We start from the raw sequence: 57,671 nt of genomic DNA on the forward strand, positions 1-57,671 counted from the left end.
GCAGAGGAACTGACTACTAATCTAATAAGTCTTCCATTCGAAGAGCAGCAGATTCTTATTCCGGAAAGCGGATAAGTAGATGCTGCTTTTCTCTTTACAATAAACTTTGTCGAATTTATTGATATTTGCTATACTAATAACAAAAATTACGGAGGGGCGTAAGCATAGTGCCACAAAATATGGGCCAACGTATCCAGCATCTCCGCCTAGAAAAGGGATTGTCCCTATCTGAGCTTGCGGACAGAGCGGATGTTGCTAAGTCGTATCTTAGCAATGTGGAGAGAAACATCCAATCCAATCCTTCAATCCAGTTTATCGAAAAGATCGCCGACGCGCTTCAGGTATCCATCCACGCTTTACTCTATGGAGAACCTAATGATGCTGAGGAATCACCTTTAGATTCGGAATGGTTCCGATTGGTGCAGGAAGCTATGGCCTCAGGCATAAGCAAACGCGAATTCAAGGAGTTTCTAGACTACCAGAAATGGCGCCTGGATCAGAAGGATTAACCTACATCTGACCTGATAAGATCCTCTTCTATTCATACTATCAAGCATAAACGCCTTCGCCCTCCTAACATGGACCGCGAAGGCGTTTATATTCTAGCAGAATATAATGATCATATACGGTATGAAACTTATACTCTCATATATATACCGAAAAAGAGCACAGCGAGTTATCGCTGTGCCCTTTTTCGGTATATTACGTTCTAAATGTATTACTGCACGGCTTGCACAGTCTTCTCGTGAAAGAATCGACGAATTTCATCTGCCTTTATGCCTGCCTTCTTAGCTGCTAATAATAAATGGACCCATTCTACGTCTACATCAATGACCTGCTGTTCTCTGTTGCTTCCCTGGTTGGACTTGTCCAAAAAATCTCCTCCTAAGATTTTACGTCCCCAGGCAATCCGGCTGTCATAGTATTTCTACCTTAGACCCGCGACTTTGTGCCCCTGCCTTTCGGCAGGTTTACCTTTTACTGGACCCTTTACACGAAAGGATCTGGTTATAAAATATATGAAAACGCTAACTGCAATAACATTATACTATAGTAAAGTGGAAAAGTGTGTCGATTTCTGAGTAGTTTCTCTGTTAAAAGCAAAAAATAAAAGATTTTTTTTAGGATTTCCTGTCCTATTATCACGATACCCGTCCAATTCAAAAAATTAATTAAGCCAATATAATGATGCCTTCCTCTCATTTAGTTAAAATTAAGGATAATAGAATCATTTTAGTAGGTCTTTAGAATGGGTAATAGTAAAGAACACCTCTTTTTTTAGTAGAACAAGCTAACCCATACCATTTTGCGAACGTATTGGACGAAAGAATGAATTGATTACACGTGTGGAAAGTAGCACAATAAGATGAGAAATGAAACCGCAATCATCACAGCTCCAGTAAGCGTTGACACAAAATGTCACGTATGGAGTTCATCCGTTAAGGAGGATGTATTCATGGCAGCCAAAGAGCCCTATAACGAATCCATTTGGAGTAAGTATTACGGACCCAATTTAGGCTACATTCAAGAAAGATATGAACAGTTTGTGAAAGATCCATCCACCGTAGAAAATAACTATCGCGAGCTTTTTACGAATTCGGGTCCCCCACCATTAACACCGGATAGCGAACCGGCTCCACAGCCTCGCATTTCGGGAGACACCGAATGGCTTAGAAAGGCAGTAAGAGCTTCCAAGCTAATCGCTAATATTCGTATATATGGCCATATGGCCGCTGAAATTGATCCGCTTGAGCGGGATCACAATCCTATGGCTAAATATCTCGAGCTCGAAACCTATGAGCTGACTCGTGAGGATCTGATTGCACTACCTGCCACGCTCATTTGGGAGAATGCGCCGAATGATGTGCATACTGGCTGGGATGCTGTTCAGCGTATGCGTCAGGCATATACCAAGACGATCGCCTATGAATTCGGGCATGTACATGAAGAACAGGAACTGAAATGGTTGAACAGACAGGCAGAATCCACAAGCTCACCAGCACCTTTAAATAATTCAGAACGCAAAGAGCTACTGAATCGCCTGATCCAAGTAGAGCAATTCGAAACCTTCCTCCACAAGACCTTTGTGGGCCAAAAACGTTTCAGCCTGGAAGGCAATGACGCTCTTGTTCCGATGCTTGATGAAATCGTACGTGCTGCTGCACATGACGGCGCAGAGCATATCCTAATGGGCATGGCGCATCGCGGCCGTCTCAACGTTCTTGCACATATTTTGAACAAACCTTATGATATTATATTTTCAGAGTTTCATCATTCTCCGAACAAGGAGCTTTTCCCTTCTGAGGGCTCTACAGGCATTAACTATGGCTGGACGGGTGATGTGAAATACCATCTCGGTGCAGACCGTGCTGTCCGTGAAGGAGAAACCGTACGCACAAGAATAACACTAGCGAATAACCCAAGTCACTTGGAATTCGTCAATCCTGTCGTGGAAGGCTTCACTCGTGCTGCTCAAGAAGATCGGAGCACAGCCGGATTGCCGAAGATTGATACCAGTAAAGCTATTGCAGTCCTGATGCATGGCGATGCCGCTTTTCCAGGTGAAGGGATTGTTGCAGAAACACTTAATATTGGCAAACTTCAAGGTTATCAGAATGGTGGGACGATCCATATTATTGTTAATAACCGGATCGGCTTTACGACAGAAAGTGAAGACTCCCGTTCAACGCATTATGCGAGTGACATCGCCAAAGGATATGAAATCCCGATTGTCCATGTCAATGCCGATGATCCCGAGGCCTGTATATCAGCCGTTCGCTTAGCTAGCGCATATCGCCACCAATTTAAAAAGGATTTCGTGATTGATCTCATCGGCTACCGCCGTCATGGTCATAACGAGATGGATGATCCTGACACTACACAGCCAATTGTCTACAGTAAGGTGCGCAAACACCCAACCGTCTACAAGGTCTATGCGGAGCGACTACAGCGTGAAAAGATTCTTACAGCCGATGATGTTAAAGCGATGAACGCTGCAGCAGAAAGCGTATTGCAACGTGCTTACGATAGCATGAAGGAAGGCAATCACAAGAAAAAAGAACCAAAAGCCTTCATTCCTCTTCAAACGGAGCGCTCAGCGGCAGGCACTACAACCGTACCGATCACCACTTTGCAAGAGATCAATCGTGAGCTGCTGACCGTTCCTGATGGATTCCAAGTCTATCCGAAGCTAGAGCGAATTCTGCAGCGTCGCAAGGATGCGCTGAATGATGGTGAGAAGGTCGACTGGGCACTCGCTGAGTCTCTCGCCTTCGCAACCATTCTGAAGGATGGAACGCCTATTCGACTTAGCGGTCAGGATGCACAGCGCGGCACCTTCGCACACCGCCATCTGGTGCTGCACGACAGCAAGACAGGAGAATTATTCTCTCCGCTTCATCAGCTAAGTGATTCCCGCGCTTCCTTTGGCGTATACAACAGTCCGCTATCAGAAGCATCAGTACTAGGCTTTGAGTATGGTTATAACGTGTTCGCACCAGAAACCTTCGTGATCTGGGAAGCACAATATGGCGATTTCGCCAATGCAGGTCAAGTTATTTTTGACCAATTCATTGCCGCTGGACGCGCCAAATGGACGCAGCGCAGCAATCTTGTCATCATGCTGCCTCATGGCTATGAAGGACAGGGACCTGAGCATTCCAGTGGTAGATTGGAACGCTTCCTGCAATTATCTGCAGAAGAGAACTGGACCGTTGCCAACTTGACCAGCGCCTCTCAGTATTTCCATCTCTTGCGGCGCCAAGCGGCGTTATGCGGACAGGAAGATGCTAGACCGCTAGTCATTATGACGCCAAAGAGTCTCATTCGTAATGCGCGCAGCACTTCTGCCGGAACCGAGCTCGCCTCCGGACAATTCCAGCCTGTATTATCAGAGCCTCTACTAGGCCAAAAACCAGGTGAGGTTAAGCGTCTCGTAGTCTGCAGCGGTAAAGTAGCCATCGATATACAAACCGAACTGGAAGCTGCTTCAGACAAAGATTGGTCTTGGTTGCATGTGCTTCGCCTAGAGCAACTCTATCCGTTCCCAGAACTTGAATTGAGTGCTCACCTAAGCTCCTTCCCATCCCTTCAGGAAATCGTCTGGGTGCAAGAAGAGCCGAAGAATATGGGCGGATGGAGTTACACCGAACCTCGGTTACGCGCCATCGCACCGCAAAACACTAGCGTGAGATATATCGGACGTCCGGAACGTTCCAGTCCCGCGAGTGGTTATGCAGATGTTCATAGCTTTGAACAGCGCAGAATTGTTTCAGAGGCCCTAAAAGCAAATTCACAAGTACAAACAGCTGTACCGTCTTCTTAAGAGGACGGTATCACAATAGCGTAAACCATTATGTTTGGGGAGGTAACGGCCTGTGTCAGAAATCTTAGTACCCGATCTGGGAGAATCTATATCCGAAGGAACCATCTACAAATGGCTGGTTAAAGAAGGCGACACGGTAGGTCAAGGTGATGTGCTTGCTGAGTTAGAGACGGATAAAGTCAATCTGGAAATTAGTGCGGAGGTGGAGGGTGTCATCTCCTCCATCCTACGTCAAGCGGGCGAGAATGTAGCCGTTGGCGAAGCCATCGGTATCATTGGAGCCGCTAGCGGTAGTAAACCGCAGGCCGCTGAGAGCAAAGCGCCTGAAGCGGCACCGGCAAGCGGCAGCGCAGCAGCCGCACCTGTAGCTGTAGCTGTAGCTGCGCCCGAAGTCGCTGTAGCGGGTGGCGAAAGCCCCGCTGCACTGGCATCGCCGGGCGCACGCAAGCTGGCACGGGAGCGCGGCATCGACCTCGGCGATGTTAGCGCCCGTGATCCTATCGGCCGGATTGGTCAGGCCGATGTGTCTGGCCATGGTGCAGCAGCGCCGCAGGCCGCTGCACCGGTAGCTCCGGCGCCGCAAGGCAAGCCGGAGAAAGCGTTGCCGGCAGCGAGCAAAGCCGCGCCGGAGGACGGCAAGAACGTGGAGCGCAAGCGCATGTCGCGCAGACGGCTCACGATTGCCAGCCGCTTGGTAGAAGCGCAGCAGACCGCTGCCATGCTTACCACCTTCAACGAGGTGGACATGACCGCGATCCTCGACATCCGTAAGCGCCGCAAGGATGCTTTTAAAGAGAAGCATGAAGTTGGACTGGGCTTCATGTCCTTCTTCACCAAAGCCGTGATCGGTGCGCTGAAGACCTATCCACTGCTGAACGCTGAGATCGACGGTGAAGATCTGGTCGTTAAGAAATTCTACGACATCGGAATTGCTGTTGCAGCCAAAGAAGGTCTGGTGGTTCCGGTTGTCCGTGACGCGGATCGACTGAGCTTCCCGGAAATCGAACGCCAAATTGGCGAACTCGCTTCCAAAGCACGCGCCAACACACTCAGCCTCTCCGAGCTGCAAGGCGGAACATTTACCATAACAAACGGCGGTGTATTCGGTTCCCTGTTATCCACCCCGATTCTGAATACCCCTCAAGTAGGTATTCTAGGGATGCATAAGATTCAGCTGCGCCCAATCGCGTTGGACGAAGAAAGAACCGTTAACCGACCAATGATGTATATCGCCCTTTCCTACGATCACCGGATCGTTGACGGCTCTGAAGCGGTAAGCTTCCTCGTCAAAGTGAAGGAATTGCTGGAGGATCCAGAAGCACTGCTGCTGGAAGGCTAATGCTGGTCGACTTTTCGACTTAAGAATATAAAGAAGGTATCCCTAAAGCTTCGCATTAGGGATACCTTCTTTTATATCTGGATCAACTTGCTACCTTCCTTGCATATGATCTAACTGTATTTTATACACTTATTTATTTCTTCCACGAACACTTTGCCACCATGCATAATCGATGCTGAGATACCTATAAAAGCATTGTTCTTCGAATAAATTGCACTGATCCGGTCGCTTCGGACCGAGGAGACCCTATTTCCGAAAAATAAGCAGTTTCCGCATACGTTCGGACTCAGATGCAGCTATTCTCTCAAAATCACCCCAATTATACACATTTAGAGACTAATAAGAGCTATACAGTCCGTAACCCTAGCAAAATGAGCTAAAAATCAATAATAGCTGCAATACGGTCCGTTAGCTCCTCCAATGTTCTCCAACTGAGTAATCCATTCTGAATTCAGACCCTCTTAGTTTTTCATTTCGCCCGCTCCACCAATTCAGCGAGCTGCTGCCCACCAACAAAAAAAGACGTACAACTGTGTGAGCTTGTACGTCTCTGTTTAGATTAATTAGTTATCTTACACTCTTAGGCCGCTTAGGCCGTCCGTTCCGTAGCTTTGAGTCGAAGCGCCTTCTTCTCTTCTACCTTCTCCACCGGCGATTTCAGAGAAATCGCGATGATGCAGGCCAGCAGGCACAAGAGGCCGAAGATGACGAAGGTAGGTTTGAACCCGCCCAAGAAGACGGCGATGAACGAACCAGAAAGGGCACCGATACCGAAACCTTGGTAGACAACTCCATAGTTCTTACTGTGATTCTTCAGTCCAAAGAAGTCACTAACAATGGCCGGGAACACTGTGATATTCCCCCCGAAGCAAAACGCTATGGCTGCCACACAAGTGAAGAAAAGCCCAAAATTCAAGGTCGCATAGCTAAGGGTCAACATAGCGGCTGCCGTTACAGCAAGCGAAGCGCCTACCAGCTTCAAACGGCTCATTTTGTCAGACAAAGCACCCAGAATTAAACGTCCAGCGGTATTAAAAATCGCAATCATCGCTACCGCACTAGCTGCCGTCTGCACATCAAGCCCAGCCAGCTGTACGCCAATATCTTTTACAATACCGATCAAATACAGGCCACACATACAAGCGGTGAAGAAAATGATGAACAGGAGATAAGCTTCTTTTGTACGCAGCATTTCTTTTACCGTGTAATCTTTTTGTCCAGTTAGAGCCGAAGTCGATTTCGCACCCATTGATGCCACTTGTACCGGAGCCTCTCTTACAAGCAAGGCACCGATCACAATCATCGCCATAACGATCATGCCCCAATACATAAATGTATTAGACACACCCACGGAGTCGATCAAACCACCATTGATATATTTAAAAATCAAGCTCCCCGTTCCGTAAGCACCCACGGACACACCAGAGATTAAACCTTTATTATTCGGAAACCATTTGATTAAGTTAGATAATGAAGTGATGTAAGCAGTACCGTCTGCAAAGCCCACAATCACACCAGCCAGTACATAGAACATTAGAAGCGAATTCGCCTGAGAGCTAAGGATTAATCCAAGACCAAGCATGATCCCTGCGGCAGCAGTCAACCGACGAAGACCGAAACGATCTTGCAATTTCCCTGCGAACAAAGTCGCGAAAGCGAGTGCAAAGCTCGTGATCGAAAACGTAATAGAAACAGAGTTGAGCTCCCATCCGAATTTTGTTACCAGATGTGCATTGAACAAGCTCCATGTATAAATGGTACCTAGACCCATCTGCATAATTACTGTTCCTAATACGATAAGCCACCGTTTGGCGTTTTTATTGTCCATCGTCGAAGTCATGGTCTATTCCTTCTTTCTCTCTTGTTGTCTGCTACATGAGCTTCTATTGCCTCTTTATTGTAGCTAAACCAACGGATGTTGAGAGAAATCTGGCATGAGATGACGAAAATGAAGAATGAACTGCATTTATATGCGCATGATCTGCCTGAATTCTTTTACCTTGCTACGACTTACCGGCACTTCAAAATCCAAATCATGCAGGCGCAGCAAGTACGTATTGTTGAACCACGGGATGATTTCCTTGATCTTGGACAGGTTAACGATATAGGAACGATGGCAGCGAAAAAAACGATCCTCAGGCAGTCGATTATAAAAATCGCTGATGCTGAGCGCCATACTATATTCCTCACCCTTAGTCATGACGCTCGTGCTTTTCTCCTGCGCGGAGGCGTAATAAATATCGTCGGCATTCACCACGATAATCTTTTCATTTTTCCACAGGTTCACCTTGTTACTGACCGGATTACGTTCCTCATCCCCTTGACCCCCTCGGGCGGCGAATGCTCCTTCCAGCTTGTGCAGCATAGCTTTAATGCGAACCTCACTGTACGGTTTAAGAATATAATCAAACGCTTCTATCTCAAAAGCCTCAGCAGCATGCTCCTTATAAGCAGTAATAAACACTATGTATGGTTTCACCGAGAATCTGCTAATATTCTGTGCCAACAGCACTCCATCGATGGAAGGAATATTAATATCCAGAAAAATCACATCTACCGTATCACTCTGCAAATATTTTAGCGCATCCAGTCCATCTTCAAACTGTGCCGCAATCTTGATCCCACTGTGTGTTTCAATTAAATAAGCCAGCTCCTGCCTTGCCAGCTCTTCATCCTCTACGATGATCGCTCTCATAGCCCCTCCTTTTTGACATCAAAAAAGATATCCGTCCCTTTATCCAATCGCTGAATGGTAAGTCCCTTCCCATAAATCAGCTTTACCCGCTGGTGTACATTAAAAAGTCCGATTTTATTCTCCGGCATATCACCTGTATAGACCTTCTCTATCGTTTCCTCACTGATGCCAGCTCCGGTATCCCGAATGCCAACACGTATGGTTCCCCCTCGATCTTTTACAGAAATCGTTACCGTCCCTGTCCCTCTTACCTTAAGTATGCCATGTATAATCGCATTTTCTACAAGTGGCTGAATGATCAGACTCGGAATCCGAACCTCTACCTCATCAATATCGTAAAGCACGTTAAGACGGCTTCCGAATCGCGCTTTTTCAATCTCTACATATTGCTGAACCTGCTGCAGCTCTCGCTTGATGTCGATAAATTCATCCGTAAGCTCCAGATTGTATCTCATATAACCGGACAAATTCACAATCAGCTCACGCGCCTTATCCGGGTTAATCCGAATCGAGGACGCAATCGCGTTCAGCGCATTAAACAGAAAGTGTGGGTTAATGCTAGTCTGCAGCGCCTTCAGCTCCGCTTTGTTCGCCATTTCCTTAATGCCTTCCACTCGCGACACTTCCATTAGCGTAGAGATCATTTGCGACAGCCCTACGGCCATAGCTTGGAGAGAATAAGTAATCTTGTGGGCTCTGGTGTAATAGATTTTGAGCGCTCCCGTCACTTCACCTTTTTCCTTCAATGGAATAATAATCAGCGATTTAATCTCCGGATTCACATAATCACTATCGTCGTTACGGATCGTAATTTCACCACTGGACAACGTCACTTTCGTTTCTTCACTTATAATTTCATTGGTCGTAGTATAATCCTCTTCTCCAACACCAACGTAAGCGAGAATGAGTCTTGTATCCGAAATAGCTACAGCGTCTGCACCGATATCTTCTTTGATAATTTGGCAGATGGTGCGCAGCGACTCGGGATTAATATTGCGAAAATAAGGCAAGGTCTTATTGGCAATATCCAGTGCCAGCTTGGACTGCTTCGCCGCAATCCGTTCCTTTTCACCTTCCACACTCTGCACTAGCATGACAATCAGACCGACACTAATCTGGCTCATAATCATTGGAAAAGCAATTTTGGACACGATATCCACACCCAGCGACGACGGCTCAGCCATCACCAGAATGAGCAGCATCGTCAGTGCTTCACAGGCCATCCCGGCCAGAATACCAGCCATCCAGCGACGTTCACCAGAAGTGCGGCGGTATATTATGCCTGACACAATCCCTGCGGTGATACTCGTAATCAGACAAGGAAGAGAGGTTACCCCTCCGATATCAATCAGAAAACGGTGAACCCCTGAGATGATACCTGTTATGAGTCCTACCCACGGCCCGAACAGAATCCCGCCGGACACGATGGCGATAATTCGCACGTTCACAAGCGAGCCTTCCACATTAATCCCACTATAGGTACCAAAGATGGCGAATAAACTGAAGATCGTCGTCGCTATGGCAAGCTCCTGCGGGGCGTAGGTTCCTTTTTGAAAAATCTCTTTAAACCGCGGCAGACGAGTCAGCACAAACAGACACATCAGCAGTAGCGCAGCTCTTTCGAATAATTGCAGTAATATCGTAAACGTATATTGCACGTTCTCCGCCTCCAAAGGACTAGATGTCGATTTATTATAAAGATAGTTCATGCCTCTGTCCATTCAGCCTGTCCTTTTATACCTCTATCGAAACTCTTGTTGTATGATATTAACAGAATGGAAACACGAATAAGCGGAGGTGCGCGGATTGCAAAAAATAGAACACGAGGCAGACATCATTAAGCTGGTACAAAATGATCCCTGGATGATGGATATATTAGAAAAGGCTAGGTCGCTACAGCTGCCTGACTGGTGGGTATGCGCTGGATTTGTACGTGCAAAAGTCTGGGACACCCTACATGGCTTCGAAGAACGGACACCACTGCCAGACGTTGATGTTATTTATTATGACGACAGTAATCTTCAAGAGGAAGTGGAGAAGCAATGGGAGGCGAAACTAAGAGCTTTAAACCCTAATGTCCCATGGTCTGTTAAAAATGAAGCAAGAATGCATACAGTCAACAACCTTGCACCCTATTCATCAGCTGTAGATGCTATCTCCAAGTTTCCGGAAACCGCCACAGCGCTTGGACTATCACTAGATCCATCAGGTAAAATCATCTTAATCGCTCCACACGGAATTTCCGACGTGATTAATGTAGTATTACGACCTACCCCACATTTTACGGAAAACTCAAGCTTACTCCCTATTTACGAACAACGCGTTATTAAGAAAAAGTGGCAGGCCACTTGGAAGCAGTTGCAGATTAGCTCTACCTAAAATAACAAACAGCAAGCCCCCGTGTAGAAGGGCTTGCTGTTTGTTATTACTTATTACACCGCCAAATCAATGCCCACCACACCTACGACATCTCCCTGGCGATTCCGGATGGCTCTGGATAACGTAATACAAGAACGCTTCGTAATCGCTGATACATAAGGCTTAGAGACAAATTCACCTTCACTCATGGCCCCATTCCACCAATCGCGCCGTTTGGCATTCAGTAGGCCAGCCGCTGGCTCGGAGTAGATAAAGGTTCCATCCGTCCGATTGGACCAAATGGCCTGCACATCCGGAATTTTCTTAATATAAGAGGTCAGAACGCCTTGATGAACTTCAGTATCGGGGGAGTACAGCTCTTCCTTCACTGAAATTGTCTCCAAGAGGCTCTGCATTTCCTGGAGCCTGGCTGCATATTGGCTCATCTCGATTTCTTCTCTGCCTGCTATGCTGGTAACCGATTGCTGCAACGATTGCGACTCGGCTAACAGATTGGCGCTGACTTCGTTCAGCTGCCCGATCTGACTCCGCTGCCGTGTCACCTGCTCCAGCGTAAGATCCACATTAGCAATCGTCTCATTCACGATAGCCACTGCACCACTCAGCTCCGTCGTTACTTCTACAATCAGCTTGCCCTGCTTCGCGGCAGCATCGATGGTTTCCGTTACTGCGCTGCCTACCTCATCGACTCTCGACGCGATATCATCGAGTCGAAGCTTCACAGTGCCGACCTCGTCCACCCCACGTTCCACGGATGCTTGCTCTTTCGTAACGGATTCCAGCACCTGCTGTACTCCGTTATTAATGTCGAGCAAGATACCAGAGGAACGGTCTACCGAGCTCTTGCTTTGATCAGCCAGCTGCCGAATCCGGCTGGCCACTACCGCAAATCCGCGGCCCTGTTCCCCAGCCCGTGCCGCTTCAATAGAAGCATTCAGAGCAAGCAAAGAGGTCTCATTCACAATCGAGTTAATCAATGTGTTGATCTCCTCTACCATCGCAATATGATTGCTCAAGGTAGTGAACTTAGCTAACATGTCCTCACTCTGCGTTTGCAGATCCTTCATTACAACATCTGCGATGCTCAAGGAATCCACCATTGTCGTCATTCCTTGCCGAGCGTATTGCATATTGGAGCCTAGTCTCTCCGTTAATTCTTCGATATGGGCTGTAACAGAGGCCACACTCCCCATCGTCTGATATGCGCCTTCAATATTGGCTTTCGCCTCGTTGCTGCGAATCCTTAAATCCGTTTCATATGCGTGTGAGTAATCTGCTGTCTGCTGCAGCTCTTCTGTATGACGGCTGATTTCTTCGAGTGCACCATGCAGCCGATCCGAGGTAACTACAATCTCATTGCCAAGAAGCCCAACTTTATTCTGCGACTCCTTCAGGAGCACTTCTTTGCGATAACCGTAGCGGGACAAGTTCAGTGAGACCCAGCCTAGAGAAGCCATAAGCAGGATGATCACCAGCTTATGAATCCAGAACATGTCAATCAACAAACTGTAAACACTGACAAGGAGAAACAGGACGACTACGAAAATCTGGCTTCGACGAATCTGCATCATTATTCCCACTCCACTCGATTGATGTTATGTATTCTAACATTATATCAGCAGAGTTAATTAAAGGAAATACTTTCTATAGTATTCCTTTTCGATCGATCATCCCTCGAGCAATCCATACTCCTGCAGCACCGGCTTGCGCCAGACCGCGGGTAACGATCACAAAGAGTCAAGAGGAAATCAGAGATTATTGTCGAATATATAAGCATATTGCCACTGGAAAAGAGGAACACATTATGCATACTACATCTCAAACTCCTCGTCAGACCCATTGGAATCGTGTGCTACTCAATGCATTCTGGATCATCCTGATTGTCGATTTAAGTATTCATTTCTCTGTTTCTCAATGCTTATGGGGAGAACATCCGGAGACCCTAACCATGGGCGATATTACGCAGTCGCTGATTCCCGATTCCATCATAGTGGCTTTAATCATTACTCTGGAATGCATCTATAGATGGAAACCCCTGTGGTCCGAGTTAGCGATTACAATTGCGAGCCATTTATTAGCAGTTCTGATTATCATCAATCTCAGCGATGAACTGTATGTAATTTCATTAATTATGCTGCTACCGCTGCACATATCTATGATCTATATGAAGAATAGTTATATGATAGTCACTTCTGCTATTTGTCTACTGTACACAGTCATTTTATTCATCAGAACATCGATTTACGGGTACGTCCCGATCACTGAAACTATTTTTATTGCGCTTATTTTTGCAGGTACTGCCTTAGCAGGCTTCGCAGTCATCGGTCGTGGGCGTGATTTGTTGCAATCTCTGGAGAACTCGGTAAAGTCAGAACAGGAATTACGCATTCAGAATATCATCATGGACCGTCTATCCAAGATCGATCCTCTAACCGACCTTTATAATCATAAAACGTTTCATGAATACTTGGGATGGCTAATCGATCATCAGCAGAGTAATCCATTCCCAATGCAGCTAGCCGTTATGGACATCGACAATTTCAAAAAAGTAAATGATAGCTATGGACACTCCGTTGGAGATATCGTATTACAAAAGGTCGCAGCGATCTTACTCGAGCATATCGGTCCAGATGATTTTGCTGCCCGCTACGGTGGAGAAGAGTTTGTCGTCATTCTGACTACCAAAACCATTGATGATTCTCATGACATCATGAAGCATATTCTAAAAACCATCTCCGACACCCCTTTTGCGGAAATGGACGGTAAAAGTGTAACCGTCAGTATCGGTATGCATGATTTCACAGCTACAGATTCCAAAAACTCTACGTTTCAGAAGGCAGACGATGCCCTTTACGAAGCTAAGAACACGGGAAAGAACAAAATCATAATCACCTAAAGACGAACATAACAAATAAGCCCACGGATATTTTTCCCGGGCTTGTTTGTGCTCATCTTCAATTTTGAATCTGACAGCTAAATCCCGTAGCTCCTCTGTGGTACCAAAAGCCCTACTACGGCCTCTTTTGGTACAGGTCTGCTAATTAGGAAGCCTTGAATCTTATCACAGCCTGATTCTTTGAGAAAGTCCATCTGACTGACCTCTTCTACACCTTCCGCTACGACCTCCAGCCCCATATTATGCCCCAGCTGTATAATCGTCTCTACAAACGACTGGCTGTAATCTTTTTCCGAGAGTGAATCAATGAAGGCTTTATCCATCTTAAGCGTTGAAATTGGCAATTGCTGCAAATAACTAAGCGATGAATAACCCGTTCCGAAATCATCCAGAGCGATACGAATGCCCTTGGACTTGAGGAATTGCAGCTTACTAACTATACTCTCAAACGACTCCAAAAAAATAGATTCCGTGATTTCCAGCTCAAGACAGCTAGGCTTAAGCCCACTTTCAGCCAGACTATTCTGCACCATCTCGATAAAGTCATCTTCCAATAGCTGAATAATGGATATGTTAACCGATATTTGATAAGGAACACCTGTATAATCTTGAATGCCTTTCATAAAAATGCAAGATTCGCGAAGCACCCATTCACCAATATAGATAATGAGCCTCGAATCCTCAGCAATTTTTATAAATGAAAGTGGGGATACAAAGCCAAGAGCTGGGCTATTCCAACGAATTAAGGATTCAAAGCCAGAGATTAATCCAGACTGAATTTCCAACTGTGGCTGATAGTACAGTTCAAATTCATTCTTATTCATGGCACTTCGTAAATGCTTCTCTATAGTCATTCGTTCGTTAAATGCTCTATGCATCGATTTGTCATATACTACATAGGTTCCCTTGCCGTCCTCTTTAGCACGGTACATAGCCACATCCGCATTGCTCAAAATTTGCTCGGTCGTCTCTCCATCGTCTGGATAGAAGGAAATTCCTATGCTTATCGAGACGTACAGATTGCTCTCTCCTATTAAAAAGGACTGCCTGAACGCTCTCATTATACGCTCTGCCAGGTTCAATACATCCTCATGGTCCTCTGTATCTTTAATGAAAATAACAAATTCATCTCCACCTAGCCGAGAAAGCATATCTCCTTCCCGCATCAGCGACTGCAATCTCTCACTAGCCTTCCGAATGAGTACATCTCCGGATTTATGACCCAAGGTATCGTTGATGTATTTAAAATTATCTGTATCTAGAAATAGTAGTGCGAATTTACCATCCGGACGCTGTAGGTATTTCTCCATGGTCTCTAGCAGACATAAACGGTTGGGTAAATTACTAAGCTCATCCACATAAGCCAGTCGATGCATATGCTTCTGATTCTCTAGAAGCATATTATATTGTACTAGAAGCCCCTGTTGAGTGGTCGTAAGCTGCTCATAAGTCGCCTCTAGTTCTTGGTAACTGTTACTCAGTTTGAGCTCTGCTTGCTTCTGCTCGGTGATATCAATCAAGGAGCCTATAAATAACCGATCTTCATCCTTTGAACTAGAGATAGCCTTTCCGCTTACTTCAAACCATCTCGTTTGATTATCCTTAGTCCGCATGCGGTATACCGTCTCGTAGATAGGCGTCAATCCGTTCAGATGATCTTGTTTAGCCTTGTAGGATGACACATGGTCTTCGGGATGAACAATGCTAAATGCTCCTAGTTCGAACGAGTTGATTTCATCCCTCGTATAGCCTACTAGTTCGTACCATCGATCGGGTAGATTAAGACGGCCCGTCTTCCAATCAAGCTCCCACAGATATGCCCCTGAACCTTCTAATACAAGACGGTACCGTCGATCACTTACTTGTAGCTTATCAAATTGCTCCTGCAGCTCGACCTCTGCCGCTGACAATTCTTCGTAAGTAGCTTCCAGTTCCTTATAACTTTGCTGCAGTCTCAGCTCGTTTTGTTTACAATCTTCAATATCCACGCCTACAAGAACAAAGATATCATTGGACTTCTTATCGAGTCCTTTTAACAAAGCCGTCCGAAATGAGAAATTTCGTGGTTCAGGTGAATGGTCTGGGAGTTTAAGCTCTACGTTACTAACATTAACATGCTGTACTGCCCGTTTCAGTAGATCCCGCATGACAGCCGTGCTACCTATTAAACCAACAATATCCCCAATGTTTTTTCCCAGGACCTCTTTCGCGCTTAATCCCGTCATCCGCTCAGCGTACTTGTTAAATCGTACGATCTTGTTATCTGCCTGCACTGCCCAAACCAACATTCCACTATGTTCTACTACATCTTCATAAAATTGTTGTTCCGAATAAATGGCCCGCCGTAAACGGTTAATATACATTTTAAGCAGGACTGCACCTAATATAAGAAGACCGAATAGAAGGATTGCTCCGTAAACGATTCTCTTGTGAATCATGCCCTTATAATAATCAGAATGAACGAAGAAATAGTTCTGGTACAATTCTTCAAAAGCACCCGATTGCTGTAATTCCTCCAATCTCTCGTTCATATAAGAAACTAACTCCGGATTGGACTTATTGATTGCAAAAGCTACATCCCTGGGGTAGAGATCGCTCAGTTCCTTTATAACACTGTCCGTCTTCCCCTGAGCGACAAGCAGATAATCGACCACCTCCTGATTCTCAAATAGAAGGTCGATTTCCCCTTTTTCTAAAGCATCCAAAGCCTCAGGAATCGTTGCATATTCTACGTAATCAGTAATCCCCAGCGTCCCTTTTAGTACCGTTTCAGAATACTGCCCGTTCCCTAGCCCTATCTTATAACTTCCCAGCGTGTTTAAATCGATCTCACCCTTAAGCCCTCGCCTTGCGTAGATGGAAATATAACTTTTGAAAACAGTTTCTGAAAATAACAACTCTTGTTTTCGTCTTTCGGTTATTGCCATTAGACCCGCTGTTTCGATATCTCCCTGAACCAGCCGACTATACACATCAGCCCACTTCCCTGAGCTATAGTGGACGTCGTAATCCTGCTTCTCAAAGATCAAGCTACTCAAATCAATATCAAAACCGGTCATGTGCCCATCTTCCATATATTTATATGGTGGGTATTCCAGTTCTACTTGATATTCTATCTCCTTTCTTTCGGCGTGAATGGCAGTAGGAGGTAAGAGCATAAACAGAATGCTAATCAGAAGCAACAGTTTGCACTGCTTCATCGCCATCCCCCCCTTTTTACTGATTTTACAGTAATATCCTTAATTATATTCGACAAAATATGTCAATATCCCTGCTTTTCCTTTCTTTGTCACACAATATACGCAAATCCCAACGGTGAATCCTCCCCTTTACAAATTACATAAAATTTCGAAGTCTACATTTTTATATTGCTTTTTAGATGGAAAATGTGGATAATAACAATAATGATACAAGTTGATAATGATTATCATTATTAAAGATGTTATTAATTTCATTTTACTATATTTGAGTTAAAGGAGACTGATCGCCCATGAACGTTACCTCTACCCGAACAACACTGCAGGTTGACGATTATCTGGATCTGCTCAATCTTGCCGTTAAAGTTGGAGATTTGAAATGGCAAAAGGAAATTAAATCCAGATTGCAATACATCCTCTGTCTGCCAACAAGATAATAATTCTGAATATTCGCCGCATTCCTTTTAGGGAGTGCGGCTTTTTTTGAGCTGATATGATTCGCGATCATGTAAGATAGGGGTATCTCCGGATCACCTGATGGTTAATGATATAGTATAATTATCAGCATAATATATTGAATACAAAGTCCTTCAGATCGGAGCGTGTCAGCTTGAAAAAGTATATAGCTTTATTCTTATTGATCAGCGTGTTATGGGTACCCGGTGCATACGCCGCCGATATCCCTGCACAGCAAGGATTAGTTACCGATAACGCTGGAATGTTTAGTTCCGCAGAAACGACGTCCATTTCTGCTGCCGCCACTGGAGATCTCGTTACTATGCATGTACTCACTGTAGATTCCTTAAATGGTACTCCGGCGGATAAATACGCAGATGATACTTACGCCTCATGGGGACTGTCCACACGAGATATTCTCTTGCTGATCTCTGCTGGCGATCAGTCCATTGAACTGAATTTCAACAACCCAGGCTTTCAAGCTTCGTTAAACGCCTGGTCCCAGAGTCAGGGAGGGGCCTCCGGAAGTGCTGCCATCACAGCGTTACTCGACACTTATTTCATTCCTTATGCCAGAGAAGGAGACTTCGCCGGAGGGACTAAGGCTTTAATTAAAGCGACCCATTCCATCGGGGAAAGCACCGGAAATGCTGGAGGAGGCTCAGGAAGTGGTAGCGTAGTTGGTAGTACGGACAGCGCTACAGGCAATGGAACCTCCAGTAATCCTGGAGCTTCTGTCAGCACTGGAAACCGCTCCAGTAGCTCCATAATTACGATTGCCGCCATTCTAATCGGAATCGTACTAATACTACTTGTACTTTTTATTGTGATCACAGGTCTACGCCGACGTAAACAGCTAAGCGAACAACAGGAGCAGTTATCCAATTTGCTAGTACGAGCGAATCGAGCACTGGAGTCATTAAAGCCATTTCAAGGGATCGTTCAAGGGAAAACCGAGGTGCTGGTGGAAGGCATTTCAAAACGACTCTCTGCAAAGCTCGTTGAAATCTCTGCGCTGCAAAGTGATGGGCAAGGTGTATTGCCACTCTTCTATCGTTTGACTGCCCTTAAGGCAGCAGTGAAACAATTGCAGCAGACAGAAGCCTCCTTACGCGCAGCTCTTGAGGAGGAAGAGAAGAATATTGCTGTCATCAGTGAAGCGGATCGCAATGTTAAACAGCGAATTACTGAGCTGAAAGAGGATACGCCAGAGCTTGAAGAGCAGCTGCAAGATGCGGTTAACGAAACTGGTTATGCACTTCAAGAAATTGTAGAAGAGCTTAAGGAGCTTGCCGAGGAGACCTCAAAGGCCGATCAGTTGGAGCTTTTTGATCCTATAGCTGCACAAGAAATTACCGAGGATGCACAGGAACGACAAGAAAAGCTTGAACAAGATCTGAAGGATGTCGATCTTTATGATGATAAGCTAAACAATTTCCCTACGGTATTAGCTGCAGCCCGTGCGAAAATCACAAGCATCATCGAACAGAATTCACTTCACAACATGAAGGTAAAACCGTACGACCGTCTGGAGCAGGCCCGCGCAGAGTCGTTGACTCTTGAAGCGCCGCTACGCACAGGAGATATGGATGAGGTGCGCAGAATTGGCGCCAATCTTGATCTTCTCCTAGATGAGGCTGTTGTTATGACAGAACAGCAAGCACTTCTTCGGCAGAACAATCGCAGAGATTTGGAGACATTCCGCACCAAATGGAGTCAATTAAAGCAGCATCGAGACGGACTGCAGAGCCGGATTACAGAAGCGCGCTTACATTTCGAAGAGATACACATAGCATCTGTGGAGAGCATCCTGACAGATTGGAGCACGCGCCTACGCGAAGGCGCAAGTGAAGTGGCGCAGATTGAGACTTGGACCAGCGATGAGCGCGGCGAATATGACAAGGCGCACAAGGCGCTTGAGCAATTGCTATCCTTACAAGATGAGGCTGCAAGACAGTTCGATGACGTCTCGGAAAGTCTAAATGCACTCCATGAAAGACTAGCTAAAGTCACTCGCCTGTTCTCCGAAGGGCAAAGCCGGGTGGAAACGACTCAGCGAATGCTGCATAGCAGAGGGTTATCTTCTAGAATTCGCTTTGAGCTATCCTTACTGCCGGAATACAGTGCACTGGAACATCGTTTGGCATCCCGGCCATACAATCTTGAGGAACTGGAATCACTTGGCCGTTCTTATGATTCGCAGATCACTTCCTTTGTGAATGAAGCGAACCGACTCGTTCGTCAGAAGGAAGAGGAAGAACGGCTAGCTCAATTAGCTTTGATGAGAGAACAGCAACGTCGAGCACAGGCCCATAAACGGATGTCCTCCGGTCCCCCTTCCTCGGGTGGATTCGGTGGAGGTCATTCCTCCGGTGGTTCTTCCTGGGGTGGTGGCGGCAACGGCGGCAAATCCTCCGGCGGATCTTCTTGGGGTGGTGGCGGAGGGAAGTCCGGCGGAAATTCATCGGGCGGTTCCAAGTGGTAGTCCATCTCCAACCCAAAGACTCTTCCAGCCTACTTGGGCGGAAGAGTCTTTTTAATCATAAATTATTGCTGTTTCATTTGTTGAATGAATGTATTAAAAGCTGGAGAAATCCAACGTTCCTTACGATAAATGAGCTGAATGTAGAACTCACTATGGTTACCTATTAGAGGAATCGCCTTCAGTTCTCCTGTCTGCCTCTCCTCCTCAACCGCATAACCGGGTAAAAATGCCGCTCCCCACCGATGCTTGACCGCCTGCTTGATTGCTTCTAAATTCCCGAATTCCATATCTATATGGGTATGCACATCCGACCCCTTAAGCAGATGCAGTAAATATCTTCGATAAGTGCACGTATCTTCTGTAAGGATAAGCGGTATACCCTGCAGCTGAACAGGCTGAATTTCAGTCTCCAGGGCTAACGGATGCTCAGAATGCACAACAATATACAACTGTTCCTGTCTTAACGGAAGTGTTGCCAGTTCCTCCGACACATATGGCATATCGAAAATCAGTCCACAATCAGCAGACTTATTAGCTACTGCACTGAGAATGTCTACTTCCGAGCCCGGTTGAACTCTTAGTTGAATGCCCGGATATTCATTTCTATAACGATAGAGCCGATGCGGCAAATAATATGCTGCCAGCGTCTCTATAGCACCAATAATAAGTTCACCTTTATGCCCCCCGGAGATGACTTCCTTGGCTTCTTCATTTAATAACAGCATCTGCCGTGCATATGGCAACAAGCTGTTACCAGCGAACGTAGGGACCATTCCTCTTCCGGACCGCTCCAGCAATGTTGCTCCGTATTCTTTTTCTAACTTAGCAATTTGTGCAGTAATACTGGATTGAGCATAACCGAGCTTCTCCGCTGCTCGTGTGTAACTGCCACAGGAGACCACTTCGCAAAAGGTGCGCAAATAGATTAACTCCATTACGGCATCTCCCATCTATGTATCAAAAATTTCGATAGTTAGTATCCAATACTATAGATAACTCCAATTCTAAATACGTTATACAATAACTCGTAACCGTTCATAAGGAGGAATAATCATGAAATCACAGCCAAAATCACAAATCCTAAATCCCCCTGCCGCCACACCTGAAGCCGCAGCACACTATTTCAATGCTAAAGGAGCCTACGAGACGGATGTTGCAGATGTTGCCTATGACCTGCGCGAGGACTTAAGCGGCTTTAAGCTTATTGATGTTCGAGATAGTCGTTCTTACGAAGAGGCTCATCTTCCCGGAGCGATCTCCCTTCCTTCTGGCAGAATCCGTCCAGATGCCCTTCTCTCCCGAGAAGAAGTTCTTGTGCTATACTGCTGGGGTCCAGCCTGTAATGGCGCCAGCAAAGCAGCTGCTAAATTAGCCGCCCAAGGGTTTCGTGTAAAAGAAATGCTCGGTGGCATTGAATATTGGCGTAAAGAAGGCGGCAATTTGGAAGGCACACTCTGTGAACAAGCGCCGCTATATTGGAAGATGTAAATTGGGTTAAGCCCTTTATTTTATAGGCAGATAAATCGTAACGGCTGTACCTACTCTCTCTTCACTAACTATAGCCACGCGTCCTCTATGAGCAGACACTATTTTTTTAACAATCATGATTCCTAGTCCATTACCGTCGCCTCTGGTTGTGTGAAAAGGCTCGCCTAATCTCTCCAGCACTTCTTGGTTCATACCCTCTCCGTTGTCTGTGAAGGTAATCATCTGGAATCCGTCATCCATATCTAGATCTACTGTAATGTTCCCACCAAAGGGCAAGGCTTCCATTGAATTTCTTAGGATGTTCAGGAAGATCTGCTTGATCTGGTTACGGTCACACACGATCTTAGCATCATAATGGATTTGCGTGTTCAACGATATATTATTCATCTCCACTTGAATTGCAAAGATGCTGAGCACTTCCTGCAGAATCGTACTACATTGTTCTATCTTATAATGCGCAGCCTGCGGTTTACCTAGTATGAGGAACTCACTCACAATGAGGTTCATTCTTTCCACTTCTGACATAATGATATCATAGTGCAGCAGATGCGAATTTTTATTGGCCAGTTGAAGCATTCCTTTGACTGTAGTCAGCGGATTTCGAATCTCATGCGCAATACTCATGGCCAGTTGTCCTGCGACCACTAGCTTCTCTGTATTGCGCAGCACTTCTTCCGTTTTTTTAATCTCTGTAATATTACGAAGACTCCCAATCACACGAGCCAAGCATGCATTCGAATCATAAACTGGAAGTACATCCAGCATATAATGCTCGAACAAACCGTTGCTCTCCTGAATCACTTCCAGCCCAGCACATGCTTCTTGCAGTAGAATGACATGCTGAAAATACGGGCCAACATTCCGAATTTCGAAGACACTGGCTCCGATAACAGATTCTTGATATTCACCATCCAAATGAAGCATAGTTAAGCAATTTTCATTTATATTGACGATCGTCCCGAGTTCATCCGTTATAATTACACCCAAGTAATTGGTATCCAATAAGATTCGATTTAAAAGCTGAAGCTCAGCATTCCCTCTACGCAGCAAAATCTCGCGTTCGATGGAGTCAGCCATTGTGCAAAGCAAAGGCAATAGGTGGGGATGGGCCACATCTATATCCGCCATAAATGATATCGTTCCCAGTATTTCGCGTCCATCCTCTTTATAAAAAGGAGCCGTACAGCACACTAAGCGATGGAGAATTTTATGAAAATGGTCTTGTCCCTTCAACTGAAAAGGACGCTTGTATTCGAGGCATAAAGTAATTGAATTTGTACCTACCTCTTTGTTTAATTGTACGCCTTCTTTGATGCCTACCTGCCCTACGAGATCAATAATCGTTGGATCCCCTTTGAATGCCAATAGATAACCCGCATCATCCGTAATTGCAACAAGAATCGGATTACCTTTTACTGAAGATAAGAATTTGTTTACGAAAAAATCAATAACCTCAATCACTTCACTATATACGCTGAGTTGTGAACTCAATACTTCCTCAGAATACCACCTTGTATAAATAGGCAGTTGCTCAGGATCTAACCCTTGATCAATACAATGCTGATTAGAAGCCTTTATGATGGTCTCGTCAGTCAGTATCCCTGTTGTTATATCCAAAGCCTTTGCCCCATTCTGTATGAAACTTCAATTTTGCAATACTAATTATGTATTCTACTTCTTTCCCTGTAATCCTTTTCAACCCTTATAAATCAAAATATCCCAAAGGTGTAGAAATTTCTTGCATCAAAAAAACTCCGCCCTCGTAAAGAGCGAAGTTGTGCATTACCATTATTTGTTCTTAATGCTTCGTGTCGTCCAGAAAAGGTTTGTTCACATAATAATACATCCCACCCATCAGAACTCCACCACCAATTAGATTGCCGATTGTAACGGGCACAAGATTATGTACCACACCACCCCAAGAAACCGTTCCGGGATGATCAAGAACTAGTGCAATCGCAAAGGTACACATATTGGCAATACTATGCTCATAACCAGAGATGAAAAAACAGAAAACGAATAAGACCATCGCGAACATCCTAGCCCCATCGCCTTTTATATTCATCGGTATGAAAAAAGCCATACAAACGAGCCAATTACAGAGGATCCCACGGAAAAAGAGCTGACCTGCTGGAGCCTTCATTTTATGCTCAACTACATATAACAAAAACCCATTTACATCAGAACTGTAAAACAGCCCTGTTAAAAAAATCAACAGTGCAAATACAGTAGCACCAAGAATATTACCGATATAACTCATGACCCACATGCGTACAACCTCGGGCCATTTCATTTTGCGCCTCAAAGCCGTGTACGTGTAATAAAAAGTATCTCCGGTAAATAAGTCCCCCCCACCGTATGAGATTAGGATGATCGCTGCTCCAAAAGTAATCGCAGCCATTGGATACGCAAATGGCGAATGCTCCATGTAGAAGTAGTTGCCTGTCTTGAACGATACAATTACACCAAACCCGATAAACATACTGGCCAGCATCGCTCTGGCAATATAGCGCAATACACTTTGCCGAAAGATCTTCTGTTTCTTAAGTGCTAATTGTTCAACGTGAAGCAGCGCCTCGTTCTCCATGTGACCTCCTTAGGAATTTGGGTTTTCCAGCTAGTTATGGGCTAATCGTGCAATCTTGCGTTATTATACCCAATAACCGGCTGGAAATTACTTGAACCAAATCATGGTAAATATCCTAAGTGTCCTCATTCATTTTCGCAATCTCTTCTGCTCTTTCACTACTGGCTACGATGATAAGCACGAGTATCAAGCACCCTAAGATCATATGCCTATCCTCACTTCCTCCACATGTAGTCTTGTGACAACTTATGTGCAAGGATAGGGCTTTATGATTGTGTATTGGTAATACAAAGAATCCTGTTGAATGAACTCAACAGGATTCTCGATCTATTCTTTGCACTTCTATTATTGTCAGAAACAATTAATTCAAGAAACTGCTCAGCTGACTCTCAGCCTCACCTTGTTTCAGCGCCTGAGGTTTGTCCGCGTCATTTAGTCCTAAGCGATTGCCTAGTTGGGTATTGATCGTCGTCATTTTGGACGTATAATCCTGGCAGCTCTCAATAATACGACGGTTGGACTGTTCTGAAGTGTCTAATGCGCTAAGCAGATCGCCGATCGCTTGATTCACAGCTTCCATAGACATAGAAGGCTTCGATAGCAACTCGGTCGTTTTCTCCGTAGTGGTACGCAGCAGACGTGCATTTTCTTTAAACTGATCTTCGATCGTCTTATTCGTTGCTTCTACGGCGTTGATGACATTCTCCTGATCTGCTAACGACATCGCAATCATTGCTGACACTGTGATCAGATTGGAGGTCTTATCAATAGCGTTATTCACGGAATCGATCAGCTTATCATTATTGTCGTTAATGATATCTGTAGCAGCAATCGCTTGATTGTACAGCAGAATCATCTCCGTCATCGACTGAATACGAACCATTACCTTACGCAGACCACGCTCCAGATAAGCTTTTCGGAACTCATTCTCCGGCTTCGCAATCTCCACCTCGAACAGTTCTTTTAACTTAGTGCCGAAGGCAATTTTGGTCTGGAGGTTATAGATCTCCTCCATGGAGGTACGTTTCAACTGACGCATGTTCACGATACTCTCTTCGAGGGTATCTCTACCATCGCGAAGCCCTGTAATAATGGCATCAATGTTGGTGCGGACCGACTGATATTTGTACACGTAGTTCTTCATCGGGCTCTTGCGCAACATTTTACCGAAGAAGCTCACATTCTTACTCTGCTGCAGATTCTCACACTCGTTCCGCAGCTTCATAATCATGTTAGGTACTTCAACTCGTTTACCTGACATTAGGTCATTGACTGGACGATCCAGCAGTTTAAGGGTTTGACCTGCCTTTTCCTGCGTCTTAACTCCAAGCTTGCCGATATCATCCATCAAGGAATCCAATGTGACTGTATCCGTTTGGGATACCTTCTCAATCAATTGTGCGGCTTCCTCGACTACCTTTTGTTCATCTTCTTTTTTTAATTGGATCAACTGCGTGGACATGGGATTCCCTCCTATAATTCGGAACTGCTGTACCGCTGATGAATCAGTTCCGCCTTCGTCTGAAGTTCCATCAGGTCTTTATGTTCGATCGTGGAAGCGATATCCGATATTTTGGAATCGACATCTCTTAGACCGTTCAGCAGCATTCTCCGATTCTTCGTCTTCGCTTCACCGCCTAGGCGTAGGAACGGGTTGATTACACCATTCAAATCCTTCAGAATCAATCTACGGACCGTATGATTAATCTCGCCGTTATTCAGCTCCTGCAGCAGTGGAATTACACGCTGAAGTCTTGCGAAGAGCGCCAGCGATTTCTCGACAATTTCATTGTCCAGCGTATCTTTTTGCCCTTCTGAGATAATCATATCTTCCAGAATGCTAAGATACTCTACAACCGGGGCGAACTCCGGTCCAATCTTCACAGCGTCATCAGTTCTACCGTCATAGCTTTGATTACTTGATGTAGTATCATTTGTCGTGTTATTTAATTGCGGAGCACTCGCAGCGGGCGGCGAAGCAATAGGTGCCGTCACCGGACCTGCTGGCAACACCTCCGCCGGTAGATTGGTTCTTGGACTTCTCGTTACCAGAGCACCGATCCCCGCACCCGCTAAAGGCAACAGCAAAGAGATGAATTCAGGCAGAAAAGAGCTCGTTAATACAGCGACAACATAGCCGATTCCGGCGTAAGGCAATACTTTCGATTTAAACTTAATTGTTCTCACCTCTTGTGAGCGACTTTATGAACGCTCAATTCACGGCATCCGGAATTACGGATTCGCCGTTTATTTTCATAATCATCGGCTGCTCCAGATGGCTGGCCAGTACATCTCCTTCAAAATTCATTGGCTGAACCTCGCCACCGAGTGCGCTTTTGACGGCTAGATAAGGAAAGTTAATCCCTGACAGACACGACATATGCAGCCCGCCGGACATTCGCGGGTTAATTTCCAATAACTTAGGAGTATCTCCATTATATTTCATTTGAATATTGAAATTGAAGGGGATTTTATAAACTTCTGCAACTCTAGCCGCAATCTCCTCCAGTTCCGGAATATGTTCCATCAATCGCAGACGACCGCCCACTTTACGACGTGGTACCGCTACTAACAGCTTACCGTTATCATCTGCCAGACAATCTATACTATACTCGTAACCTTCCAGCAATTCCATAACCATCAAATCAGGGAAAGTCGTTCTGCTTGCAAGAATACGATAGGCATCATCAAACGTAATCAATGGAGTTACATATCCAAAAAGCTCTTGAAGAGGATCACGGTTATTGTCGATAATCCGGAAGCCTAACCCACCTTCTGTTTCAGTAGGCTTAAAGCAGACACGATGTCCCTTGGCGACAAGATCCTCGTAAGCCTCTTTAAATTGCTCCGCTGTACTGACCACGTGATAATCTGGGATACTCATGATGCCCTGCTCACTAACATTCTCGTAAAATTTACCTTTGTCCATAATGGACTCCAGCAGATCAAGATCTCTGCAGACCAGAACCTTCGTACCAATCGCATCAAACATTGCCACATGTAAAGCAATATCAAGCATGTGCAACCGAGGAATAAAAACATCGATCTCATTACGCCGACAGAAATCAACGCAAAACTGAACATATTCTATTCCCTTCAGCGCCGGCTCGGTTTCAGCAAAATCAGCACCTTGTAGCGACATATGGCGGATATCAGGGTGTGTTGCAAAGATTTGAACCGGTATACCATCCTCGTTATTGCGGAGGAGATTCATATAATGGTAAGCCACGGAAAACCAACGATTGAAATAAATATTTACCTTTTTCATAGTGGCCCCACTCCCAATGCAGTTAAATTATTATAGATCATATTTACATACTGCAAAATCTCATCCCCAGCAAAAACACCTGATTCTTTGGTAAATGGATACCTTGATTTTACAAGACCACTCTGCTGCTCTGCAAATATTTCGCCATGGCAAGGAGCAATAGCATAGTCGGCACTCTCAAGCAGACTCTTATCTAGCAGTGAATCCCCGGAGGCTACCATAGGTTCAGAGCGAACTGTGCGCCGCAAATGAAGTATAGCATCGCTTTTGTTCACGGCTGCCGGCACAGCGTACAGCTTGCGACCTTGTAAAGAAACTCTCCAGCCGAGGTTGTAGAGCCGATCCGATAGATTGGTGATTTCATCTAGAGGCAGCTGATCCCGATAAACCATGAAGGAATAAAATAGATCATCACAATAATGCTCGCTAATAATCCAATCCTCACGTACAACAGCCTTGATATACGTTCTAACTTCTTCTGCCGCAGCAGAGTGACGAGCTACCAATCTACCGATTGATTCTCTCCATTCCCTATCCACAACACCACCGATTAGAATATTACCTCCATTACTTGTAACCGCATAGTCAGGTATGACCGTTTCTTGAAACAGATTAATACGCTTGTACTGTTGTATTGTACGCGTAGTAACCGGGATAAAAATAACCCGTGTGGTAAGATCCAGTAACTGATGAAGTGCTTGCTCCGAAATATAGGATCTCGTCTTTCCCTCTATAATTTCCGCCGGAATTAGACCCGGAGTATTCTCCGGAACACCAATTGCACCTAAAGAGTAAATCAAAGTACGATCCAAATCACTAGCATATATCATTCTGTCTCCCCCTTCAGCGGCTTAATTATTCCGCAGCAGGAGTACGTCATTCCAGGAAATATCTCAACTGGAACACCCCTATCCTTCGCTAAGAGAAGAATATGCCTTAGATTCGGATTATCCATAGTATCGACAAGAATTTTCCAGGGTACTCTGCGCAGTAGTACACGGGTTGTTTCACCAACCCCCGGCTTGATCAGATTAATGTTATCTATACCGAAAGTCTCCTGAATACTCTGAATATCACGAAGACCCTGCCAAGTGATTTCTGGCGGATGCTCCAGCATCTGTTCGCAAACGCTCTTCGCTTCTGCTACTACAGAAGGGAAATACGGGCAAATGGTATCAATAAATACATTGGACTCGTCTGCATCCAGCCACTCCTTATAAAACTTTGAGCCATGAAATTCCTCAGGACCAATGAGATCAGCGTGTAACACCGTTCGGCTCATCAGCCCTGACACGGTAGAATTTAAGCAGGCGCTAGGAATGAGATAGTCTTCTCTAGTCCCAAACGTGCCTGCGCAGTTTCCAGGGTCAGCCAAAACGGCAAGATCATCATTTAAGCGAATACCATACTTCTCATAGAGTCTGTTGCAAGAATCTATCAGTACCCCACGAATAGCCCCTTTTCCTGTCCATCCATCGATAAACTGCAAATCAGCATCAAGTCCATGCTTTTGCAAGATGTAGATTAGCGCGTTCTCATCTATACCCTTGCCCCGAATAATAGAAATACTATAATGCGGTAGATCTACTTCGTATCGCTCTGCTATATAACGCTTAATCAGTATACCAACGGGTGTTCCTGCTCTTGCTAAAGAGACAAGCACACTACCTAGCCCTCTTCTTGCGACAATCATCTCAGAAACAATGGCAACAGCTAAAGCTACCTTCTTAGCCGATTGCTGCAGCGTCTCGCGAAACAATTCAATATACTGCTCGGTAGGCTGATATTCAACGGGCAGCATCTCAGAATAATGGACACCCGATTGAATTGCTTCTTCCCTTTCTTCCGTCGCCAATTCTAGCGAAACATCACTAAGATCCTTGAGCAGAAACGTAACATCTGACGGTGGATAGCTACCTAGCGGAACCGGTTCTGCTATTTTTTTGTCCATGATTTTATGATTACTTGTTCCCTTCATACTGGGGGCCTCCACTTCTTCCTTCAGGGCTCAGTACAATAAGATGCACTTTATGGCGGGCCAGCTTCTTCAGTATATCAAGCATAGGCTTCATTCTTTCATGCGGTACATCACGCTCAATCAGCACGAATATATCATCATACTGATCGGGGTCCACATTATAAATAAAGTTTGTAATTTCCGGATCGCCAGCTGAAGGATATGCCGCAGCACTATGTACCCCGTAATCTGGTCTACGCTCAGGGTGGATAGGACTTCGAGTAGAGGACTGATATGAAATGCCTTCTCCCATTTCAGCCGCTATCCGCATAGGAAGATACATAAATTCCCCTACACCCATCACTAGAGTCCTAGAATCTTCTTCTCGTAGTTCTCTAAGCTGTGCCGCTATCCGGGTTACACCTACATCAAGATCATTATTATTCAGTGACTCCAGTCCGAAACGACCGCTGTGTTTCACATAAGGAGATGGGTTCGTATCACCATATGAATCTATGGATGTCACCTGCAGACGTTCTAGACCATCCTCTACATAAGTTGTCACCACTTCGGATTCTACTGAAGGCAATAACAAATCTTTGTCGTTCCTAGCATTAAGCAAAGGAGTCCCTTTTACTTCAATACTACCCTGAAGCAAACACAAAGACTTAATCCGAATCCCTAGTTCCTGCTCTAATTCGCTGTAGGTCTGAAGATTGTTACCGCTCCTCCAATCCAAAATAGAAACGACTACGTATTCCTCCCGAGGGAATTTGGACTGAATATCACGGATCGTATTGATTGCTGTATTCCCGGTTGTAATCTCATCATCCACCAGTATAATCGGCTCAGTCCCTGATAATAGTTCAGCGTTCAAGGCGTAACATAGATGGTCAACCGCATGTGAATGCTCCTCTTCAAAGCTAACAATCGACTCCAAATTAAGAATTTGTTCACGCGTAGTATGAATATATGATGCTGCATCAGCAAACATGTTGTACACACTGTGTCCCAGTGCAGTTGCAGTCTCAGCAAAGCCAATAAAGACAACAGGCCTAGGAAGAACTAGCCGTGCGGCTAACAAATGCTGATAGGCCTCCTTGGCAAACTCAGGGTGAATCAGCCCGTGTACTGCTTTATCCAATAAATCTTCCATACAATCATTATCCGTAGAATCACCGTTCATCTCCTGATATAACAGCAGCCCTAATGCAGCCCCACTTAATAGCGAAGTGTATGGATTGACTGGGATATGTTTGCCAAGTACCTTGCTGACGAACAGGAAGGAGCGCTTCTTATTAATTCGGGCCGCCATGGAGAATAGAGCATCCACAGGCATATGAAAGGGGTTAGATGTTTCGGTAACCGTGACCTGCAGGTTCTCGACTATGTTATACGTGTGTAAATTCGTTTTCGGGTAATAATCCGACAAAATGCTGTTGTTCATGTAACACCCCGTATACTTGTGATCGTAGTAAAATTCGTTTTGCCCAGTTCAAATGCGGCTTGATCTCATTCATCTTATTAGAATATTGACTCTTGAAGACGCCAAGGCTACCATCGTTACTCTCTACGATACTGCAGGCGTCAACATATTCCTCATGCATAACCGTATACATGGCCTGAACAGGTCTGAGGTGAGAGGGATGTATAATCGTCTTGCCCAAAATCCCATTTTCCTTATCCAAAATCACTTCACGAATAAGTCCATCCATGCTGCTAGAAATGTAACTATTACGCATGTCGCGGCCGCTTTTACCATAGGTATCCTCAAACGGGGTCTGCCGCAGCTGTGGCCTGAGCACCCGATGTCCTTTATTGGCAAAATACTCCCAGACTGGCCCGGAAATTACATACCCCTCTTCCACTCTACCAAATATATTAATAATATCCGATATGCAGTCCCGAATAGGGGTCAGATCATAGATACTAATATCAGGACTACGGCGCAGTCCGAACAAACTAGAGAAGTCTGTTGCTCCAATTCTAACGTTTAACACATACTCGCGATAGTTGCCTAGTAAATTACGAATAGATAAAAGACTCTCTACTCTACTCTCTCGGTAAATAATAGGCGCACTTTCTAGTATCGGCATGCCATACAGCACAGGGTCTGAGTAGCTGCGCGTTCTATTGTAATCGGCTATCGCCTCAAAATATTGGATTCCGTTGTCAACCGAAAACTTAGGAAAAACAAAACCCGTTAACATCGTAATTAAAGATCCTAATCGAAAAATCAGTTGCCGTAGCTGCTCTGGATTACGAACTCGGATAAATAGAAGCGGAAGACTATCGCTCCCACCTGGTTCATTCTCCGCATATGCAGCGAGGAAAATAAGATGCTGAATGAGAGACTCCTCTGCATGGTCAACCTCGTTATCTCCAATCGCATCCTCCAGATCAATAATAACGGTTACAAGCCCTGCACTTTTAAGCTTCAAAATGTCTTCAGGAACACTAGCACGAGTTGCCGGCATATAAAGGGCAGCACCAACAGCATGTGCCAGCAAATCCTTGCTCGTAGTATTATGGTTAAATGAAATCGGCGGATTATAAAATAAGGCTATTTCTTGTTCTTTCGTCAGGTAATCGAAGTATCTCAAGATGGTTCCCCCTTATAGTTTTGCGAAGCCAAGCAAAACAAGCGTAGACCTCTCCTATAGAGAGTGTCAGAACCAGCTATACCATCTCCGGTTCTCTCATATATAAGTGAAGGCCTACGCTATAAACATATACGATTACCTGAAAGCAGCTGTTGTTCAACTAGCCTTAAAATCAAGCATTTCTATGGGCTTCTTTTTTCTTACGCAGTACGCTGTAGATTATCGTACCGCCGAATACAAGAATAATGATCGAAAAGAATAATACATGTGGCATTTCAAATCCAAAAGCACCTGCGAGCATTTTACCAGCAATAATGGCAATCAGCGCAAAAGCCGCACGCTCCAGCTCTGGGATTTTATCAATAAGCTTCAAGAATAATTGCGCTACTCCCCGCATCATCAGAACACCTATTAGACCGCCCATAAAGAGCACCCAGACCTCGTTACTAACTCCAAAAGCAGCAATGACACTATCAATACTGAAGGCAATATCCATCAATTCAACAAGGAGCACCGTTTTCCAAAAAGAGAACCCCTTATTCTCGACATGCTCATCCCCACCACGCTTAAATAATCCGCCATAAGCGATGTAGAAGAGATAAGCTGCACCGAGAACCTTAACCAACATAAATTTGATGAGAAAAGTCCCGAGACCAATAGCCAAAAATCTGAATAAATAAGCTCCTATGATTCCGTAGAAAAGCGCCTTTTTCTGTTGTTCTTTAGGTAAATGCTTCACCATGACGGCGAGCACGAGCGCATTATCTGCAGAGAGCAGCCCTTCCAGCAGCACTAAGCTGCCTATAATGCCCCAGCTAACCGGGTCAGAGAGCGTACCTACAACATCGCTCCATGAGAAAAAATGACCGTAGTTCTCACTAATATTCCTGAAAAAATCAGCGAACCAATCCATTACACTTGCGCCTCCGGAAAAATCGTTTATTTACTGCCAGCAACCCAGCGCAGTCCCCATCCATGAGCCTCATCAATCTCGCGATGACCACTGTAATATTGGACCAGCCGTTCAACACTGAAGGTCTCGTTATTCACATTCCGGAATAACGCGATTGCACACATGCCTTTACGGTTGTTATGCTCGTCCATATTAACAATAATATCGGGTCCATCACTCTGGGTAATCGTGATAACTCCGTCAGCTTCCGACCAATTGGTAACTCCTTTATAAATAAAAGAAAAAATTAGAATCCGTTCTATTTCGGCAATTTTGCTACCATTAATCCGTAGATTCTCACCAGTTGTTACAGAGCCTGTCCGATCATCTCCATCAAGCATGACATAAGGAGGCTGGTTTAACGAGCCAAAAGCATTACCTAGCGCTTGAACTACTCCCTTACTACCATTCTTCAGCTCATATAAACAAGCAAGATCTAAATCCACACCGTTTTTACGACTAAAAAGCCCTCCACCTTGTTTCTGATTCCAGTTGAGGTTAATTAGCAATTCGCCTAAACCACCAGCTGATTTCTTCAGGTTGATCGAATCACCTTTTTTCTTGAGTTCGATCTTCTTCAGGTTGAGATTGATCGGCGGAGGTGTTACAGGTGGTGGTGGAATCTGAACCTTAGGCTCCGCTATCGGTGGTGCTGGTTGACGTTTAAGCTCTGGCTGTGGAGCAGCAGGCGTCGGTGCCGGCTCATCGTTCGCTTCTATACCAAAGTTCCGACACAGTTCCTTTAGACCACCAGCAAATCCCGCGGCAATGGCGCTAAATTTCCATTCGCCGTTATATCTATATAATTCTCCTACCACAACAGCCGTTTCTACGGAGAAATGATTTTCAAGATCACATCGGAGGAGCTCCGCACCTGTCACTTGATTCAGAATCCGAAAATAGGCCTGATTTACCTGCCTAAAACTTTGAGCTCGCTTCTCACCATCATAAATGGTAAGTGTAAATGCGAGTTTCATTACATCAGAAGGAACTTTGTTTAGTTCCACTTCAAATCGCTTGAGATTGTTTGATGTAGGCACTTCCTTATATCTGATATAAGGTGTAGACGGATTATTATAAAATATCAAATCCTCATCTTTGCTTACTTTACCTTGCGCTCCAAGCAGAAACGCTGAAGTATCGATCTCTAGTGAAGATGGCGATTGCCATCCAAGCTCTATGATAAGAGAATCAAGTCCCGGATTCCCTTTAGTTAGATCCACCTTTTGTCCTTTGACAACTTTAATTCCCATTCTTACGCCACCTTTATAAATGGAGTAAAATAACCCCACAAAGTGGAGTTATACTTCGCATCTGTTCCATGTCCTTTGTAAGGAATCCATAATTAATCAAGTATAAACGCTTTCGGCATCCTTATAAGGACGGTAAGCGTTTAAGCGAGAAATATGAGAAATATGAAACTTATACTTTCTTATATTTTAAAAAAAGGGCAGGATCGGTGATGACCCCGCCCGGAAGATACTATTGCGCGTCCAGCCCATAATTTCTACACAATGCGCTGAGGCCGCCGCCAAAACCACTACCTACTGCCTGGAATTTCCAATCCGCACCATGACGGTAGAATTCACAGAATACAACTGCCGTCTCAGTTGAGAAATCCTCACCTAGGTCGAAACGGAGCACTTCACGACTCGTCGCAGCATCCACAACACGTACGAACGCATTGGAGACTTGTCCAAAGTTCTGTGCACGGGCTTCGTAATCATAAATCGTAACGGTTATACCAATACGCTGAATATGGGCAGGAACTTTGCTGAAATCAACGAGTACTTGCTCGTCATCTCCGTCGCCTTCTCCTGTACGGTTATCTCCTGTGTAGGTTACAGAACCTGAACCACCCGTTGGATTGTTATAGAATACAAAATCATCCGTGCCTTTAGCTTTGCCGTCTTCATGAAGCAGAAACGCTGAAGCATCGAGGTCAAAATCTTGACCTCCACTATACTTGTTAGTGTCCCAGCCCAATCCAACTACTACCTTTGTCAGACCTGGATTAGTCTTGGTAAGATCAATCCGCTGTCCTTTGGAAAGACTGATCGTCACTGACATAACCTTCTTTCGTGAGTAGATTCAGTTCACTGTGTAACTACAAGATTTATTGTAGGCCGTAATCGCGAGTCAAACCGCTTAAGCCGTCTTTGTAGCCGCTACCGATTGCGTTGAACTTCCACTCTGCACCATGACGGTATAGTTCGCCGACAACAACGCCCGTTTCAATAGAGAAGTCTTCACCCAAATCGAAACGGATTAGTTCTTCATTGTTCAAATCATTTACGATACGTACATAAGAACGAGAAACTTGTCCGAAGTTTTGGCTTCTTGCTTCAGCTTCATAAATTGTAATAGTAAAAGCTACCTTTTCTACATCTGCTGGGATACTCAGAAGATCTACTTGAATCTGCTCATCATCACCATCGCCGTCACCAGTACGGTTATCACCTGTATGAACAACAGAAGCGTTCTCGTTCTGTCTATTATTGAAGTAAATGAAGTTCGTTTCTTTTTCAACTTTGCTGTTCGCATTAGTCAAAAATACGGAAACGTCCAAATCGAAATCTTTACCGCCGTCATATTTATTAGTGTCCCAACCAAGACCCACTGTAATTTTGGACAGACCTGGATTTGTTTTTGTTAAATCGATCTTTTGACCTTTAGATAGATTAATTGCCATGATAACATTCCTCTTTTCTTTTATTTGGATTATACGTAGCGTTCTGCCAGTTGATTGATATGTGCCGCGTGACTACCCTCACCGATTGCGGCGAACTTCCATTCTCCACCTTGCCGGTAAAGCTCCCCACAAATAAGCGCTGTATAGCCATTGTAATTATCAGATAGATTGAAGCGGATCAGCTCACTATTGCCTACAGCATTCATCACACGGATATAAGCTGATTTGATCAGCCCGAAATCCTGTTTACGGTTCGTGGCATCATAAATATTCACAACCACCAGAACCTTGTGCACATCCGAAGGAATGGCATTCAGGTTGACCATGATTTGCTCATCGTCTCCGGCTCCATCACCCGTAAGATTGTCTCCGGAATGAATAACAGAGTTACAAGGACTTTGCTTATTATGGAAGCACACCAGGTTACCCTTCTTAATCAGCTTACCATTCTCGTTCAGCATCAGTGCTGAAGCATCACAGTCCACATTGGCCTGTTTCTTCACACCGAAGAATCCTCGAGCCGGCTCAGCCGGATCCCAACCTAAACCTACAATTACGTTAGATAAGCCTGCATTACCTTTTGTGAGGTCAATCTTCTGACCTTTTACCAGATTAATTCCAGCCAACTTTACGTACCTCCATTCCCTTAAAAGAATCACCATCTGTTAGTCTAGCTTTTGGATGTTATATGAGTGATACGCTAAAGAACTAAATACGTTTCATCCGAAATCATGTATATGGTTTTACATCGTTTATAGACTGAACTCGCCAGGGTTTAATCCCAATACACCGCAAATATGCCGTACAACCGCTTTTTCATTGTCATCAAAATCACCATCAGCTGATCCAATAGCTGAGCATACACCCACAATTACGCGTCCCACATCCGGTTTGCCCGTAAACTTACCAATTGCTTTCAGTGCCTCCTGCTTACCGATTTCTGGTGAGAACTCAAAGTTACTTACATAAAAGTTGAACTGGGTAATGACGTCTCTCATGTCAAACACCTTTAGCTCATTACTCATATTCATATAGCCAGCCATTTTATTCTTTTCAGCTTCTTCTATCTTACCGTCGGCAGCAGCAACCAAGGCGCAGCCCGCAACTACCGCATTCATGAAATCTTTATTTTTATATTTCTTTACTTGTTCTGTTAGTCCGTTTTTGGTTGTGTTCAACCAGCTTTTAAATGTGCTCATCGTTTTCTCCTTCTATCACTGCTAGATTATGATAACAAAAGATATCCCAGAGCCTCCTCTCCACGTATCCGACAGAATTTTCATAGTAGATCCCTGAATCACGGTTTACTCTTCTAATATACCTGATAAAATAGCAATATTCTACTTTTCCAAACTTTTACAGCACAATACCAAAAAAGGCACTGCCAGAAATTCTATCCTCTCTAGCAGTGCCTTAAGTCACATTTAACCGTGAATTCTATTAAATTATAATATCCCCATCATAAGATCCAATCATTTTGTACAGATCCGGTCGACGATCACGGAAGATGCCCCACTCGATCCGTCCGACTTCCAAAGCATCCAGATCAAATTCGCTTACCAGCACGGTTTGTTCGTCGCGTCCAGCCTCAACAATTTTGTTACCCTGCGGGCCTGCAATGAACGAAGAGCCGTAGAAATTAATGCTGGAATCTTCATCGATCTCCTCACCGATACGGTTGGAGGCAATGACTGGAATAAGGTTAGCTGCTGCATGTCCAAGCATACAGGTCTGCCAATGATCCTTGGAATCGATCGATCCATCCTGCGGTTCTGATCCGATGGCTGTTGGATAGAAGAGAATCTCTGCTCCCATCAGGCTCATCACTCTAGCCGCCTCTGGATACCACTGATCCCAGCAGATCCCTATGCCAATCTTGGCATAGCGAGTATTCCATACCTTAAAGCCGGTATCCCCCGGATTGAAGTAGAACTTCTCTTCATAGCCTGGGCCATCAGGTATATGGCTCTTGCGGTATTTACCTAGTATCGTTCCATCGGCGTCGATCACAGCCAGTGAGTTATAACGCGCGTAGTTCTTTTTCTCATAAAAACTGATCGGCAGTACCACTTGCAGTTCCTTGGCTACTGCTTTGAAATGATTAATCGCTTTGTTATGCTCAAGCTCTGTTGCATACGCGTAATAATCAGCTTTCTCTTTCTGGCAGAAATACGGGGTTTCGAACAGTTCCTGCAGCAAAATAATCTGTGCTCCCTGTGCCGCCGCTTCTCTAACCAATGTTTCGGCTTTGCTGATATTCTCATCAATATTGCTGGAACAGCTCATTTGCGTCGCAGCTACTTTTACATTTCTCAAGTATCTGTCCTCCTTGTATATAAATGTCCCTCTGGACGTTTAGTTTCTTTCAATTATTGCTGAGCAGGCATTTGCTGCGTGGTGCAGTGAACATTACCACCTTCGGTGATGACCGCCATACCGTTAACTGTACGAATCTTGCGGTCCGGGAACAAGCCAGCCAGTACTTCCTCGGCAAGTTTATCTGTTTCCACCGCTGTACCGCCAAACACAGGTAATATAATACCACCATTTACGAAATAAAAGTTCAAATAACTAAGCGTCAGACGGCTGCCGTCATGATCCACCCGCGGTGGCTGCTGAATCTTGATAATCTCCAGCTTGCGCCCTTTCGCATCTGTGGCATTCTCCAGAATCCGAAGATTCTCCTGTGTGATCTCAAAATTCTCGTCCTGCGGGTCCTCGCAAACCTGAATAATAACTTGGCCTGGAGCAGCAAAGCAAGCGATATTATCTACATGACCATCGGTTTCATCGCCACTAAGACCACGCTTTAGCCAAATAATAGATTCTGTACCTGTATAATTTCGCACGTACTCTTCAATATCCTCGCGCTTCAAATCCGGGTTGCGGTTCGTATTGAGCAGACATTCTTCTGTAGTAATCAAGGTGCCTTCTCCATCCGTATGAATAGAGCCACCCTCCATTACAAGCGGCGCATCAAAACGTGTGACTTGCGAATGCTCGAGAATCTGTGGAGCCACTTCGTCATCCAGATCCCAAGGTGAATATTTACCGCCCCAGGCATTGAACTTCCAGTTCACGCCTGCCAGAGCACCGTCTTTATTAACAACAAAGGTAGGCCCATTATCACGCAGCCAAGCATCGCTATGCTCTATAGGCAGTAGCGTTACATTCGGTCCGCCGACCAGATGTTCGACCCTTTCCACGTCCTCCGGGTTAACGATGACCGTGATCGGTTCAAACTCAGCAATAGCTGTGATGATCTCCGCATAACCTTGGCACACAGACTCATGGTTATCTGGGAAACACATGGATTCCTGCACCGGCCAGGAGATAAAAGTACGTTCATGCTTGCCCCATTCCGGTGGCATTGTATAGTTCAATTCTTTAGGATTCATGTGTTAACTACCTTTACTATTATATTTGGAGCCAGTCTGTCCTTGAAACTCCTTCCTCATCATACAATAATATGTTCTAGTGCTCAATTCCCTAGGACAGTAATAATGTTGGAAGGAATTCAGGTCACAGCTGGTCTAGCTGAGCTTATAGTGCAATCCTTTTTACCACATTGCCCTCAAAATCCTTAACGATGAATTCTCCACCCTCGAGGACACCATAGGAATTCGGATTATTCTCTTTAGGCAGCGATATGGAGCCGGGATTCAGCACATATACTCCCTCTTTTACATCCGCAACCGGAATATGGGTATGCCCTTGAATAAAGATATCCTTCTCGGATAGTGCCGGTAAATTCTCAATGCTAAAGCCATGCCCGTGTGTAACATAGATCCGTCTGCCTTCATGCAGGAGCATGACATAATCACCCATCATCGGGAATTGCAGCAGCATCTGGTCCACCTCAGCATCGCAGTTCCCGCGTACTGCCGTTATGGGCTTCTTTGTGTTATATTCATTCAGTTTATTAGCAACTCCCTGTGGGTCATAACCCTTCGGCAGTGGGTTTCTGGGGCCGTGATATAAAAAGTCTCCTACGATAACAAGACTATCGGGCTGTTCTTCCTCAACTTTTTCCAAAGCCCGTTCTAGCCAGAATAAAGATCCGTGAATATCGGAAATAAACATTAGCTTCATCATATATTCTCCTTTTCGACTAAAGTAGATCATGTTCTTAGGTTACAATTTTAACCTTGAATATGCCAGCAACGCAAAAGCAGACGTTCCCAGTAGGAACGCCCTGCTCTATATGATTCTACACTAAGAAAAACCTCACCTACGGTTCGGTCCTTTAAAGATCTGGAATACATCCACCGCTTCAGCAGGGGTGGGGGACGGATAACGGCGCTGGCTCGTTTACGTTACCGGCGGCACATTGTATTCGGTTTTTCGCATACATTTGGCTCGTTTACGGTACCGTCGGCACATTGTATTCGGTTTTTCGCATACATTCGGCTCGTTTGCGTTACCGGCGGCACATTGTATTCGGTTTTTCGCATACATTTGGCTCGTTTACGTTACCGACCGCACATTGTATTCGGTTTTTCGCATACATTTGGCTCGTTTGCGTTACTGGCGGCACATTGTATTCGGTTCTTCGCATACATTCGGCTCGTTTGCGTTACCGACGGCACATTGTATTTAATTTTTCGCATACATTTGTCCGTAAGCTCGACTAAAACATGCATTTCGTAGGATATAAGGTCCGCTCGGTCCGTCCCATCCCAAAGAGGCGTGTGCTAAAAAGTATAGTGTAACACTTATATATACTTTCTGACATTTTAAGGTAAATTCGATGATCCCATCAAGAATCGGTCCACTTCGCGGGCTGTTTGACGACCCTCATCAATGGCCCAGACTACAAGACTTTGCCCGCGGCGCATATCGCCTGCGGTGAATACACCTTCTACATTCGTTGCTTGTGCTCCGAACTCCGCCTTGGCATTTCCACGCTCATCACGTTCCACTCCAAGCTCGCCTAGTACAGTCTCTTCAGGACCTGTGAATCCCAATGCAAGTAGTACCAACTGCGCCTTTAGGACTTCCTCACTGCCTGGTACTTCCACCGGAACCATCCGTCCCTGTTCATTACGAGTCCACTCAATTCGCACGGTATGCAGCTCCTGCACATGTCCACTGTCGTCGCCGACAAATCGTTTCGTCGAAACTAGATAACGACGTGGATCTTCTTTATACAGCGAAGCCGCTTCTTCTTGACCATAGTCCACCTTAAGAACCTTTGGCCATTCTGGCCAAGGATTGCTAGACTGACGTGTCAGCGGGGCCTGTGGCATAATCTCAAGCTGGGTCACACTACGACAGCCGTGGCGGATTGACGTTGCTACACAGTCTGTACCTGTATCCCCGCCGCCAATTACAACTACATCCTTATCTGCTGCGGACAAGTATTCGCCATCAGCAAGCTCTGAATCCAGCAAGCTCTTGGTATTCAATGTTAGAAACTCCATAGCCTGATGAATGCCCCGCAGCTCACGACCCTCTATAGGAAGATCACGTGCTTGCGTGGACCCGCCACACAAGACCACAGCATCATGCTCCGACTTGAGCTGTGCTGCCGAGATATCTCGCCCAATCTCAGTACGAGTCACGAATGTAACACCTTCTGCCGAAAGCAGGTCTACGCGGCGCTGAACAGTCTTCTTATCCAGCTTCATGTTCGGAATACCATACATCAACAAACCACCAATCCGGTCTGCCCGTTCATACACGGTCACCGTATGCCCCGCCTTGTTAAGCTGAGCTGCACAGGCTAGACCTGCTGGACCTGAACCCACTACAGCTACCCTTTTGCCTGTGCGGGTATGCGGCGGTTCTGGCACAATCCAACCTTCTTCAAAACCTCTATCTACAATCGCCTTTTCAATCGATTTAATCGTAACAGGCTTGCCATTCATCCCTACCGTACAAGAGCCTTCACAAGGCGCTGGACATACACGTCCAGTAAATTCAGGGAAGTTATTGGTCTTATGCAGGCGTTTCAGCGCAATCTCCCAGTTTCCGCGATAGACCATATCATTCCATTCTGGAATCAAGTTGTGCAGAGGGCAGCCGGATGCCATACCAGACAACAGACGTCCTACATGACAAAATGGCGTACCACAGTCCATACAACGTGCCCCTTGCTCGCGCAGCTTCTCTTCATCCATAGGAATCGAGAATTCATTCCAATTCTTAATCCGCTCCAGCGCCTCACACTCCGAAGGTGTCTGCCTTTCAAATTCCAAAAATCCGGTTGCTTTCCCCATCTCTTTCATCCTCTCTAAATATCCCCACAGATATATACTTTCTAAATCGTTAAAAAAGAAAAATACGCTCTATGATTGTCTGTTGTTATTCTTATGCCACTCTAAAGCGCCAAAGTAAATGCCTTCATATTAACATCCAATTTTCACATCGAAAATGAGTAATGTCACCTTTTTATGTAAAATGAAACAATCAAATTAAGGAAATTGAAAAACACAAAAAAGCACACAGTGTACTGTACCTGATTTAAGTACATTACTCCGCATGCTTCCCACTAATTATTTTGTAAAAGACTACCTATTTCGCCGTCAGTACTACAGTCCCAATCCCATTTACAGTTAGCTTATTACCAGTCAGTTCCTGCGTAAGATCAGCTCCAAAGATCGTCTTCCACGCTCCAAGCTGCGGCAGAACCACAGTGGTCTGTTCAGCATTCGCATTAAAAAGAACATAGATATGCTTCGCTGCATCTCCTCCAGCATGGCCACGCAGCGTGTAAGCTACTGCACTTGCCGGTGCTTTTTCAAAAACCAGATGGTTCCGAATGTCGTCTGCCGTTCGCATACGGAAGGCCGGATGCGCTTTACGCAGTGCAATTAGCTGCTTCATATATGCTACATCTTCCTGATGTGCTGCGCACCATTCCCAGTCCATACGATTGATCTCGACCGAGGATTTATAGCTGTTCTCTACCCCGTTCTTCGTACGCATAAATTCCTGACCTGCATGGATAAAAGGAATTCCCTGGCTCATGAACACTATCGCAGAAGCTAGCCTATGCATGGAGCGGCGCTCAGTGTCCGTCACACCCTCGGTGGACAATACTATTTTATCCCATAACGTATGATTATCATGGCACTCTACATAATTAACATTCTGCTGAGGCTCCACGGCAAATTGCTTAATCCCTGGACTGAAGGCAATGCCTCCCGCAACCCCTGCCTTGATCGCAGTTTCCAGACCTATCATTCCACTGATGAAGCCCGGCTGATCGTATAAGAAGATATTTCCTTTGATGGCATCCCTGAAATCATCATTAAAATGTCCGATTCCCGGCATAACAGCAGCATTCTTCTGATGCGCGAGCCGTTCCATCGGCAGCTCTGTTCCCATCATCCAGCCTTCACCAATCGTCATGATGGATGGATCTATTCCATCCAGACGCCGCCGAGTTTCCCGCATCGTATCGACATCCATCAAGCCCATCAAATCAAAGCGGAAGCCGTCGATATGGTATTCCTTGGCCCAATAAACTACAGACTCCACGATGAAGCGAGACATCATCAAGCGTTCTGTAGCCACGTCATTCCCGCAGCCAGAGCCATTTGACAGGCTCCCGTCTTGTTTATAACGCAAATAATAGCCAGGAACTAGTTTGGTGAAATTCACGCGATATCCGTCGTACACATGGTTGTAAACAACATCCATAATGACACGGAGTCCCCGATCATGAAGCGCTTGAATCATTGTTTTTAGCTCTTGAATGCGTAGTCCGGGCACATACGGATCCGTAGCATAGGAGCCTTCAGGAGCATTATAATTCTTCGGATCATAGCCCCAGTTAAAATGCGGTTCATCCAGCTTCGTCTCATCTACACTCTCTGTTGAATAATCATAAATAGGCAATAGCTGCACGTGGGTCACACCGAGATTTGCGATATGATCTAGTCCGGTAAGAATCCCCTCAGGTCCGCGAGTTCCTTCTTCCGCCAAGGCGAGATATTGTCCCTTGTGAGCCATGCCGCTTGCCGGATGAATGGATAAGTCCCGCAAATGAAGTTCATAAATAACGGCGTCCACAGGATCCTCAAACGGCGGCTTATCTTCCGTCCACCGCTCAGGGTCTGTCTTGCGCAAATCTAGAATAGCACCTCTGTCTCCGTTCACGCCAACAGCCCGTGCGTAAGGATCAGCTGCTTCATTCCACTGTTCACCTAGACGCACTCGGTAGGTATAGAATTTTCCATCCAGATCACCCTCAACTGTTGCTCTCCACGTTCCCCGGATATCGCGATTCATAGCATATTTGCACTCCGCCGCTCCCTGCCACGAATCATAGATTGCTAGCTCTGCCTCCTGAGCCGTAGGAGCCCACAAGCAAAATGATGAACTGGCCGGTGAATATGTCAGCCCCAGGTCATCCCCGTCATAGCTGAACAACTGATCAAATTCTTGAGCGAACACGGAAATACCTTTAGTAGTTGCAGGATCACCATAATATATGGGTTCCTTCATTTCCTTTTGTACGGACAAAGCACCTATCCCCTTTTCCAGTTATTAACTGGATTATAGTATGATCCTCTACTTTGTGCAAACGTTTGGACTCACAAAAATTAGATCATTTTTTCAGGACAATCTCCTAGCCAAATCACGATTAACTAGGAGGTACTAAGATATTCATTCCCACCATCGTAATGATGTCTTTATTCACAAAATATGGAATATGTCGTTCCTTACAAAGAGCAATCTTACCGTCCTTATATCTCACACCATTGTCTTGAACGATAAGGATTGGACGATCTCCATGATCAGGGAACTCATATCCTATTCCGAGTACCCAGTGGTAGTCGTAAACAAATTTCCCTCTCCACCGAAAATTAAACCATTTATCAAATTTAATGGCTACAGGCCGGCCGGCATCAATCTCCGCTTTATACACATCAAAATCGTTAAAAGTAGTGATAGATAGCTTGTGCTGCTCTTTCGGCGAGATTGAAGCGTTGATATAAGCTGTCATTCCCTTTACAAAGCGGCGTGTACCCATGCCCAAACGGGTCCCTCCGTGATGACTGTATATGTAATTAATATGAGCAGCTTTGGAGTGAAAATGACCTTTTCCACGAATAAAGTCCATTCCTAGCTGGGTATTCCAATACTCGGTTAAAGCCGCCATCGTCGCCGGTCCACAGGCAGAAGACGGGGATGCAACCCCAGCCTCCCACTGTGTATATGGATCCACTGTTAGTTTGTTACTGAGACTGGACTTTTTATGCTTCATCAGGATGGATCACCTCTTGAAGGCTCCGAATTAAACGCTGAAGAGACAGGACCTTCCGGGAGTAAAATCACATTTGCGTCAGCATCCATTTGTATCTCTGAATCAGATCCGGATTCCATTTCCTGTGTGGATTCCCACTCTGTCTGAGCAATTTCATCCCCATCACCTTCATATCTACTTTCAGGATTAATCTGTAGCGTGAAATAGAAATTGGAGCCTTCTCCCTCGCTACTCTCCACCGCAATTGCTCCACCCATCAGCTCGACGAGCTTCTTGCAAATGGCCAGCCCTAACCCCGTCCCGCCATACTTACGATTAAACGAGGAGTGCAACTGGTAGAACGATTGAAAGAGCTGATGCTGCTTCTCTAAAGGAATCCCTATCCCCGTGTCTCTGACATTAAATTTCAAAGTCGATTTCTTTGCATCTGCGGACAATTTCTGCTCCACGTCAATACAGACACTGCCCCGATCAGTAAATTTAATCGCATTGCTGACCAGATTGACCAATATCTGACGTAGTCGTCCTGCATCTCCCATAATGAATGTTGGAACTCCTGGGGCCATGCTGTAGGACAGCTCGATATTTTTTTCCAAAGCCTTAGCCGTAAATAAATCCGTTACACTGTCCAGCACTACTCGAAGATGCACGGGCTCATGTACGATCATCATTTTTCCGGCCTCAATTTTACTGTAATCAAGAATTTCATTCAGAATATATAGAAGAGAACTACTGCTCTCCTTAATAATATCTGTATACCCACGTTGCTCTTCATCCAGTTCCGTCTCTGCAAGCAGATCCGTCATCCCCACTATGCCGTTCATAGGTGTGCGTATTTCGTGACTCATAACGGCTAGAAACTCAGATTTAGCCTGATCCGCTTTTTCCGCAGATTCCTTCGCACGAATGATTTCCTTCTCATCTGTAATATCCCTGAACACTACTACAACGCCCTTGTGTTCACCTTTATCAAATAAAGGGGTTACATGGTACTCCGCAAGAAAGCTTGTACCATCCTTACGCCACAAGACCGCATCCTTACTCTGATAAGATCCCCCGGACCTAATGGCCTTCATAAGTGGAGACTCCTCCGGCCGATAATGGATCCCATCAAGCACTGTCTGCTGAATATGATCCAGATAGGAATGGCCCATGATCTCATCATGTTCATAGCCGAGCATATGCAAACCTGCAGGGTTGATGAAGGTCACTTTCTCCTCCGTATCGAGTCCAAAAATACCCTCCGAAACCGCATTTAATATAAGGGTATACTCGTTGCTAAGCTTTTCAATTTGTTCTGTATATCTTATGCGTTCCGTAATGTCACGAGAAATACCGTATACACCAACCACTTGATCGTCTACAATGATCGGAATATTAGTGGTATTAATCTCTACAAGATGGCCGTCTTTATGAGTAAGCGTCAGATCATAACTTTGGGGATATCCCTTAGCGGCTAAATTAAAATGATACAGCGTCTTCTCCATGTCCTTCTCATGCACAACGGGACCAAAGTACATACCGATCAGTTCATCCAGCGAATACCCAGTCAGCTTCTCCAGATTCGCATTAGCTGTTAAATAATCCCCTTGTAAATTCATAGAATACACAGCAGAGGGATTATATTCAAACAAGGATTTATAACGTTGCTCATTCTCCTGAATCTTAAATTCAAACTGCTTTCTCTCCGTAATTTCATGACTAATCGCTATAATCTCCACTACATTTCCGTCATGATCATAGATGTAGCGACTGTTTGATTCAAACCAGATGTAACTACCATTCTTATGGCGATAACGGTAAGATATAACCGGAATAACGCCAGTGCTCCGGCTCGTCTCCATTACACTCGGTAACATAACAAAATCATCCGGGTGAAGATAACTATGTGCGCTGGTGCCAACCAACTCCTCAGGCTCATAGCCAAGCAGAGTACGGCTAGCCGAAGAGCAATACAAGAAGATACTATCTTTTACTGTGAAACGTGTAATTAAATCCAGTGAGTTCTCGAACATCAAATTATAATTGCGTTCGCTTTGATGAATTTGTTCCTCCATCTGCTGCTGATAGTCTCGATGATCTGCCATTTGTTGATCTGCAAACTTTCGGTCCGTAATATCTTCGGCATACACAATAATATTTGAAGGGGCTTGTCCTGCTGCCCCAAATCCTGAGAACATTAGGGAAAGCCATACCGGCTGGCCCACTTTATTAAGAAAGCACTCTTCCTTCTTCCAGCTCCCCACTGGCGAATTCTGAAGCTCGTCCATTACCAATCTATATGACAACCCTTTCGAATGAGCCTGCCTATCTTCCATTTCTGCAAAAATAGCCCCAGCAAGAAACTCGGCTTCCGTAAAGCCAAGTAGATTACAAAAAGCCGGATTGACCTTCAGCCAGTGGCAATTGTCGTTATTCAGAGATAGTACGGCCATTCCCTCTGGGGACCTCATAAATGCATGTTCCAACATTGCACTATATTCTACCGAGTTATCCATCTACGCCAGACCTCCTTTGTTGCGAACGTTGCACCCCTCGATTCCCTTCTTAGTTCAGTATACGATAAGAGAAGTGAGTAAAGAAATGTTCTGCGTATTATTTTGAATAGGGAATAATTTGATTTTAAATATTGACTGTATGGCACGAGCCAACTATTATTAAAACAAATATATCGTTCGTGACCTATTACGCTGGAAGCACCCGTAATAAAGGCTTTTGCCTTTACTACGGGTGCTTTTTTTTGTTGCCATTAGGTTATGACAATAGGAGGAAAATAAATGAAAACATTAAAATCAGTGCCCTTACTACTGCTGACGGTCCTGCTACTGCTAAGCACATCATCAGGTGCTATTGCTGCATCTACGACAGAATTAACCCCCTCTATTAAATCAGCCTTTGATCTGACGGCCGCGACAGCAGAAGGTTCTTCCAGGGTTAAGCTGACTACTCTGTACAATGATTTATCCACCTTAAAGCTGCAGTATGATCTGCGCGAGGAGCAGATCCGAAACCTTCACTACAATAATGAGCAAGCTCTGATTGTTGTACGTCAACAAATTAAAGGGATTGATCTTGAAGCAGTAGCCCGATTAGAGGCCTCCGTTAAGAGCAGTAAGCAACGCTACCAGCCTTTATTCGACCAGTATAGTGCACTTACTAAGCGAATTAGTATCGCCAAGGGTCTTAAGAATAAGACCTTGAACACCGTACTGCGTGCCCAAGGTGATGCTATGAAAGTCTTGGTTCAGTTAGCACGCCAAGAGATCAGCAACAAGCAGAATCAGCTGAACGCAGCGAAAAAGACACGTACCCAAAAGATAGCCGAAGCTCGCAAAACCTTATCTGGCATTGAAAGTCCTCAAATCACGATCAAATCTAACAAGAGCGTGATCACCTCGTTAAACAAACGTGTTTCGGCAGATTGGACGGACTTTAAAGCAGCGATTCGTAAACAAAATCTTACGTTTACCAACCAATCCCTATCTTCACTGGTCTCCGATTATCGTCAAATCGCAACCCACAAACAAAAAATAATTGAACTCGAACAAAAGGTTTCCCTTGTCATTACTAATACGAAGAAGCAAATTAGCTAGTAGACTTTTTCTTCATATTTGCTCTACGATAAGCCATCACTTTGCGATACATGCTTTTATTAGGAAGATGTTTGAAAATATACGGATCTGGACTTGTATTCACTTCAATAATCCAAGGCGTCATATGGTTATCTAATCCTACATCTACACCAATCTGTTTAAACCCAGGATATTTCTTATGGTAGAAACGTCCGGTATCCTCACCTAGCTTTCTCAATATCCTAAGCATCTGAGCTTGCTGAGCATCGTTCAAATAAGGTGACAGTAGCTTCTCCATAGACATTAGCGTACCACCGTTATGATAATTGGTAACAATCTTGCCTTTCTCAGCTACTCGGCCGATCAATCCGGTACTTTCCCATTTGCCACGCGGACTGAGCTGAACCATAACACGAATATCAAAGCGATGCTTTCCGTGCTTCAGCAAAACAATGCCTCTCTGAATCAAGTAACTACGTCTGCGTGTTGCTTTCTTGAGTGATGAATAAAAGCTGTCATAGGCTCCAAAGGTCTTTATCTTTGTTCCACTTTGATATTTGTATTCTATTCCATGAGAATCCTTACTCTGTTCAACCTTCATCACACCATTACCATAGGTGCCATGTTCAGGTTTAACGTAAATCATCCCATATTTCAACAGCATCGTCTTTAAGTTTGCTTTATTAAACTTCACAGTCTCTGGAATGAGCGGTGAAATCTCGGAACTTTGCATGAGCACCTTGGTTTTAATCCATTTGCTGGTCAACGCAGACTTTAACTTTGTTCCCAATTGCCCTCTCCCCTATCACTCAAATAATGATCACAGCCTTGCTTAGCCTTAGTATTTTATGCTTCGACTATGTGAATGGAATGGGGTGAACGCCCTCTCCGCTTTCAGATGTATCTCCAATTTACTAAGCTGCATATGGTGGAAGAGGATAACCATTAGCGGATCAGAGGAGGCATGAACCATGCATATTTGTATTATTGCACCGGAGCAGCTCCCGGTTCCGGGGGACGGTTCAGTAGAAATTTGCATTTGGGCCATTGCCAGAAGACTGGCTGAGAGACATAAGGTTACCATCGTGAGCCGGAGAACGCCGGAACTGCCCGATGTCTCAATATTGGAGAAGGTCAGAATCATTCGGCTGCCCGCAAGTTCTCCCGTCCACTATCGTACTTCGGTATTAGACTACATTCAGAATGAGCCATTTGATATGATTCAGGTCGATAATCGCCCTCACCTTATGTCTGCTGTAAAGAAACGGCTCCCTCATATTCCGGTATTTCTCTTTCTGCATTCTCTTACATTCACACCGGGCACAGTTAAGGCTGCTAGCGCCTTGGCTAGTGCAGATCTGATCATTGCGAACAGCCACTCTCTACAACGAAGACTAACCCGGCGCTTCCCTCAGTTGAACAAAGAAATCTGTATTGTCCTGCTCGGAGCAGATCTTGAACGTTTCACTCCTGTAAATTCGCAGGAAAAATACCATCTTCGCAGACTTTACAGACTTCCGAAGGCCTTTACCGTCTTGTTCGTCGGTCGAGTCATTCCCCGCAAAGGGGTGCCCGTATTGATACGTGCTATGTACCATTTAAATAAGCATCTCCCCGCTCATCTTGTAATTGCAGGCAAAGGGAAACCATCGTATGTGCGACAGCTGAAGCTACTTGCACGGCGACTAGGAGTGTCCGTCTCCTTCCTAGGGAATGTAGCTCATGATGATATTCATACCCTTTATCAAGCAGCGGACTGCTTTGTGTGCCCTTCTCAGAATCATGAATCCTTTGGACTTGTAAATGTAGAGGCCATGGCCTCGGGACTACCGGTCATCGCTTCTAGCAATGGCGGTATCCGGGAGATCATCGTCTCCGGGCATAACGGATATCTGGTGGAACGATATCGTGAGTCCTTGCCCTTTGCCAGAGATTTGCTGCGAGTAGGCCGCAATCCGGAGTTAGTAGCAACCATTGGGAAACAAGGAAGAGCGGATGCGCTTGAAGTCTTCAATTGGCAGCGGACAGCAAGCGATTTGGAGCGGCTGTATCAAGCCGCTTTACTACAACACTAGAAATCGTTTCACAAAAAAATAGTCCGTCCCCAATCACTGGAGACGGACTACTTTAATTTAAATAAATTGAACAATCGTAAGTACAATTCCTACAACAAAACCACATAAGGCGCCGTTAACGCGAATCCACTGAAGATCTTTACCCACTTTATCCTCCAGCATGTTCACTAGACTAGCATCATCCATGCTGTCCAGATTCTCTTTCACCAACAGACCGATTCGGTAGTGGTTAGCCTCTACAAATGCAATTAATGAAGCGCGAATCCGCTCCTCCCAGCTACCGATCCATTCTTGTTCCTTGCTAATTCGGCGCACAAGCAGGGTGTATAGTGCAAGCAGCTTACGTCCACCAGCTGCCTGGTCCTCTTCCAACAAGGAGAGTGCCTTGCTGCGTATATTCTCCAATTGAGTATGCAGAAAAGCGGTTGCCGCTTCTCCCTCTAGCTCATTGAGTGCCCATTCTTTCACAGATGTCATTCTAGCCTCATCATTAACAATCTGGAACAGCGCCACCCGAATTTCTCGGATAATCTCTTCACGATAAGGGCTATCCTCTTCACGAAAATCGCGAATACCGGACTGCAGCATGCCCTGCAGCATTTCACCAAGCATATCCGCATCCATGAACCCAACGAAAGCCTGAAAAGCCATACCTTTAAGTCCGCCGAGTTTCACTTCAGCCAGTTTCTCACTGGCGATTTTACCCAGCATAGCTTTCGTTTCAGGCCGCCCACTCCAATTGGATACACCTTCCAGCGCATAGTCCAGAGCAGCTACATCTTTACCATCGTTCATCAATTTAGTGACAATTTTATCAGCCGCAACCCCAAGCTCGGCTTCACGAATATATTCGGAGGCTGCCTTTTGAAGGAATGGCACAGCCTTCTCTACCGGAAGACGTGACACGAATTCGCTAAGCTGCTCCAGTATTTGGGCTCTTGCCTTCTTCCTGCTGAAGAACTTCGTCAGCAGCTTGGAACCCATAGACATAATGCCAAACTTGCGCAGCTTGTTCTCAATACTCTCTTTGTTCAGCAGCTCAGTCTCCATAGCAGTGATTAGCGAATGGATAAGCTTATCACGATTCTTGAGCAGCAGTGAGGTATGCGGAATACGCAGACCCAGCGGATGGCGGAACAGCGCGGTTACCGCGAACCAGTCGGCAATCCCTCCTACCAGACCAGCTTCAAATCCGCCTCTTAGTAAAATTACAGCGAGATTTTCAGGTAGAAATAGTGTAATCAGAAACCCACATGCCATAAAGGCGAGTGACATGGTGGCCAAGTTTTTGGATCTCACGATTAGTCCCCCTTACATATACAGCTGCCGATATCCTTACGCAGGAAAAATATCGACGGATCACGTCTTCCGAACATGAACTGACGATAAACTCGGCTAGTCGATTAGTTTGACAACTATTGTACCACGACTGAACTATTTTCTAAAAATATACGATTATAATAAGCATGAAAAGGTGTTTTTGGTTTTCAGAATATTAATGATAAGATACAAGTAACGTTTTCATTGGCCCGCGAAGGGCACAACTATGACTGGATAAGGAGCTCATACTCTATGCTGATTGCTTTAGATATGGATGGAACATTGCTGAATGAAGAAGGAAAAATTAGCCCAAAGAACCGTGAGGCAATTATAAACGCTCAAAATTTAGGTCACATCGTAATTATTGCTACGGGACGTTCTTTTATGGAAGCGGAACGACAGCTGCGGCTGGCAGATCTGGAATGCCCTGTAGTCAGTCTGAATGGCGCAGTGGTCACATTGTCTGACCGCACGCTCGCAGCAAGTAAACCGCTGAATAAGGAAGACATCATTCCTGCGTTACGCTGGATGAACGAAATTCCGGATTTGTATTACGAGGTGTACACAGAGGACAACGTATATGTGGAACTAAACAAACGGGTAAGATTAGAGAAATTATCTGCACTAAGCGAAGAAGAAGTACCCGAGGAAGTCAGCTGGCTGCTAAAAGCAATGATCGATCAGCAGTTTCAACAAGCGGCTGTAACTTACGTCGAGAGTATGGAAGAGATCTGGAGTAAAGAGGAAAATGTCATTTATAAAACGTTAGCTTTTTCTCTAAATCGGGAACTGCTCAAGGAAGCTTCTACCCGCTTCGCCGCGATCCCTGGTTTGATCATTACGGCCTCCCATGTAAATAATATCGAAATTAACCATGAGGACGCCAACAAAGGCTCCGGTGTAACTATGCTCGCCGACCACTACGGTATCCCGCTAACAGATGTAGCCGTAATGGGTGACAGCTATAATGATCAACCGATGTTCGAGGTGGCTGGCTACCGAATTGCCATGGCTAACGCAGCACCGATTCTGAAGGAAATGGCTGAATTTGTTACCGTCACTAATGATGAAGATGGGGTTGCGGCAGGGCTCGAGCATCTTTTGAATTTGAACAGCAAATCTCCTCTGTCATAGACTACCAAAATAACCTCTAACAGCATCCTGAGGATGGGTTAGAGGTTATTTGGTCTACAGCTTTATACAAGGGTGATTGTCCAAGCTTAGCGGCTTTGCAAACTTAACGTCGTTCAATAACTCGTTATTCCGCTCATTGCGCATCACACGTGATTCGCATAGCCCGGACTGAATCTCCTTGAGCATTTGATGATTCTCATCATATAAAGTAGCTGCCAGTATATGATCATCTTGTCTTACAACAAGTTTCATATTTGGCTTAACTTCAAGCGACACCGTTTCAAAAGGAGACACATCGATCCTAACTTCCAGTCCCACATTCTTGAATGTATAGGAGTATGTTGCTACAAGTCCACGGTTATATGTAGCTTTAATGCTTCCATTCCCTATATTCACATCATAGACCAAGGATTCAAGCTCTTGCGGAATTCTTGGAGCAATTGTCAGTGTATTGTTAATCAGGTCTGGACGGATCCCTAAGAAATATTGATAACACACACGCAGCTGCTCAGCATTAGACCAAGCTTGTAGGTATGCACCCGTTAACTTCGCCCAGCTCTCACCTTCCTGCGGGTAAGCATCCATATTCTCACTAAGACCACCAACAACACCTAAATTCAAGGCTTGCCAGTTCATATTCTTGAATAGCTGATAGGCGGTTTCTTCCTGCCCCGCTTCAATCATACGCTGCATCGCAATACCATTAAGCCAAATCCAAACCGCACCGTTATGGTAAGCCTCGTCTTTCGGATAATGAGGAGTTAAATGAAACGGGCGGAACAATGGATGATGTCTATCTAGCGAAGCAACGCCCCATGGATAGACCAACTCTTCCCACGCGGTACGAATCGCTCTAGCCTTAAAATCGTTATCATCAAACATTTCAAAAGCAAATAACTGGTTCGGTCGTAGGGAGAATTCAGGCTGGTCTTCTGCGTCCAGTCTATCTGCTAAATAAGGATGAGCTTGATCACGGAAATCGACATCAAAATGATGCTTCAAGGTTTCAGCAATGCCCTTCCATTTATCAGCATTCACCTTGTCATCCATATATTCAGCAAAATAAACACCAGCAAGCAATTGGTTATACCAAAGTGCTTGAATGTCATTGGCACGGGTATCCCGAGGAGAATAAGACTCCAAATTGCCATCCCGGGCATCCATCCAAGTTTCATTATCTGCATGCTTCAGGTACCCTTTATCATCAACCCAATATTTTATGGAGCCTTCAATACTATATTGTACATTGTGATAAAGCTCTCTAATGATCGCGGTATCTCCTGAATATTTAACGTAATCCTGCAACTGAATAATAAATCGCGGCGTACCATCCGTTGTATGGTAATCCACCTTTCCAGGAGACAAGATATTTGGAATTCTACCAAAGTATTTAGAGTCTTCGTCCGTATTCTGAAATTCTGCGAATGACAGCAAGATATTTCTAGCCGTTTCGAATTGCCCTGTAACTAGCACGGCTCCCGGAAGCGCTATGAATTGATCCCGTCCCCAATATTCGTTAAACCATGGCAGCCCTGCATAGATACCATCACCTTGCTGTCTGGTAACTAACTGATCCATTGTGATGTTCAACCAATTCATAGCTAAAGTAAACGTATCATCACTGCTGGTAAGATGGGCATTGTGGTGTAAGAAATCTTCCATCCGCTTAACACGTTCATTCTTCAAAGTGCTAATATCTTGTCTAGCTTTAAGGATTAAGCTTGCTGCTTCTTCGGACGTCTTACCTGCAGCGATATAATACCCCTCAGCGTTTGCATCGGCAATTAGAACTTCATTATCCATGTGCAAAGGTGAAAGGTTGATAGCACTAACTGCAATCACCCAATCTCCCTCGATAGGGCTAAAGAACGCGATATGATCTTGTTGGTTTATATAGCTGACATTCTCTCCCCTTAAAGTAATGCCTATGGCTTCCTTCGCATTAGCGAGACTAATTTCTAATAGATTATGATAATCCAACAACCACAGCTCTTCTGTCAGATCCCCATGCTTACGTACCATTTTATAAGGATAGGCCCAGACTTCAGATTGTAGATTGTCTAGCTTCTGCTCACCTACGAATAAAGTGTATCCACCGAAAATTCTATTCTTAGCGATATTAAGTCCCTCAAAAAATGCATGTTCCACATGATCCGTATGATGGGATTGCGTAAAATAAAATGCTGCCTCTTTATTCGTAAATGAAATATGCCGATTGGCTTCTTGAGAGACAAATGTCTTCATTTCATCCAAAATTGATGTATGAACTTGATTACTATTCATTGTAAGCCTCCTACTTGAAAATAGTAGACCGCTATGAAACCTCATAGCGGCTATCTACTAATATTTACTCTTTAACCGAACCAACGACAATCCCTGTAACGAAATATTTTTGCATGAACGGATAAATCAACAATAATGGCAGCGTGGAAACTACGATTTTAGCAGCGTTCAAAGTCTTATTCGAAACTTTTGCTAACTCCATTAATTTTTCAGGATCTGTAATGTTCTGAACCTCAACGCTGAGCTGTTGGATATAGGTTTGCAATGGATAATTCGCCGTTTTATTAATGTATACCAGGGCTCCAAAGTAGTCATTCCAATGGCCCACAATGGTAAAGAGTGTAACGGTTGCGAGCGTAGGTAATACTATCGGAAGATAAATTGTACCTAATATTCTCCACTGAGAAGCTCCATCTATATTCGCAGCTTCCTCTAGAGATTTTGGTACAGCACGGAATGCATTCATCAGCAAGATAACATTCCCTATCGGTACAGCACCCGGCAAGATCAATGACCAGATGGAGTCTAAAAGATTAAGCTCTTTGACTACCATAAAGGTTGGAATCAATCCGCCTGAGAATAACATTGCGAAGATAACGAGATTCATATATATCTTCTGACCCGTGAATACTCGTGAGCTTTTAGACAATGGATAGGCTGTAAGAATCATCAGTCCCATATTCACAAACAGACCTAATACTACCCGCTCTACAGAGATCATGAATGAACGCCAAAATTGGCTGTCAGACAATAATTTTTCATATGAACTAAACGTCGGATTAACTGGGAATATACTTACAAGATTTGCAGAAGCCGCCGCATTATCACTGAAAGAGATGGCTACTAAATTGACTAACGGTATAAGACAGGATAAGGCAAACGCTAGAACAAATACCCAGATAATAACATCTGCAATACGACCCTTGATGTTAGATGCGTAAATGGGAGAACCCCCCTTTCTTTAGAAAATACGATAATCCGTAAGTTTTTGGGCCAATTTATTCGCAGAAAGAATCAGTACGATACCAACGACTGACCGTAATAGGCCAACTGCTGTACCTAAGCTGTATTGTCTTTCTACCAGTCCCACCCGATAAACGTAAGTATCAATAATATCCGAAGATTGATACACCAAAGGATTATACAGATTGAATATCTGATCAAAACCAGCATTTAATACATTCGGCAAGTTCAAGGTTGTGACCAGCAAAATGGTTGGCATCAAGCCTGGTAACGTGATGTGCCACAGTTTCTTAAACCGGTTGGCTCCATCAATGGAGCCCGCCTCATAAAGTCCGGGATCAATGGATGTCAGGGAAGCCAAGTAGATGATTGAACCGTACCCAAAACCTTTCCAAACATCTGTTAACACAAGCATCGGTCTAAACCAGGTATTGCTGGCCATAAACAAGACCGGGTCAATACCAAACCAACTTAACATTGCATTAACGGGACCTTCGTAAGAGAAGATGTTCATGACTACAGTTGCCAAGATCGCCCATGACAAGAAGTTCGGTAGATAAACAACCGTCTGTATGAATCGCTTAGCAAACTTCACACGAATTTCATTTAATAACAAGGCAAACACGATAGATGTAAAAGTGCCCACAATAATTTTCCATAACGCGATAACGATCGTATTACTGAAAATCTGTTTGCTGTCAGGAATTTGGAGCATAAATTTGAAATTATCAAGACCTACCCAGGACGAACCACTCATTCCTTTAGCCGGAACATAGTTTTGAAAAGCCATTATAATACCAAACATTGGAATAAACGAAAAGATAATTAGGAAAATCATGCCTGGCGCCATCATGAAATGGAATGCTGTCTGATCTTTTTTGTTTTTCATTTACGGATCATCTCTTTCAACATCATTTGGTTGCTATCGCTTCGTTAACTTCCTTAGTAATTACGTCGCCGCCAGTTTTATTCCAGCTTTCTACAAACTTATCAAATGCGTCAGGTGTTTGCTCACCTGTGATGATCTTCAAGTACATTTCAAGTTCCATTTTAGTAAGGGTCGGCCATTTCAAAGTCATGGAAGATGTGCTTCCAAAGAATACTGGATTTACTTCTTTAATATTAGAGGCTTTCACCAAATTAGCTGTCGTAATACTGGAGGTATATCCAGCCCATGCATTGGAGTCTGGTGCTTCTCCATTCTTCTCACTATCAAGAAATTTCTTATAGGAGTTATAAGCCGTTAAATCCTCATTGCTACTTAACTTACTTGTATCGCCTGTGTCTAATGCTTCTTTCATGATGTCAACATTACGATAGAAAGCGTCATAATAATCGATATTAATCGCGAGCGGAGATCCGCCAACATTCATGCTCTTATAATCTTCAAATTCTTTCAAAGCTTCTGCATCTTTTTCTTGGTAACGCTGGTAGTCATATTGAACACTCACAAGCTTGGCTGCAAGTTCAGGATGTTCATAGCCTTTGCGAACAACCAGATAGCTACTAGAAGGATTTCCAGTGAACATTGTAAGCGAGCCATCCTCTGATTGTGGGGCAACATAAGATACCCATTTCGCTTCTGGATTCAGCTTAAGCGTGTCAGCCACAGTCCAGCTTCCCCACCAGTTATCCATGAAAGACCCACTTTTTCCACTTGTAAGTAGCGCCTTGCGATCATCACCAGTACGTACTGCAAACTGACGATCAATCAAGTTATTCTTATACATTTCAGACAACTTGGTCAGTGCTGGCTTCATCTCTGGTTGAACAGATCCGTATACAGCCT

At 44.7% G+C, this 57,671-nt stretch carries 47 protein-coding genes and 1 riboswitch (2 of these 48 running past the window's edge); of the genes, 12 read left to right on the top strand and 35 right to left on the bottom strand.

Annotated elements, in window-relative coordinates; translation table 11 throughout:
* Positions 1 to 20, top strand: the end of a protein-coding gene (locus tag NSS67_RS00495) for a TasA family protein (protein WP_339317844.1). Its footprint begins 583 nt before the window's first position; 20 of the gene's 603 nt are visible here — the last part of the coding sequence; its start codon lies off the left edge, out of view; its stop codon occupies positions 18 to 20.
* A 159-nt stretch (positions 21 to 179) separates the two neighbouring features.
* Positions 180 to 509, top strand: a complete 330-nt coding sequence (locus tag NSS67_RS00500) for a helix-turn-helix domain-containing protein (RefSeq protein ID WP_042131791.1) — start codon at positions 180 to 182, stop codon at positions 507 to 509.
* Positions 510 to 718: 209 nt separating this feature from the next.
* Here NSS67_RS00500 and NSS67_RS00505 read toward each other — a convergent pair whose 3' ends face one another.
* Entirely contained in the window at positions 719 to 874 is a 156-nt protein-coding gene (locus NSS67_RS00505; RefSeq protein WP_339317845.1) for an anti-repressor SinI family protein, read from the bottom strand.
* 27 nt (positions 875 to 901) lie between these two features.
* A riboswitch (cyclic di-GMP riboswitch) is annotated at positions 902 to 986 on the bottom strand.
* 470 nt (positions 987 to 1,456) lie between these two features.
* On the opposite strand from NSS67_RS00505, the gene NSS67_RS00510 reads away from it, so the two are divergent.
* Positions 1,457 to 4,324, top strand: coding sequence for a 2-oxoglutarate dehydrogenase E1 component (locus NSS67_RS00510; RefSeq protein ID WP_339317846.1), 2,868 nt, complete (start codon positions 1,457 to 1,459; stop codon positions 4,322 to 4,324).
* A 52-nt stretch (positions 4,325 to 4,376) separates the two neighbouring features.
* A complete protein-coding gene (gene odhB, locus NSS67_RS00515; protein WP_339317847.1) occupies positions 4,377 to 5,663 on the top strand; it encodes a 2-oxoglutarate dehydrogenase complex dihydrolipoyllysine-residue succinyltransferase in 1,287 nt (428 codons plus the stop codon).
* Between the two features lie 589 nt (positions 5,664 to 6,252).
* Here odhB and NSS67_RS00520 read toward each other — a convergent pair.
* From NSS67_RS00520 to NSS67_RS00530, 3 genes are all read right to left on the bottom strand, one after another.
* Entirely contained in the window at positions 6,253 to 7,503 is a 1,251-nt protein-coding gene (locus tag NSS67_RS00520; protein ID WP_339317848.1) for an OFA family MFS transporter, read from the bottom strand.
* 126 nt (positions 7,504 to 7,629) lie between these two features.
* Positions 7,630 to 8,358 carry a LytTR family DNA-binding domain-containing protein gene (locus tag NSS67_RS00525; protein ID WP_339317849.1) on the bottom strand — a complete coding sequence of 243 codons (729 nt, stop codon included), beginning with the start codon at positions 8,356 to 8,358 and terminating at the stop codon, positions 7,630 to 7,632.
* Positions 8,355 to 9,959, bottom strand: a complete 1,605-nt coding sequence (locus NSS67_RS00530; protein WP_339320456.1) for a sensor histidine kinase — start codon at positions 9,957 to 9,959, stop codon at positions 8,355 to 8,357. The genes NSS67_RS00525 and NSS67_RS00530 overlap by 4 nt, the downstream gene beginning before the upstream one ends.
* Before the next feature lie 262 nt (positions 9,960 to 10,221).
* On the opposite strand from NSS67_RS00530, the gene NSS67_RS00535 reads away from it, so the two are divergent.
* A complete protein-coding gene (locus tag NSS67_RS00535) occupies positions 10,222 to 10,737 on the top strand; it encodes a nucleotidyltransferase family protein (protein ID WP_339320457.1) in 516 nt (171 codons plus the stop codon).
* Between the two features lie 53 nt (positions 10,738 to 10,790).
* On the opposite strand, the gene NSS67_RS00540 is transcribed toward NSS67_RS00535, so the two are convergent.
* Complete coding sequence (locus NSS67_RS00540; protein ID WP_339317850.1) at positions 10,791 to 12,308, bottom strand: methyl-accepting chemotaxis protein; 1,518 nt, start codon at positions 12,306 to 12,308, stop codon at positions 10,791 to 10,793.
* 233 nt (positions 12,309 to 12,541) lie between these two features.
* Between NSS67_RS00540 and NSS67_RS00545 the strand changes: the two genes are divergently transcribed.
* Positions 12,542 to 13,633 carry a GGDEF domain-containing protein gene (locus NSS67_RS00545; RefSeq protein ID WP_339317851.1) on the top strand — a complete coding sequence of 364 codons (1,092 nt, stop codon included), beginning with the start codon at positions 12,542 to 12,544 and terminating at the stop codon, positions 13,631 to 13,633.
* 77 nt (positions 13,634 to 13,710) lie between these two features.
* Here the strand turns inward: NSS67_RS00545 and NSS67_RS00550 are convergent, their stop codons facing one another.
* Positions 13,711 to 16,833, bottom strand: coding sequence for an EAL domain-containing protein (locus tag NSS67_RS00550; protein WP_339317852.1), 3,123 nt, complete (start codon positions 16,831 to 16,833; stop codon positions 13,711 to 13,713).
* Positions 16,834 to 17,123: 290 nt separating this feature from the next.
* Here NSS67_RS00550 and NSS67_RS00555 point away from each other — a divergent pair, with 290 nt between their 5' ends.
* Positions 17,124 to 17,267 carry a hypothetical protein gene (locus tag NSS67_RS00555; RefSeq protein WP_167348483.1) on the top strand — a complete coding sequence of 48 codons (144 nt, stop codon included), beginning with the start codon at positions 17,124 to 17,126 and terminating at the stop codon, positions 17,265 to 17,267.
* 173 nt (positions 17,268 to 17,440) lie between these two features.
* A complete protein-coding gene (locus tag NSS67_RS00560) occupies positions 17,441 to 19,771 on the top strand; it encodes a septation ring formation regulator EzrA (protein ID WP_339317853.1) in 2,331 nt (776 codons plus the stop codon).
* Positions 19,772 to 19,833: 62 nt separating this feature from the next.
* On the opposite strand, the gene NSS67_RS00565 is transcribed toward NSS67_RS00560, so the two are convergent.
* Positions 19,834 to 20,706 carry a LysR family transcriptional regulator gene (locus tag NSS67_RS00565; RefSeq protein ID WP_339317854.1) on the bottom strand — a complete coding sequence of 291 codons (873 nt, stop codon included), beginning with the start codon at positions 20,704 to 20,706 and terminating at the stop codon, positions 19,834 to 19,836.
* A gap of 118 nt (positions 20,707 to 20,824) precedes the next feature.
* Between NSS67_RS00565 and NSS67_RS00570 the strand changes: the two genes are divergently transcribed.
* Entirely contained in the window at positions 20,825 to 21,259 is a 435-nt protein-coding gene (locus NSS67_RS00570; RefSeq protein ID WP_339317855.1) for a rhodanese-like domain-containing protein, read from the top strand.
* A gap of 15 nt (positions 21,260 to 21,274) precedes the next feature.
* Here the strand turns inward: NSS67_RS00570 and NSS67_RS00575 are convergent, their stop codons facing one another.
* From NSS67_RS00575 to NSS67_RS00680, 22 genes are all read right to left on the bottom strand, one after another.
* Complete coding sequence (locus NSS67_RS00575) at positions 21,275 to 22,876, bottom strand: ATP-binding protein (protein ID WP_339317856.1); 1,602 nt, start codon at positions 22,874 to 22,876, stop codon at positions 21,275 to 21,277.
* A gap of 181 nt (positions 22,877 to 23,057) precedes the next feature.
* Positions 23,058 to 23,846, bottom strand: coding sequence for a formate/nitrite transporter family protein (locus NSS67_RS00580; RefSeq protein WP_339317857.1), 789 nt, complete (start codon positions 23,844 to 23,846; stop codon positions 23,058 to 23,060).
* A 361-nt stretch (positions 23,847 to 24,207) separates the two neighbouring features.
* The gene (locus NSS67_RS00585; protein WP_339317858.1) at positions 24,208 to 25,308 is read right to left on the bottom strand and encodes a toxic anion resistance protein; all 1,101 of its coding nucleotides are present in this window, start codon (positions 25,306 to 25,308) and stop codon (positions 24,208 to 24,210) included.
* Positions 25,309 to 25,319: 11 nt separating this feature from the next.
* On the bottom strand, positions 25,320 to 26,024 hold the full coding sequence (locus NSS67_RS00590) for a hypothetical protein (RefSeq protein ID WP_339320458.1): 705 nt from the start codon (positions 26,022 to 26,024) through the stop codon (positions 25,320 to 25,322).
* Between the two features lie 34 nt (positions 26,025 to 26,058).
* The gene (locus NSS67_RS00595) at positions 26,059 to 27,114 is read right to left on the bottom strand and encodes an ATP-grasp domain-containing protein (protein WP_339317859.1); all 1,056 of its coding nucleotides are present in this window, start codon (positions 27,112 to 27,114) and stop codon (positions 26,059 to 26,061) included.
* Entirely contained in the window at positions 27,111 to 27,944 is an 834-nt protein-coding gene (locus tag NSS67_RS00600; RefSeq protein ID WP_339317860.1) for an HAD family hydrolase, read from the bottom strand. The genes NSS67_RS00595 and NSS67_RS00600 overlap by 4 nt, the downstream gene beginning before the upstream one ends.
* Positions 27,941 to 29,092 (bottom strand): cysteine protease StiP family protein, encoded by a 1,152-nt coding sequence (locus tag NSS67_RS00605; protein ID WP_339317861.1) that lies wholly within the window; start codon positions 29,090 to 29,092, stop codon positions 27,941 to 27,943. Before NSS67_RS00605 ends, NSS67_RS00600 begins: the two co-directional genes overlap by 4 nt.
* Entirely contained in the window at positions 29,076 to 30,386 is a 1,311-nt protein-coding gene (locus NSS67_RS00610; protein ID WP_339320459.1) for a phosphoribosyltransferase family protein, read from the bottom strand. The genes NSS67_RS00605 and NSS67_RS00610 overlap by 17 nt, the downstream gene beginning before the upstream one ends.
* 76 nt (positions 30,387 to 30,462) lie before the next feature.
* Positions 30,463 to 31,674 (bottom strand): HpcH/HpaI aldolase/citrate lyase family protein, encoded by a 1,212-nt coding sequence (locus tag NSS67_RS00615; protein ID WP_339317862.1) that lies wholly within the window; start codon positions 31,672 to 31,674, stop codon positions 30,463 to 30,465.
* Positions 31,675 to 31,846: 172 nt separating this feature from the next.
* Positions 31,847 to 32,587, bottom strand: coding sequence for a DUF475 domain-containing protein (locus tag NSS67_RS00620; RefSeq protein WP_339317863.1), 741 nt, complete (start codon positions 32,585 to 32,587; stop codon positions 31,847 to 31,849).
* A gap of 26 nt (positions 32,588 to 32,613) precedes the next feature.
* A complete protein-coding gene (locus NSS67_RS00625; protein WP_339317864.1) occupies positions 32,614 to 33,879 on the bottom strand; it encodes a TerD family protein in 1,266 nt (421 codons plus the stop codon).
* Positions 33,880 to 34,108: 229 nt separating this feature from the next.
* Positions 34,109 to 34,690 carry a TerD family protein gene (locus NSS67_RS00630; RefSeq protein ID WP_339320460.1) on the bottom strand — a complete coding sequence of 194 codons (582 nt, stop codon included), beginning with the start codon at positions 34,688 to 34,690 and terminating at the stop codon, positions 34,109 to 34,111.
* A gap of 52 nt (positions 34,691 to 34,742) precedes the next feature.
* Positions 34,743 to 35,318 (bottom strand): TerD family protein, encoded by a 576-nt coding sequence (locus NSS67_RS00635; protein WP_339317865.1) that lies wholly within the window; start codon positions 35,316 to 35,318, stop codon positions 34,743 to 34,745.
* Between the two features lie 29 nt (positions 35,319 to 35,347).
* Complete coding sequence (locus NSS67_RS00640) at positions 35,348 to 35,944, bottom strand: TerD family protein (protein ID WP_060623831.1); 597 nt, start codon at positions 35,942 to 35,944, stop codon at positions 35,348 to 35,350.
* 126 nt (positions 35,945 to 36,070) lie between these two features.
* Complete coding sequence (locus NSS67_RS00645) at positions 36,071 to 36,517, bottom strand: tellurite resistance TerB family protein (RefSeq protein ID WP_339317866.1); 447 nt, start codon at positions 36,515 to 36,517, stop codon at positions 36,071 to 36,073.
* Positions 36,518 to 36,758: 241 nt separating this feature from the next.
* Positions 36,759 to 37,634, bottom strand: a complete 876-nt coding sequence (gene aguB, locus NSS67_RS00650; protein WP_339317867.1) for an N-carbamoylputrescine amidase — start codon at positions 37,632 to 37,634, stop codon at positions 36,759 to 36,761.
* A 53-nt stretch (positions 37,635 to 37,687) separates the two neighbouring features.
* On the bottom strand, positions 37,688 to 38,716 hold the full coding sequence (locus NSS67_RS00655; RefSeq protein ID WP_339317868.1) for an agmatine deiminase family protein: 1,029 nt from the start codon (positions 38,714 to 38,716) through the stop codon (positions 37,688 to 37,690).
* Between the two features lie 145 nt (positions 38,717 to 38,861).
* Positions 38,862 to 39,410 carry a phosphodiesterase gene (gene yfcE / locus NSS67_RS00660; RefSeq protein WP_339320461.1) on the bottom strand — a complete coding sequence of 183 codons (549 nt, stop codon included), beginning with the start codon at positions 39,408 to 39,410 and terminating at the stop codon, positions 38,862 to 38,864.
* Positions 39,411 to 40,054: 644 nt separating this feature from the next.
* Positions 40,055 to 41,539, bottom strand: a complete 1,485-nt coding sequence (locus NSS67_RS00665; protein WP_339317869.1) for a glutamate synthase subunit beta — start codon at positions 41,537 to 41,539, stop codon at positions 40,055 to 40,057.
* 295 nt (positions 41,540 to 41,834) lie between these two features.
* On the bottom strand, positions 41,835 to 43,790 hold the full coding sequence (pulA, locus tag NSS67_RS00670; protein WP_339317870.1) for a type I pullulanase: 1,956 nt from the start codon (positions 43,788 to 43,790) through the stop codon (positions 41,835 to 41,837).
* A 121-nt stretch (positions 43,791 to 43,911) separates the two neighbouring features.
* Positions 43,912 to 44,535 carry a C39 family peptidase gene (locus tag NSS67_RS00675; protein ID WP_339317871.1) on the bottom strand — a complete coding sequence of 208 codons (624 nt, stop codon included), beginning with the start codon at positions 44,533 to 44,535 and terminating at the stop codon, positions 43,912 to 43,914.
* Positions 44,535 to 47,033: a PAS domain S-box protein gene (locus NSS67_RS00680; protein ID WP_339317872.1), complete on the bottom strand. Its 2,499-nt coding sequence runs from the start codon at positions 47,031 to 47,033 to the stop codon at positions 44,535 to 44,537. Before NSS67_RS00680 ends, NSS67_RS00675 begins: the two co-directional genes overlap by 1 nt.
* Positions 47,034 to 47,312: 279 nt before the next feature.
* On the opposite strand from NSS67_RS00680, the gene NSS67_RS00685 reads away from it, so the two are divergent.
* On the top strand, positions 47,313 to 48,128 hold the full coding sequence (locus tag NSS67_RS00685) for a hypothetical protein (protein WP_339317873.1): 816 nt from the start codon (positions 47,313 to 47,315) through the stop codon (positions 48,126 to 48,128).
* Here NSS67_RS00685 and NSS67_RS00690 read toward each other — a convergent pair.
* Positions 48,121 to 48,897: a YheC/YheD family protein gene (locus NSS67_RS00690; protein ID WP_339317874.1), complete on the bottom strand. Its 777-nt coding sequence runs from the start codon at positions 48,895 to 48,897 to the stop codon at positions 48,121 to 48,123. The genes NSS67_RS00685 and NSS67_RS00690 overlap by 8 nt on opposite strands.
* A gap of 181 nt (positions 48,898 to 49,078) precedes the next feature.
* Here NSS67_RS00690 and NSS67_RS00695 point away from each other — a divergent pair, with 181 nt between their 5' ends.
* Positions 49,079 to 50,182: a glycosyltransferase family 4 protein gene (locus tag NSS67_RS00695; RefSeq protein ID WP_339317875.1), complete on the top strand. Its 1,104-nt coding sequence runs from the start codon at positions 49,079 to 49,081 to the stop codon at positions 50,180 to 50,182.
* A 57-nt stretch (positions 50,183 to 50,239) separates the two neighbouring features.
* Here the strand turns inward: NSS67_RS00695 and NSS67_RS00700 are convergent, their stop codons facing one another.
* Positions 50,240 to 51,481, bottom strand: coding sequence for a DUF445 domain-containing protein (locus tag NSS67_RS00700; RefSeq protein ID WP_339317876.1), 1,242 nt, complete (start codon positions 51,479 to 51,481; stop codon positions 50,240 to 50,242).
* Positions 51,482 to 51,754: 273 nt separating this feature from the next.
* Here NSS67_RS00700 and NSS67_RS00705 point away from each other — a divergent pair, with 273 nt between their 5' ends.
* The gene (locus NSS67_RS00705; protein WP_339317877.1) at positions 51,755 to 52,636 is read left to right on the top strand and encodes a Cof-type HAD-IIB family hydrolase; all 882 of its coding nucleotides are present in this window, start codon (positions 51,755 to 51,757) and stop codon (positions 52,634 to 52,636) included.
* 54 nt (positions 52,637 to 52,690) lie between these two features.
* Here NSS67_RS00705 and NSS67_RS00710 read toward each other — a convergent pair whose 3' ends face one another.
* The 4 genes from NSS67_RS00710 to NSS67_RS00725 form a co-directional block, all read right to left on the bottom strand.
* Positions 52,691 to 54,919, bottom strand: a complete 2,229-nt coding sequence (locus NSS67_RS00710; RefSeq protein WP_339317878.1) for an amylo-alpha-1,6-glucosidase — start codon at positions 54,917 to 54,919, stop codon at positions 52,691 to 52,693.
* 64 nt (positions 54,920 to 54,983) lie between these two features.
* Complete coding sequence (locus NSS67_RS00715; RefSeq protein WP_339317879.1) at positions 54,984 to 55,670, bottom strand: carbohydrate ABC transporter permease; 687 nt, start codon at positions 55,668 to 55,670, stop codon at positions 54,984 to 54,986.
* 210 nt (positions 55,671 to 55,880) lie between these two features.
* Positions 55,881 to 56,771, bottom strand: coding sequence for an ABC transporter permease subunit (locus tag NSS67_RS00720; protein WP_339317880.1), 891 nt, complete (start codon positions 56,769 to 56,771; stop codon positions 55,881 to 55,883).
* Positions 56,772 to 56,793: 22 nt separating this feature from the next.
* A protein-coding gene (locus tag NSS67_RS00725) for an ABC transporter substrate-binding protein (protein ID WP_339317881.1) crosses the window boundary here: on the bottom strand, positions 56,794 to 57,671 show its 3' portion. Its footprint extends 835 nt past the window's final position; 878 of the gene's 1,713 nt are visible here — the last part of the coding sequence; the start codon falls outside the window, past its right edge — the gene reads right to left on this strand; the stop codon is at positions 56,794 to 56,796.

The sequence above is a fragment of the Paenibacillus sp. FSL R10-2734 genome (assembly GCF_037963865.1).
Classification (GTDB): domain Bacteria; phylum Bacillota; class Bacilli; order Paenibacillales; family Paenibacillaceae; genus Paenibacillus_AQ.

Coding starts and splice junctions, on each gene's coding strand:
- NSS67_RS00635 (WP_339317865.1), bottom strand. CDS start 35,318: ATGGCAATTAATCTATCTAAAGGTCAAAAGATCGATTTAACAAAAACA.
- NSS67_RS00545 (WP_339317851.1), top strand. CDS start 12,542: ATGCATACTACATCTCAAACTCCTCGTCAGACCCATTGGAATCGTGTG.
- NSS67_RS00720 (WP_339317880.1), bottom strand. CDS start 56,771: ATGAAAAACAAAAAAGATCAGACAGCATTCCATTTCATGATGGCGCCA.
- NSS67_RS00510 (WP_339317846.1), top strand. CDS start 1,457: ATGGCAGCCAAAGAGCCCTATAACGAATCCATTTGGAGTAAGTATTAC.
- NSS67_RS00620 (WP_339317863.1), bottom strand. CDS start 32,587: ATGGATTGGTTCGCTGATTTTTTCAGGAATATTAGTGAGAACTACGGT.
- NSS67_RS00605 (WP_339317861.1), bottom strand. CDS start 29,092: ATGAAGGGAACAAGTAATCATAAAATCATGGACAAAAAAATAGCAGAA.
- NSS67_RS00550 (WP_339317852.1), bottom strand. CDS start 16,833: ATGAAGCAGTGCAAACTGTTGCTTCTGATTAGCATTCTGTTTATGCTC.
- NSS67_RS00585 (WP_339317858.1), bottom strand. CDS start 25,308: ATGTCCACGCAGTTGATCCAATTAAAAAAAGAAGATGAACAAAAGGTA.
- NSS67_RS00680 (WP_339317872.1), bottom strand. CDS start 47,033: ATGGATAACTCGGTAGAATATAGTGCAATGTTGGAACATGCATTTATG.
- NSS67_RS00675 (WP_339317871.1), bottom strand. CDS start 44,535: ATGAAGCATAAAAAGTCCAGTCTCAGTAACAAACTAACAGTGGATCCA.
- NSS67_RS00525 (WP_339317849.1), bottom strand. CDS start 8,358: ATGAGAGCGATCATCGTAGAGGATGAAGAGCTGGCAAGGCAGGAGCTG.
- NSS67_RS00610 (WP_339320459.1), bottom strand. CDS start 30,386: ATGGCGGCCCGAATTAATAAGAAGCGCTCCTTCCTGTTCGTCAGCAAG.
- NSS67_RS00600 (WP_339317860.1), bottom strand. CDS start 27,944: ATGATATATGCTAGTGATTTGGATCGTACTTTGATTTACTCTTTAGGT.
- NSS67_RS00710 (WP_339317878.1), bottom strand. CDS start 54,919: ATGAATAGTAATCAAGTTCATACATCAATTTTGGATGAAATGAAGACA.
- NSS67_RS00595 (WP_339317859.1), bottom strand. CDS start 27,114: ATGAAAAAGGTAAATATTTATTTCAATCGTTGGTTTTCCGTGGCTTAC.
- NSS67_RS00530 (WP_339320456.1), bottom strand. CDS start 9,959: ATGTGTCTGTTTGTGCTGACTCGTCTGCCGCGGTTTAAAGAGATTTTT.
- NSS67_RS00580 (WP_339317857.1), bottom strand. CDS start 23,846: ATGGAGAACGAGGCGCTGCTTCACGTTGAACAATTAGCACTTAAGAAA.
- NSS67_RS00655 (WP_339317868.1), bottom strand. CDS start 38,716: ATGAATCCTAAAGAATTGAACTATACAATGCCACCGGAATGGGGCAAG.
- NSS67_RS00535 (WP_339320457.1), top strand. CDS start 10,222: ATGATGGATATATTAGAAAAGGCTAGGTCGCTACAGCTGCCTGACTGG.
- NSS67_RS00665 (WP_339317869.1), bottom strand. CDS start 41,539: ATGGGGAAAGCAACCGGATTTTTGGAATTTGAAAGGCAGACACCTTCG.
- NSS67_RS00695 (WP_339317875.1), top strand. CDS start 49,079: ATGCATATTTGTATTATTGCACCGGAGCAGCTCCCGGTTCCGGGGGAC.
- NSS67_RS00555 (WP_167348483.1), top strand. CDS start 17,124: ATGAACGTTACCTCTACCCGAACAACACTGCAGGTTGACGATTATCTG.
- NSS67_RS00570 (WP_339317855.1), top strand. CDS start 20,825: ATGAAATCACAGCCAAAATCACAAATCCTAAATCCCCCTGCCGCCACA.
- NSS67_RS00625 (WP_339317864.1), bottom strand. CDS start 33,879: ATGGGAATTAAAGTTGTCAAAGGACAAAAGGTGGATCTAACTAAAGGG.
- yfcE (WP_339320461.1), bottom strand. CDS start 39,410: ATGAAGCTAATGTTTATTTCCGATATTCACGGATCTTTATTCTGGCTA.
- NSS67_RS00500 (WP_042131791.1), top strand. CDS start 180: ATGGGCCAACGTATCCAGCATCTCCGCCTAGAAAAGGGATTGTCCCTA.
- NSS67_RS00565 (WP_339317854.1), bottom strand. CDS start 20,706: ATGGAGTTAATCTATTTGCGCACCTTTTGCGAAGTGGTCTCCTGTGGC.
- NSS67_RS00520 (WP_339317848.1), bottom strand. CDS start 7,503: ATGACTTCGACGATGGACAATAAAAACGCCAAACGGTGGCTTATCGTA.
- NSS67_RS00645 (WP_339317866.1), bottom strand. CDS start 36,517: ATGAGCACATTTAAAAGCTGGTTGAACACAACCAAAAACGGACTAACA.
- NSS67_RS00540 (WP_339317850.1), bottom strand. CDS start 12,308: ATGATGCAGATTCGTCGAAGCCAGATTTTCGTAGTCGTCCTGTTTCTC.
- NSS67_RS00705 (WP_339317877.1), top strand. CDS start 51,755: ATGCTGATTGCTTTAGATATGGATGGAACATTGCTGAATGAAGAAGGA.
- NSS67_RS00685 (WP_339317873.1), top strand. CDS start 47,313: ATGAAAACATTAAAATCAGTGCCCTTACTACTGCTGACGGTCCTGCTA.